General features: G+C 34.0%; 44 protein-coding genes, 1 pseudogene and 1 riboswitch (1 of these 46 cut by a window edge). Of the genes and pseudogenes, 36 read left to right on the top strand and 9 right to left on the bottom strand.

Annotated elements, in window-relative coordinates:
* Positions 1-140: 140 nt before the first annotated feature.
* A pseudogene (locus CW357_RS04190) lies at positions 141-724 on the bottom strand (amino acid permease); the annotation flags it as partial.
* Between the two features lie 835 nt (positions 725-1559).
* Between CW357_RS04190 and CW357_RS04185 the strand changes: the two are divergent.
* The gene (locus CW357_RS04185) at positions 1560-1916 is read left to right on the top strand and encodes a hypothetical protein (protein WP_119416809.1); all 357 of its coding nucleotides are present in this window, start codon (positions 1560-1562) and stop codon (positions 1914-1916) included.
* Between the two features lie 69 nt (positions 1917-1985).
* Here the strand turns inward: CW357_RS04185 and CW357_RS04180 are convergent, their stop codons facing one another.
* The 3 genes from CW357_RS04180 to guaC all read right to left on the bottom strand — a co-directional run bounded on the left by CW357_RS04180 (position 1986) and on the right by guaC (position 6539).
* Positions 1986-3047 (bottom strand): hypothetical protein, encoded by a 1062-nt coding sequence (locus tag CW357_RS04180; RefSeq protein WP_233548128.1) that lies wholly within the window; start codon positions 3045-3047, stop codon positions 1986-1988.
* Positions 3048-3265: 218 nt separating this feature from the next.
* A complete protein-coding gene (locus CW357_RS04175; RefSeq protein WP_119416810.1) occupies positions 3266-5227 on the bottom strand; it encodes a methyl-accepting chemotaxis protein in 1962 nt (653 codons plus the stop codon).
* A 328-nt stretch (positions 5228-5555) separates the two neighbouring features.
* Positions 5556-6539, bottom strand: coding sequence for a GMP reductase (gene guaC, locus CW357_RS04170; RefSeq protein ID WP_124217432.1), 984 nt, complete (start codon positions 6537-6539; stop codon positions 5556-5558).
* 343 nt (positions 6540-6882) lie between these two features.
* On the opposite strand from guaC, the gene CW357_RS04165 reads away from it, so the two are divergent.
* From CW357_RS04165 to CW357_RS04145, 5 genes are all read left to right on the top strand, one after another.
* The gene (locus CW357_RS04165; RefSeq protein WP_119416584.1) at positions 6883-8349 is read left to right on the top strand and encodes a hypothetical protein; all 1467 of its coding nucleotides are present in this window, start codon (positions 6883-6885) and stop codon (positions 8347-8349) included.
* 136 nt (positions 8350-8485) lie between these two features.
* A riboswitch (Lysine riboswitch) is annotated at positions 8486-8670 on the top strand.
* Between the two features lie 192 nt (positions 8671-8862).
* Positions 8863-9717, top strand: a complete 855-nt coding sequence (locus CW357_RS04160) for a transporter substrate-binding domain-containing protein (protein ID WP_119416585.1) — start codon at positions 8863-8865, stop codon at positions 9715-9717.
* Between the two features lie 78 nt (positions 9718-9795).
* Entirely contained in the window at positions 9796-10545 is a 750-nt protein-coding gene (locus tag CW357_RS04155; protein ID WP_199670757.1) for an amino acid ABC transporter permease, read from the top strand.
* 22 nt (positions 10546-10567) lie between these two features.
* Positions 10568-11302 (top strand): amino acid ABC transporter ATP-binding protein, encoded by a 735-nt coding sequence (locus CW357_RS04150; protein ID WP_119416587.1) that lies wholly within the window; start codon positions 10568-10570, stop codon positions 11300-11302.
* Between the two features lie 196 nt (positions 11303-11498).
* Positions 11499-12494 (top strand): methyl-accepting chemotaxis protein, encoded by a 996-nt coding sequence (locus tag CW357_RS04145; protein ID WP_119416588.1) that lies wholly within the window; start codon positions 11499-11501, stop codon positions 12492-12494.
* An 89-nt stretch (positions 12495-12583) separates the two neighbouring features.
* On the opposite strand, the gene CW357_RS04140 is transcribed toward CW357_RS04145, so the two are convergent.
* Positions 12584-13285, bottom strand: a complete 702-nt coding sequence (locus CW357_RS04140; protein WP_119416589.1) for a pirin family protein — start codon at positions 13283-13285, stop codon at positions 12584-12586.
* A gap of 149 nt (positions 13286-13434) precedes the next feature.
* Complete coding sequence (locus CW357_RS04135) at positions 13435-14223, bottom strand: ABC transporter ATP-binding protein (RefSeq protein WP_124217431.1); 789 nt, start codon at positions 14221-14223, stop codon at positions 13435-13437.
* A 416-nt stretch (positions 14224-14639) separates the two neighbouring features.
* Between CW357_RS04135 and CW357_RS04130 the strand changes: the two genes are divergently transcribed.
* From CW357_RS04130 to CW357_RS04060, 15 genes are all read left to right on the top strand, one after another.
* Positions 14640-15908 (top strand): sensor histidine kinase, encoded by a 1269-nt coding sequence (locus CW357_RS04130; protein WP_119416591.1) that lies wholly within the window; start codon positions 14640-14642, stop codon positions 15906-15908.
* Between the two features lies 1 nt (position 15909).
* Positions 15910-16806 carry a response regulator gene (locus tag CW357_RS04125; RefSeq protein WP_119416592.1) on the top strand — a complete coding sequence of 299 codons (897 nt, stop codon included), beginning with the start codon at positions 15910-15912 and terminating at the stop codon, positions 16804-16806.
* A 202-nt stretch (positions 16807-17008) separates the two neighbouring features.
* A complete protein-coding gene (locus CW357_RS04120; RefSeq protein ID WP_119416593.1) occupies positions 17009-18289 on the top strand; it encodes a cation:dicarboxylate symporter family transporter in 1281 nt (426 codons plus the stop codon).
* A gap of 131 nt (positions 18290-18420) precedes the next feature.
* Positions 18421-19095: a response regulator transcription factor gene (locus CW357_RS04115; RefSeq protein ID WP_119416594.1), complete on the top strand. Its 675-nt coding sequence runs from the start codon at positions 18421-18423 to the stop codon at positions 19093-19095.
* Positions 19085-20533 (top strand): sensor histidine kinase, encoded by a 1449-nt coding sequence (locus tag CW357_RS04110; protein WP_119416595.1) that lies wholly within the window; start codon positions 19085-19087, stop codon positions 20531-20533. Before CW357_RS04115 ends, CW357_RS04110 begins: the two co-directional genes overlap by 11 nt.
* A gap of 167 nt (positions 20534-20700) precedes the next feature.
* Positions 20701-21645, top strand: coding sequence for a peptidylprolyl isomerase (locus tag CW357_RS04105; protein WP_119416596.1), 945 nt, complete (start codon positions 20701-20703; stop codon positions 21643-21645).
* Positions 21646-21664: 19 nt separating this feature from the next.
* On the top strand, positions 21665-22366 hold the full coding sequence (locus tag CW357_RS04100) for a polyphosphate polymerase domain-containing protein (RefSeq protein ID WP_119416597.1): 702 nt from the start codon (positions 21665-21667) through the stop codon (positions 22364-22366).
* Between the two features lie 28 nt (positions 22367-22394).
* A complete protein-coding gene (locus CW357_RS04095; RefSeq protein WP_124217430.1) occupies positions 22395-23078 on the top strand; it encodes a DUF4956 domain-containing protein in 684 nt (227 codons plus the stop codon).
* 26 nt (positions 23079-23104) lie between these two features.
* Positions 23105-25126, top strand: coding sequence for a CotH kinase family protein (locus CW357_RS04090; protein ID WP_124217428.1), 2022 nt, complete (start codon positions 23105-23107; stop codon positions 25124-25126).
* Positions 25127-25412: 286 nt separating this feature from the next.
* Positions 25413-26000, top strand: coding sequence for a class I SAM-dependent methyltransferase (locus CW357_RS04085; protein WP_158582388.1), 588 nt, complete (start codon positions 25413-25415; stop codon positions 25998-26000).
* 13 nt (positions 26001-26013) lie between these two features.
* Positions 26014-26610 (top strand): class I SAM-dependent methyltransferase, encoded by a 597-nt coding sequence (locus tag CW357_RS04080; protein ID WP_119416600.1) that lies wholly within the window; start codon positions 26014-26016, stop codon positions 26608-26610.
* A 163-nt stretch (positions 26611-26773) separates the two neighbouring features.
* Positions 26774-27196: a MarR family winged helix-turn-helix transcriptional regulator gene (locus CW357_RS04075; RefSeq protein WP_119416601.1), complete on the top strand. Its 423-nt coding sequence runs from the start codon at positions 26774-26776 to the stop codon at positions 27194-27196.
* A 10-nt stretch (positions 27197-27206) separates the two neighbouring features.
* Positions 27207-28406, top strand: a complete 1200-nt coding sequence (locus tag CW357_RS04070) for an MFS transporter (RefSeq protein WP_119416602.1) — start codon at positions 27207-27209, stop codon at positions 28404-28406.
* A 104-nt stretch (positions 28407-28510) separates the two neighbouring features.
* Positions 28511-29266 (top strand): SDR family NAD(P)-dependent oxidoreductase, encoded by a 756-nt coding sequence (locus CW357_RS04065; protein WP_119416603.1) that lies wholly within the window; start codon positions 28511-28513, stop codon positions 29264-29266.
* A gap of 23 nt (positions 29267-29289) precedes the next feature.
* Positions 29290-29715 (top strand): MarR family winged helix-turn-helix transcriptional regulator, encoded by a 426-nt coding sequence (locus tag CW357_RS04060; protein ID WP_119416604.1) that lies wholly within the window; start codon positions 29290-29292, stop codon positions 29713-29715.
* Between the two features lie 113 nt (positions 29716-29828).
* On the opposite strand, the gene CW357_RS04055 is transcribed toward CW357_RS04060, so the two are convergent.
* Entirely contained in the window at positions 29829-30449 is a 621-nt protein-coding gene (locus CW357_RS04055; protein ID WP_124217426.1) for a TetR/AcrR family transcriptional regulator, read from the bottom strand.
* Between the two features lie 118 nt (positions 30450-30567).
* Between CW357_RS04055 and CW357_RS04050 the strand changes: the two genes are divergently transcribed.
* The 14 genes from CW357_RS04050 to CW357_RS03985 all read left to right on the top strand — a co-directional run bounded on the left by CW357_RS04050 (position 30568) and on the right by CW357_RS03985 (position 49380).
* Positions 30568-32781: an MMPL family transporter gene (locus CW357_RS04050; protein WP_124217423.1), complete on the top strand. Its 2214-nt coding sequence runs from the start codon at positions 30568-30570 to the stop codon at positions 32779-32781.
* A 341-nt stretch (positions 32782-33122) separates the two neighbouring features.
* On the top strand, positions 33123-34322 hold the full coding sequence (locus tag CW357_RS04045) for an ABC transporter substrate-binding protein (protein WP_124217421.1): 1200 nt from the start codon (positions 33123-33125) through the stop codon (positions 34320-34322).
* 70 nt (positions 34323-34392) lie between these two features.
* Positions 34393-35268 (top strand): branched-chain amino acid ABC transporter permease, encoded by an 876-nt coding sequence (locus CW357_RS04040; protein WP_124217419.1) that lies wholly within the window; start codon positions 34393-34395, stop codon positions 35266-35268.
* A 13-nt stretch (positions 35269-35281) separates the two neighbouring features.
* Positions 35282-36229 (top strand): branched-chain amino acid ABC transporter permease, encoded by a 948-nt coding sequence (locus tag CW357_RS04035; RefSeq protein ID WP_124217418.1) that lies wholly within the window; start codon positions 35282-35284, stop codon positions 36227-36229.
* Positions 36222-36998, top strand: coding sequence for an ABC transporter ATP-binding protein (locus CW357_RS04030; RefSeq protein WP_124217416.1), 777 nt, complete (start codon positions 36222-36224; stop codon positions 36996-36998). Before CW357_RS04035 ends, CW357_RS04030 begins: the two co-directional genes overlap by 8 nt.
* A complete protein-coding gene (locus CW357_RS04025; RefSeq protein WP_124217414.1) occupies positions 36998-37705 on the top strand; it encodes an ABC transporter ATP-binding protein in 708 nt (235 codons plus the stop codon). The genes CW357_RS04030 and CW357_RS04025 overlap by 1 nt, the downstream gene beginning before the upstream one ends.
* Before the next feature lie 325 nt (positions 37706-38030).
* Positions 38031-42380 carry an InlB B-repeat-containing protein gene (locus tag CW357_RS04020; protein WP_124217411.1) on the top strand — a complete coding sequence of 1450 codons (4350 nt, stop codon included), beginning with the start codon at positions 38031-38033 and terminating at the stop codon, positions 42378-42380.
* Between the two features lie 139 nt (positions 42381-42519).
* The gene (locus CW357_RS04015; RefSeq protein WP_124217409.1) at positions 42520-43290 is read left to right on the top strand and encodes a tyrosine-protein phosphatase; all 771 of its coding nucleotides are present in this window, start codon (positions 42520-42522) and stop codon (positions 43288-43290) included.
* A 233-nt stretch (positions 43291-43523) separates the two neighbouring features.
* Positions 43524-44276 (top strand): YveK family protein, encoded by a 753-nt coding sequence (locus CW357_RS04010; protein ID WP_124217407.1) that lies wholly within the window; start codon positions 43524-43526, stop codon positions 44274-44276.
* 2 nt (positions 44277-44278) lie between these two features.
* Positions 44279-44980, top strand: coding sequence for a CpsD/CapB family tyrosine-protein kinase (locus CW357_RS04005; protein ID WP_124217405.1), 702 nt, complete (start codon positions 44279-44281; stop codon positions 44978-44980).
* A gap of 243 nt (positions 44981-45223) precedes the next feature.
* Positions 45224-46741, top strand: a complete 1518-nt coding sequence (locus CW357_RS04000) for an acetaldehyde dehydrogenase ExaC (protein ID WP_124217403.1) — start codon at positions 45224-45226, stop codon at positions 46739-46741.
* 16 nt (positions 46742-46757) lie between these two features.
* Positions 46758-47120: a DUF779 domain-containing protein gene (locus CW357_RS03995; RefSeq protein ID WP_124217401.1), complete on the top strand. Its 363-nt coding sequence runs from the start codon at positions 46758-46760 to the stop codon at positions 47118-47120.
* 221 nt (positions 47121-47341) lie between these two features.
* A complete protein-coding gene (locus CW357_RS03990) occupies positions 47342-48769 on the top strand; it encodes an aldehyde dehydrogenase family protein (protein WP_124217400.1) in 1428 nt (475 codons plus the stop codon).
* Positions 48770-48888: 119 nt separating this feature from the next.
* Positions 48889-49380: an acyl-CoA thioesterase gene (locus CW357_RS03985; RefSeq protein ID WP_119415332.1), complete on the top strand. Its 492-nt coding sequence runs from the start codon at positions 48889-48891 to the stop codon at positions 49378-49380.
* Positions 49381-49477: 97 nt separating this feature from the next.
* Here CW357_RS03985 and CW357_RS03980 read toward each other — a convergent pair whose 3' ends face one another.
* Positions 49478-50788 (bottom strand): protoglobin domain-containing protein, encoded by a 1311-nt coding sequence (locus tag CW357_RS03980; protein WP_371683712.1) that lies wholly within the window; start codon positions 50786-50788, stop codon positions 49478-49480.
* Between the two features lie 244 nt (positions 50789-51032).
* Here CW357_RS03980 and CW357_RS03975 point away from each other — a divergent pair, with 244 nt between their 5' ends.
* Entirely contained in the window at positions 51033-51230 is a 198-nt protein-coding gene (locus CW357_RS03975) for a hypothetical protein (RefSeq protein WP_147414467.1), read from the top strand.
* Positions 51231-51319: 89 nt separating this feature from the next.
* Here the strand turns inward: CW357_RS03975 and corA are convergent, their stop codons facing one another.
* A protein-coding gene (gene corA / locus CW357_RS03970) for a magnesium/cobalt transporter CorA (RefSeq protein ID WP_119415329.1) crosses the window boundary here: on the bottom strand, positions 51320-51498 show its end. 784 nt of this gene lie beyond the right edge of the window; 179 of the gene's 963 nt are visible here — the last part of the coding sequence; the start codon falls outside the window, past its right edge — the gene reads right to left on this strand; its stop codon occupies positions 51320-51322.

The raw sequence follows: 51498 nt of genomic DNA, 5'->3' as shown, positions 1-51498 counted from the left end.
TTACGGAATTAAAAACTTCTCAAGACTGCGAAAGAAAATATTATGGCGTCAAGTTGTAAGAGAAGTGAGTGTTTAAAATCACACTCACTTCAAAAGAGTAGAGTATTTGTGGAATTTAAACACCACCACATTTGACAAAGAACCAAAATAACCAAGACTTTTAAACCTACCATGACAGTATTTAATTTAGTCGATTCTTTTACACCTTTTGTTAGGAAAAATGCAAGGATAAAGATGATAATAATTGCTGGTAAATTAACAAATGTCCCATTTGCCGGATCAAAGGAACCTGAAACGGCCTTTGGTATATGAATATTTAGTCCAGCTAATAATGAGTTCAGATAGGCAGACTAGCAACAGCAGCAACAGCTAGTCCATATTCTAAAATCAATGACCATCCTACAATCCAAGCAATTATTTCCCCAAATACTACATAGCTATAAGTATAGGCACTACCCGTAACAGGGATGGATGATGAAAATTCAGAATAACACATTGCAGCAAAGGCGCAAACGATAGCAGCAAGGATAAAGGAAAAAATAATCCCCGGACCTGCATGCTCAGCGGCAACAGTCCCTGGGAGTATGAAAATTCCGGTACCTACGATTGCTCCTACACCAAGTAACATTAGATCAAATGCACCAAGTGTTTTATTTAATTGAATCTTTCCATGTTGATGTAACAGTTGGTCAACTGATTTTTTTCGGAAAATAGTATTTTTCATTAGATACACTCGATTCTATTTTAAAAATCTCTTTTATATACGAACCTACTATGGATTATTACATATTGGGCACGTTTGATTTTTATTATATAAAAATTCTAAACATTTATGTAATGTGCGTCAAATAAATTTGTCGAATTTAGGCGATTTTCATCGAATAATGACAACAATTCGAAAAATAATAGCAATTTTCTACTTTGAAGCGTTGAAGTGATAAAGTGTGCGATATAAAAGTAAGTTTAAATCTTAATACTATTAAAATAAGCTGTAGAGAAATGTACTCCCACATTTCTCTACAGCTTTATTATTAGGATAAGTATGATTATAACAGTTTTTCATAGCGAATAACGTAACCTCGGATAAATGATCTGTATTTTGACTAGTTGGTTATAAGTGATTCTGGACTTATAGCCTCCTTATGCCTTTTCTTAATGGCTTTACTTAATTGCGGTCTTTTTTGCCGCATCATTTGTTTTTGCCTTTTTCTCAATATTAATTTTAATGGTTGGTTTTTTGGCAGCACTTTCTGCAATTTTTCTCTCCTGTTCATGTTTATTTAATATCATTTATAAGCAATTTCTTATAATCATTCTTTAATCTAATTGAATAGAGTTGTCCGGAGAATCACCCTTGCTTGAATTTTTAGGATCTAATTCTAAAGGCGTAAAACTTTTTCTGTACTAAATCTTTATGCTAGAAAAGCCTAAAATATGATAGAAGAGCAATCTAATATTAAAGTTTCCTCTGAATTTTCAAATATTAGTTTACATTCCCTACATAATTTTATATAATACCAATAAGATAACTAGGAAATGGAAGTGGAGGAGAGGTTGAAATGAATACAAATGCTTTTTTTAGATCGACAATGGCGAATAATTTTACAGCTAGAAAGTTTTTTAAACGAGTAGCAAATGATATTGAGAGCCAATTAAAAGAATGGCATGATGATATCCAAGTAACAATCGAAACTTGGAGAACTTATTCATTGTGCGTTCAACAAGGAGAAAGAACATTCCAAGTGGCATTATCAAAAAATTTTGTAGACATTCTTCAACATGAAGCTCCATATGCTTTAGATGCGACACTTTGGAATGGATTAATCAAACAAGGGTTGGAAATACAAGATACAGAAGGTAATTATTTAGATATTGCATTAGATTTCCATAAATATGAACAGCAAAAACTTGCCTGATTTTAGCTTATATTCAAAGAGGGTCATCCAATAAAAAGTTGGATGACCCTTTTAGGTACTTGTTAATTATTAAACATCTTTGCCTTCTATTGCGACATCTTGAATTTCTGTTTTAAATTTTGTAATATCCCATTGCAATTGATTTTGTACAAAACCTAGCCCATCTGCATGATATCTACCTGCAATTTTTTGATATCCTAAAAGTTCATATACTCCATCTCTATCAAAATCAACTGGATATAGTCCACTTAATGGGTCAACCCATCCTTCAATAGGTGCTTTTAGCGTGCCGTCAGTATTATAAATTTCAGCTAAATAGTCTTTTCCCTTATAGCGTATGTCTAAAATATACTGCTTTTTAGGTGATGAACTTGTAACTCTTACTTTATAAAAATTCTCATATACTACAGTGTACTTAGAGTGTTGCTGGTATTTGTCGCCGTCAAATATTTGCCTCGTTTTTCCGTAAATAAAGGAATAGATATCTGTATAAATTGTCCCACCACTGCCACCCGTATCAATCGTGATTAATACATCCTTTACATGATTTCCTGTAAAGTCTCCGAGAAAAATTGTCGGGTTATAGCCACTATTATTTTTTAAAGGAATTTCTTCATATATATTTTTAGAGTGTTGGAATAGAATGAGATGGATGTTTTGCCAAAATGGACTATCGGGTTTCTTAGTACCTGTTAAATAGATAGTATCTAAAACACCATCTCCAGTCACATCTCCATAAGCCTTTGTAATGACGACTTGAGAAGAATTGACAGGTAATCTTTCAAAGCCATTTGGTGTCCACTGCAAATAATCTAAATATGAAGGTAGATTGTTGGTCTGCCATTCGATGACTAATGTCTTTTTAGTACTTTCATCTAGCTTTATGGCATATAGCCCGGCAATTGTATGTTCATCTATTTTTAGATGAATCATCGGCTGCCATTGTAGGTTAATTTGTTTGAGCAAGAGCAGAAAAGTATCACCTTGATAGATATAGGCACTAACTAATTCTTCTATTGAATCGCCGTCAACATCAACATGTTGAACTACAGGACCAACTTGAGGTAATTCTAAAATAGTAGCAGTGGGAGGCAAAAAATATCGGATAAATTGCAAATCATGATTAATCATAAATTCCACCTTTTTGTGTATAAGATTAATAATCATAAATAGGTTATCAGTATCAAACTCATGCATGTTTTATTTAAATTTATGCTGAATAGAAATTAATATGAAAGGGGGAGAATATTCTTTTTGGATAGTACAACTTATTGCATGATAAAAAATTTGATATCAAAAAGGCTCTAAAAGTATTGATATTACTTTTAGAGCCTTTTAGGTTGAGTTATTTAGTTTATTTTAAATTGTTGTATAGCACTTTGTAACTCTTCGGCCATATTTAGTAACCCTTTGACTGAGGTTTCTACAGCTTCCATAGAAGATAAGGACTCTTCTGTAGAAGCGGCTACTTCTTCAGAAGCAGCGGCATTTTCTTTGGCTTGATGGTTTAACTCAATTGATGTAGCTGCTAATTGTTGAGAAGATGCGGATATTTGTTCAGCTGTTGCTGAAACATTTTCAATTTTAGGTGTGATATCCTGCATACTTGCTATAATAGCTTCAAATTTTGTAGCTGAATTTTGGGAAATTGTAATTCCTTCTTGTACATCTTCTAAAGTTTTTAACATAATTTCCACAGCATCTCCAGAATCTTGTTGAACAGCAGTAATGAGTTCAGCAATTTTGGATGCAGATTGTTGTGAGTTTTCAGCAAGTTTTCGAACTTCATCTGCTACAACAGCAAAGCCTTTACCGTGTTCACCAGCTCGTGCAGCTTCAATAGATGCATTTAGTGCTAGCAGATTTGTTTGATCGGCAATATCACCGATAATATTCAAAATTGCACCGATTTCTTTTGTGCGATTATATAAGGAACGGATTTTAGTATCAGAATCTGTTACGGACTGATGAATTGAATCCATTTGGGATACCGTATGTTGAATAGATTGCTGACCATCTTCTGCTTGTTTAGTAGCATTTGCAGAAAGTGTAGAAACTTCAGAAGTATTGTCTGCAATGACCATTATACTTTTTGAAATTTCTTCAACAGCATTTGAGTTTTGCTCTATGTTCACCGTTTGTTGTTCGGTGTTCAAGGTAACGTGTTGCATGGCAGAAGAAATTTGCTGTGCTACTGCGATATTTTGATCTGTACTAGCAGAGAGATCTTCAGCAGAAGAACGAACATGCAAGGCATTTGTATTAACTTTATGAATGATTGAAGCAAGGTTATCTTTCATATGGTTAAATGATGCAGCTAGTTTACCAATTTCGTCTTTAGAGTGAATAGCAATATCCTCAGTTAAGTCACCTTCGCTAATTTTTCTAGCGCTGATTTCTAATTTGTTGATAGGGTTTATAATTGAGCGAACCAAGAACATTATTAAAATACTTCCAACGACGATGAATATAAGTTGTACGATGAAGTTTGTATATAGCGTTGTCGATGCAGCGTCTATAGCCTCTGAAGTAAAGGTAGTACCAATTACTTTCCACCCAGTTAACTTATTCGTCTCAAATAAGATTTGTTGGTTATTATATGATGTTTGGCCTGAATTCTTAGCCATGACATGATTCATATAAGATTCAGAAGCAGCTTTGCCACTTTCTTTATGAGGATGAGAAATAATAGTCTTATTATTATCAACTAACGTGATAAATCCTTTTTTACCGATTTGGACCTTATTCGCTATATCTTTAAGGGTGTCAATTTGAATATCAACTCCGACAACCCCAGAGCCATCTTCTAACTTTTTCGAAATGGTAATAACTAACTGACCGGAAGTTGAAGAAATATAAGGCTCTGTTATGATTACTTGTCCATTGTTTTGCATAGCTTCCTGATACCAAGGTCGTTCTCTGGGATCATAATCTTTTGGATATTTGAAGTATGGCATCCGAATCATTTGCCCCTTAGATGTACCAACATATGCCATGGCAGCCTCTGGATGTTCATTGACATATTGATCTAGTATATTACGAAGCTTAGAATCTTTAGAGCCATTTAAAATTGAAGAAGTAACTTTTTTTGAAAAGTACTCAATATCATGAGTTTTAGGCTGAATAGTGTTTGTAATCTGTGTATTTAATAGACTGATATTAGATTTGGCGCTATTGACCTGCTCTTCTTCTATTTGCCCCTTAGCGCTATTGTAAGAAATCCAACCTAATATAAGAGAAGGAATTATTAACGCGATTAAAAATGCGCCGATTAATTTATTGCGAAGCGTCCAACTAAAAAAATTTCCCATTTGAAAATCCCTCACTATAGTAATTGCAAAATTTTTAATTTTTAAATGATTAAATATACATAAACCATGTATACTATTATATATTATATACATAGTAAAGAAGATATCAATGTTTGATTTGAGAATAGGTCTGTTTTCCTTTATAAATTATTTCTTTCTTGCATCTTTTGTATTTTTATTTATAAATATATATTTAAATTTAAAAAATAAATTACAGAATTTACGATAATATAATGTATTTGAAAAATAAAAAAGCATCCTTCTTGTTGAACGTAAGGATGCTCTAATCGATTTTATTTAGGCTATGTGTAAGGTGATTTAAAATTATTTAGTATACTTTGTCACCATTAAAAATAGAATTTTTAACAATTACATAGTCAACATTACGAATGGATTCCAGTTTTGTACCTCCGGCATAAGAGATTGACGATTGAAGGTCTTGTTCCATTTCAATAAGCGTATCACTTAAATGGCCACGATGTTCAACGTGCATTTTTTTACCTTCGACGTTTTTCTTTTCACCTTTTTGGAATTCAGATGCAGAACCAAAATATTCTTTATATAACTTACCATCAATTTCAATCGTTTTACCTGGTGATTCCTCATGACCAGCAAATAATGAACCAATCATTACCATTGTTGCACCAAAGCGAACGGATTTGGCAATATCGCCGTTAGTCCGAATACCTCCGTCTGCAATAATAGGTTTCGTTGCGGCTTTTGAACACCAACGAAGGGCGGCTAATTGCCAGCCACCAGTTCCAAAACCTGTTTTAACCTTTGTAATACATACTTTACCAGGCCCAATTCCAACTTTAGTAGCGTCAGCACCAGCGTTTTCAAGTTCACGAACAGCTTCAGGTGTACCGACATTACCGGCAATAACGAAGGAAGTAGGAAGTAGTCTTTTTATATGTTGAATCATATTGATCACTGCATTTGAGTGACCGTGTGCAATATCAATTGTTATATAGTCAGGAGTTAAATTTTCTTTCGCTAAATCTTCTATAAAAGCGTATTCTTCTGGTTTTACTCCGACACTAATAGAAGCGATTAAGCCACGTGCTTGCATGTCCTTTACAAAATTCGCACGATTTGCTGGATTGAAGCGATGCATAATATAGAAGTAACCATTTTCAGCTAATTTAATAGCAATATTTTCATCTATTATTGTTTGCATGTTTGCAGGGACAACAGGAAGTCTAAATTTGTGACCACCGAGCATAACACTTGTATCACATTCAGAACGGCTATTCACAATACATTTTGCGGGAATTAATTGAATATCTTCATAGTCAAATACATTATCCATTAAAAAACACTCCTAAAAACGAATATTATTTTTGTTTATTTAAAAAACGTTCGCCCTTTGGTAATTTACATTAATTTTAGCCTAATGTCAAAATTTTTTTGCAAAATTACTAAAATAGTAGTTTTTTAAATGAGGTTTGAGAGGAAATTAGATAAGATTTAAGAAAGTAGAATAGGTTCACGTTGGTAGATCTGTTTAACGTAACAACTTAAGACGAACTCAATTATTTATGATAAAATCAGGTTTTAAGGGCAATAGGAACTGAATTGATAATATATAGGATAAAAGGGATTACTTACATAAAAATAAATGGCTTATAAAGAATAACGAGAGGAAGCAACTGATGAAAAATTTAGAATTTATTTTAAGGGATTATATTATTGGAAGACCAGTTATTTCAATTGAATATGATGAGGATGACCAAACTATTGGAGAAATTATAGATGCGCATAGAGGTCTTATATATGGCCATATAGAGCTTAATGATGAACAAAAGCTTACATCTTTCATGATTGATATGGAAGAGATTATGGAACATAATGACGTTTCTTTGGACGAATATGAAGAATTAACACCCGATGAATTAATCGGTTGTGCTGAAGACTTTGCAAAAGACTTCTGCCGGGAAAGTTTGCATTTTAAAGAAATGACACAATGGAATGGTGAATCTTACATGGTCATTTTTGAAGAAAAGGATATGGCTTTAAATTTATTTATACCTAATTCCGGGGTAACAATTGAAATTAATAAGCAAGGATTTATTATTTCGGCAGTGTTATTCCAATCTTACTATCAATTAACATACCCAGATATCCAGATTTCAGCAGAAGATGCTAAAGAAATTATTTGTCGATATCCTTTGGTGCAACTAGGCATATTTGAAGATAGTGGTGAGATGAAGTTAGTATACTATCCAAATCGTGAATATTTAGCAGTCCATGTAGATGGACAAATAGCGACAACAGAAGAGTTTTTAGAAGAAAAAGCTGCTGATACACATGAATTTAAGCCGGTGACAGTAACTCAATCAGTGGAAAGCTTATTGGGTGTAACGGATGATATGTATAAAGTAGAAACAGAAAACGGGACATTCTGGTATGACTCATTGGATGTAGAAAATGTCCAGACTGCAGACCCAATAGTTAAAATTGAAAGAACTGATGATTTACAATTAGATTATGAATCTAGTGTTGAATGGGAAGAGTCAGAAGAATTGCCAGAAGAGTTGTTAGAAGAAAGGGCAAAAATATTTTTAGAAGCTATTATTGGCAATATTCATGATAAATATATACTTGAAGATCAACTTCAAGAAGATGAAGATATTGAATTTTTAAATGAAGAAGATTTAACAGAAGAAGAACGTCAATTTTTTGAGGAACTCGAAAAGATGGAAGCAGATGAAGATGAAGGTTTAGATGAAGATGATGAGTTTAACTTTGAACCATTCACAACATTCACGTTTATTCGCCATTATGAAGGAATTCGTATGGATGAATATTCCATCCATGTAAATGTCGGTGTTTATACAGGTGTAATTCGTGATTGCTCGATTATTTTACCTGACGAATCACAATTATTAGCGATGAATATGGAGCCTGTTGTGTCTATAGAAGTAGCTAAAACAATTTTTAAAGAGCATTTACAAATGAAACTAGCACGTACGATAAATTATGAAGACGAAGATGAAGATGTAACTTTATATGGATTAGATTATGTAATGGATTTCCCTCAAAACAGAAGAATAGAAAGAATCGATGCAACTACAGGTGAGGTTTATTACGAATTCTCAGATGTTCTAAGAGAAGGATAATAGTAAATAAATTTATTTGAATGAACAATGGATTTCCGAAAACTATAAATCTTAAAAAATAATTAGAAAATAAGAATTGACAGAAAAACACTAGTATTGTAGACTGTTCACAACAAGTAAATACGACCTCACTTATTGGTGAGGTAGAGGCGCGATATTTATTAGTTCTTGGCGGAGTTAGAGAGAGCGGTGAAACCGGGAAGAAGGAAATGTTGCCGAAGTTTGTAATAGATCTCGATATTACATGCTGGGCTTGCAATGAATAATTGTAAGACTGTCTCAATAAGCTACCCTGGTTTATTGAGTTGAGCTATCTCATTTTGGGATAAAAGTGGAGGATTTGGGACTAGATATATTCTGGAACCTGAGTTCAACTCAGGTTCCTTTTATTTTTGTATCGAAGTACCTGTATGGCCAATGAATAATAGAATTGGCTGAACGGGTAGATGCAAAGATTAGACATTTAGCTCTTTTTCTACACATAAGGGAACTGTTTTTAAAGGAGAGGGAAATATGAAAAAGACATGGACATTATTAACTGGTGTTTTATTAATGGCCATCCTTGTATTAGCAGGATGTGGCACAGGCGATTCTAAAAAGTCGGAATCATCAGGAAATGGTGAGGAACAAGATACATTTACAGTAGGTATGGAAGCAGGATATCCACCTTTTAACTGGACACAATCAGACGATTCAAATGGTGGTGTTGCTATTAAAGGAAATGCAGAATTCGCAAACGGCTATGATGTACAAATTGCGCAAAAAATCGCAGATGGTTTAGGCAAGAAATTAGTTGTTGTGAAAACAGAATGGGATGGTCTTGTACCAGCACTAACTTCTGGGAAAATTGATGCCATTATCGCTGGTATGTCACCAACGAAAGAACGTAAACAAACAATAGATTTCTCAGATATCTACTATAAATCTAATTTAGTAATGGTTGTAAAAAAAGGTAGCAAATATGATGGTGCAACATCAATTACTGATTTCAAAGGTGCGAAGGTGACGGCTCAGTTGAACACTTTCCACTATACAGTTATCGATCAAATTAAAGGCGTTAAAAAACAAACTGCAATGGATAATTTCCCAGCAATGCGCGTTGCACTTGAATCAGGTAAAATTGACGGTTACGTTTCAGAAAAACCTGAAGCTGTTTCAGCAACAGCAGCTAACGATAAATTTGCAATGGTAGAGTTTACTGAAGGCGAAGGATTTAAAACATCACAAGAAGATACAGCAATCGCGGTTGGTTTACAAAAAGATAGTGATTTAACAGATAAGATCAATGAAATCCTTAAAGGAATTTCAGAAGCAGACCGTGAACAAATCATGGATGAAGCGATCAAAAATCAACCAGCAGCTAAATAGTTATGTTGAACTTAAAGAGCTACCGATTGTGATTATTGCAATTGGTAGTTCTTGTTATGCTTTTAAGGAGGAGTAATAATGAGCTTAGAATGGTTTATCAATATCATTACAAATAACTGGCCGATGTTCTTAAGAGGCGCTTGGATGACACTGGTTATTTCAACAATCGGGACTATTATTGGCGCATTAATCGGCTTGATTATTGGCGTCATTAATACAATTCCAAAGGGCAATGGTGGAGCTAAAAAGTGGCTCTTGAAAATTATCAATGCTATTTTAACAATTTATGTTGAGTTCTTCCGTGGCACACCTATGATTGTGCAAGCAATGGTCGTTTATTACGGATCAGATTTGTTGTTTGGCATTGATATGAATCGTACCTTTGCAGCAATTTTTATCGTATCGATTAATACAGGCGCTTACATGGCTGAAATTGTTCGTGGTGGGATTATGAGTATTGAACAAGGACAGTTTGAAGCGGCTCGAGCTATAGGGATGAATCACTGGCAAACAATGATTCATGTTGTGTTACCACAAGTAATGCGCAATATCTTACCTGCAACAGGAAACCAATATGTGATGAATATCAAAGATACATCTGTATTAAATGTAATTGGCGTCACTGAATTGTTCTTCCAAACAAAATCAATTGCAGGAAATAACTTCCGATATTTCGAATCATTCTTTGTTGCATGTCTGATTTACTTAGTTATGACGATTATTGTTACGCAAATTTTGCGATTCTTTGAACGCAAACTTTCAGGTAATGCAAATTATCAAATACTAGATGACGCTACATTTATCCGTAGACCGGAACAGGCAAAATAGAGGTACAAAGGAGAGAAAAACTATGGAAACAATTATTGATATTCAACATCTTAGTAAATCCTTTGGTACACATGAAGTATTAAAAGACGTTAACTTTTCTGTAAAAAAAGGTGAAGTAGTATGTGTGATTGGATCATCTGGGTCAGGAAAATCAACACTTTTACGTTGTATAAACTTGCTTGAAACACCAAGTGGTGGAGAAATTTTTTATAAGGGTAAAAATATTCTTACAAATAAGCAAAATCTCAATACGTTTAGAACACATTTAGGAATGGTATTCCAACAATTTAATCTCTTTAATAATTGCGACGTATTAAGTAACTGTGTTCTTGGGCAAACAAAAGTTTTAAAACGTTCAAAAGATGAAGCTAAGGAAGTAGCTATGAGATATTTAAAGGTAGTTGGTATGGATCGTTATTTAAATGCGAGACCTAGCCAATTGTCAGGTGGACAAAAGCAAAGGGTTGCGATTGCGAGAGCTTTATCCATGCAGCCTGATGCATTATTATTTGATGAACCAACATCAGCGCTTGACCCTGAAATGGTTGGAGAAGTTTTAAAGGTTATGAAGGAATTAGCAAAGTCCGGATTAACCATGATTATTGTTACGCATGAAATGGAGTTTGCAAGAGAAGTTTCGGATAGGATTGTATTTATGGATAAAGGTGTAATTGTTGAAGACGATACCCCTGATGAAGTGTTTAATAATCCGAAACACGAACGGACGAAGGCATTTTTAAACCGCGCTTTAAAATAAAAATAGAGCTGTCATCTCACGTTTTGGGTGACAGCTTTTTCTGTATGATCCTTTGGAATTAAAATAGATATATGATATCAAATATTGGCCTATTTGTAGAAAACATGTTAATAAACCTTACATAAAAATCAGAAAAATTAGACAAATAGGTGTTATACTATTTAGTAGAGAACTTTATACATAGGGGGTTGAAGATATGATCAACACTGAAAACGAAAACCTTAATGTTTCCACTTTGATGAATGAATTGAAATTTGAAAATCGAGAAATGCAAAATGTTATGCAAAAGTTACAGAAGATTTCCATGCAATCCAAAATACTAGCATTGAACTCTGGTATTGAAGCGGCTCGGGCTGGAGAAGCAGGACGTGGATTTTCAGTAGTTGCAAAAGAGATTAATAAGTTTGCTGCTGCCAGTATGGATGCAAGTAAAGAAAGTGAAGAAATTATTAAATCTATTCAACAAAAGGCAAATGAAATAATTGCTGTTCGAACAGTTGACATTGCATATGATACGATTGATAAAATTGATCGTAATTTGTTTGAACGAAATTGTGATGTACAAGCGTGGGCTACTTTTGATGCTGTTAAAAATGTCATAGCTAATCCAACACTTGAAACTAGAGAAGAAGCACAGGCCTTATTAAAAAATATATATGAAATTTACGAAGTGTATTTTGAACTGCTAGTAGTTGACCTAGACGGTAATATTATAGTCACTGCGAAAAATCAAAGTGAAGTTGGCAAGAGTATGGCTAATCGGGAATGGTTTAGAGAAACTATTAGCAATAATGATGTATATGTAACGGATATGTATTATTCTGAAGTTGTTCAGGGATATACGATGGGGTATTCATGTCCAATAAGAGATGAACATGGTCAAGTTAGGGGTGTATTTTCTACTCGCTTTAACTGGGATTTTATATATGACATTATTGACAATGTTAAAATTGATGAATCCTCTCAATTATATGTTATTAACAAAGAGGGTATTGTAATTGCATCAAAAGATAGAGAGAATGTTTTGAGTAAAAATTTGAGTGATATGAAGGCGGTTCAAAAGGTTACTAGTGGAGCTGATAACCGTGGATATGTGATTGAAAACAATCAAATTTGTGCATATTGTTTAACTGAAGGGTACAATGCCTATAAGGGGAAAGGCTGGTCTGTTATTGTTATTGAGTCGATATAGTTATTATATTTTTTAATTAAAAGGCGAACAACTTCCACCAGTTGTTCGCCTTTTGGTGAGTTCTTTCGATTTTTTAAACCAAAGTATTATTAATCTACTTTTGCCATTTCAATCACTAAAATGTGTGCTGTATTTTCGGCTTTGATATGAATGTTTTCTTCTACGATTTCTAAGCCATCACGTGCTTCAAGTGGAACATTATTTATCGTAGCCTGACCTTCTATATCTACAAGATAAGCTTGGCGTCCTTTGGCTACTTCAAAATTAATTTCCTTACTAGCTTCTAATTCTATTGCATATAAATTAGCATCTTGGTTAATTTGAATTGGTGCGGTTCCATTCTTGTTTGAGACCATATGGAGCCATTTATTTTTGCGTTCATCCATTTCGAATAAGAACTCACCATAATGTGGAGTATGCCCATGACGATCTGGTAAAATCCAAATTTGAAGCATTCTTAGTTCTTCATCACCCATATTATGTTCGCTATGGAAAACGCCTGTCCCAGCACTCATATATTGGACTTGCCCTCGTGTGATGGTATGTTTGTTTCCCATGCTATCTTGGTGTGTAAGTGCGCCTTTGACAACATAAGAAATAATCTCCATATCACGGTGAGGATGAAGGTCAAATCCTGTATGAGGTGCGATTAAATCGTCATTTATAACTCGTAATGCACCAAATTGAATGTTTTTTGGATTGTAGTATTCTGCAAATGAAAAATGGAATGTACTGTTTAACCAACCTAGGTGGCTAGTCCCCATTTGTTGATGGTCAACTTTTCTAAGCATAATAATCTTCCCTTCAAATAATTATCTTGAAAATATCTTTAATTCGAGATAATTTTATAAGCAATTTTATAATTAGTCAAACCTTTCAATTTAATATATATATAAAGATGTCTTATAAGGTTAAATTCAACTCATAAGACATCTTTTTCTTACTCTTTAATGAGATCGTATGTAATACAAATTGGTTTTTTTGTACGAGGATCTAAACCAATAAAAGCATCAATATTAAAAACAGTTTTTAAAACTTCTGGTTGGATAACTTCTTCACATTCTCCAGCTTTGATAATTTCCCCATCTTTTAACGCAATCAAATAATCAGCAAACCTAGCCGCTTGATTTAAATCATGAAGTACCATAATAATGGTGCGTTGTTGTTCTTTATTTAACTTTTGGAGCAGCGTGAGAACTTCTAATTGATGGGCCATATCTAAATACGTAGTTGGCTCATCCAAGAAAATAATTTCTGTTTCTTGTGCAAGGGCCATTGCGATCCAGACGCGTTGGCGCTGTCCACCTGAAAGTGCGTCAACAGAACGATATTTGTAATCAGAAGTACCTGTCACTTCTAAAGCCCAGTCAATTACTTCATAATCTCTTTTCGTTAGTTTTCCAAGAGCCTTTTGATAAGGAAAACGACCATAAGAGACAAGTTCACCGACAGTTAATCCGTCGATGCTTTCAGGAGTCTGCGGAAGAATCGCCATTTTGCGTGCCAGATCTTTTGTTTTTTGTTTTGCAATATCCTCACCGTCTAAAACAGTGTAGCCAGCTTGTTGACTAATAATTCGAGTCATTGTTTTTAGTAAGGTAGATTTCCCACAGCCATTTGAACCTATGATGGTGGTGATTTTCTTATCAGGAATTTCGATGTTTAAATTCTGTAAAATCAGCTTTTCACCATAGCCAACACTTAGGTTATTAGTAAGTAAACGGACCATTATTCAACCTCCAATTTATAATAAGCAAACAAATTAATGAGAATGAAAATCAATTTCATCTGATCATTATCATAATTCTAATTAGTAATTACTGTCAATAATGATTTTGGATGATTTATAAAATTGTATGGTGATAAATAGAAAAAATGTTGAATCACATAAACGTGCCCGTGAAGAAACATTAAATAATAACCAATTATTAATAATAAAGTAGCCATACAGGAAGTTAGATTCGAACACTTTCCAAACAAAACTATTCAAAAAATATTAGTACTTTAAAAAATACCCTCTGGATTATATGAATCCAAAGGGTATTTATCTTTGTAAGGGCTATCTTTCTCGTTCAATAAAAATTTTTCTTTATGATGTTGACAATGTTAAAATAGACTATAAGTCTTTTTTATAAGGTGATTTTTATGAATTCAATATCATTTAAATGGTTGAGAACTGAAGTTATTTGGATATTACTCATTGCAAGTTTTACAGCAATAAGTAGCGAAATTAAGCTCATACCGTTTAATGGTGAAGATTTTCGCTTTGGATTGGGGAGTATTACTTTCTTATTATTAATATTAATCCGTATACCGAGATCTGTTATACGTACTGGGGTTATAACAGGTTTAACAGTAGTTCTTTTTCGAGTATTTTCAAGTGTTTTAATATATAATGGTACGTTTCCTGATAGTCTAATTGAACACTATCCTGCATTTTTGTTTTATTTTGTGTATGTTGTATTATTCACACTTTTAGATGTTAGAAGTTTTATTGAGCAACCTCTTAAATTGGGCATCTTGGCAACCTTTATAGAAATTATTTCTAATAGTGCTGAACATATTGTTCGTTATTTTATCCTACCAAATAGTTATTTAGGATTTTACGATTGGTTTTTAATCATCTTGGTAGCCATATTAAGGAGTTTTTTTGTAGTAGGGATATATAGCTCGATTATTACGTCTGAACAACATAAAAGACTAGATCAACAGCTCACTCTAGGATCAGATTTATATGTCGAAACATTGTATTTGCAAAAAATAATGAATCATATCGAACAAATTATGGCAGACAGCTATGATTTATATAGAACATTAAAAAAACAACAGTCACAGGAACAAAGTGTAAAGGCCTTGCACATTTCCCAGGAAATCCATGAAGTAAAAAAGGATGCGCAAAGAATCTTTTCAGGTTTATCTAATATTACAATGCCTAAAACAGATGTCGAATATTACTTATCGAATATTGTAGAATTTGTCGTAACGGCTAATATTAAATATAGCGAAATGTTAAATAAAAACATAGAATTTAAAATTGAAAACACAATTGATTTTCCATTGACGCAACAAATCCCTTTGCTTGCCATTCTTAATAATATTACTGCAAATGCGATTGAAGCTATAGATGAAGACGGCCGTATTGAATTAAGAATCATTGAACAGGGAGAGATGATTCATTTTGCTATTCAAGATACAGGCAAAGGTATAGCTGAGGAAGACTTAGGTATTATATTTGAGCCTGGCTTTACAACAAAATTTAACCAACAAGGTGTAGCTGCAACCGGAATTGGATTATCTCATGTAAAGGAAATTGTCCAAATGCTACAGGGTGAAATTTATATTGAACGACCAATCTTAGGGGCCACTTTCCACATTAAGATACCTCGCAAGAATATACAAAAAGGAGTGGAGTAAGTTGCGGTACTTTATCGTAGATGATGATGTTGCAAGTCGTCGCATGCTCAAACAGATTATTTTAGATGGGGATATGGGTGTCATAATTGGAGAAGCTGATAGTGGGGTTAATGCATTAGATCCTATTTTATCAACTGACCCCGATTTTGTACTAATTGACCTTTTAATGCCGAAATTAGATGGTATAGAAACCATTGACCAATTGCGTAAGCAAGGTTTTAGAGGACATTTTATCATGATTTCTCAAGTTGAAAATAAGGAAATGATAGGCGAAGCTTACGAAAAGGATATTGAATTTTTTATACACAAACCAATTAATCGTATCGAGGTACAAAGTGTATTAAAAAAAACATCAGAACGACTACTACTAAAAAAGTCACTTTTAACAATTCGAAAGTCGATATTACACTTTGAAGAGGAAACAAAAGAAGAAACCCATCGTACGATTAAGGATGTTGTTTCTTCCATATTAAATGATATGGGGATTCTCGGAGAAGTTGGAAGCGATGATATAGTAACAATCATCGATTTGTTATCTTCAAATGAGGAAAAGTCCATGCAAATTCCACCGTTAAAAGATATTTATGAAAAATTAGCTAGTCAGACAAAATTTAGCGGTGCAGAAATAATGAAAGAGAGTAAAGCAATCGAACAGAGGATTCGTCGAACTATTTCTATTGCGATGAACAACCTAGCAACTCTCGGAGCTGTAGACTATACAAATCCTGAATTTGAATATTATGCACCTCGCTATTTTGAGTTTGCTGAAATTCGATCGTTGATGAAGACTATTCAAGAGAACGAGATGGATTCTAAAAAACCTAAAATCAATGTTAAGAAATTTTTGCAAGTTTTATATGTTGAGGCAAATGAAAAATTCAAGCATCCGCCAAAATAAGTAATTATATGTAAAAACTAATCTCGAATCGGCATAAAACCTATCTATTTAATAGAAAAGTTATATTAAAATTAATTTTTTTTGAATTTTTATATCATTAAAAATGTCGGATAATGTCGGATTTTATAAGTCGCCCGTATAATGAAATCAAGATTTACGATTCAAGTTAAAAGCAACCATTACTGAAGGGGTGACTAAATAAATGAAAAAATTTAAGTTTGGACTAGCTTGGCAAATTTTAATAGGGTTAATTCTTGGTGTAGTTGTCGGAGCTATCTTTTATGGAAATGAAAACGTAACCAAATATCTTCAACCTGTTGGTACAATTTTTATGAATATGATCAAAATGATTGTAGTACCAATTATTATTTCAACATTAATTGTTGGTGTAGCCGGTCAAGGTGACTTTAAAAAACTTGGTAAACTAGGTATTAAAACTATTGTTTACTTCGAAGTTATTACGACATTTGCAATTATTATCGGTATTGCCTCAGCAGATTTACTTCATCCTGGTGTAGGCGTTGATATGTCTAACTTAACAAAAGGCGACATTTCAACTTATGTCGAAACTAGTAAAGACGTAAAAGAAGGCGGCGGTTTTGCTGAAACAATTATTAATATTGTTCCAACAAATATTGTACAAGCTATGTCAGAAGGTAATATGCTTGCGATTATCTTCTTCTCAGTATTATTTGGTTTAGGTGTTGCAGCAATTGGTGAAAAAGGAAAACCAGTTTTAAAATTCTTCTCAGGTGTAGCAGATGCAATGTTCTGGGTAACAAATACAATTATGAAATTTGCTCCATTTGGTGTATTTGCCCTAATCGCTGTAACTGTTTCAACATTCGGTATACAATCTTTAGTGCCATTAGGTAAGTTAGCAATTCTTGTATACGTAGCAATGTTCTTATTTGTAGTAGTGATTCTCGGATTTGTAGCTAAAATTTGTGGCTTAAATATTTTCCACATTATTCGTATCTTAAAAGATGAATTGTTATTAGCATATTCAACTTCAAGTTCTGAATCTGTATTGCCACGTATTATGTTGAAAATGGAAAAAGCTGGTGTGCCGAAGGATATCGTATCGTTCGTTATTCCAACAGGCTATTCATTTAACTTAGATGGTTCAACTTTATACCAATCCATTGCGGCATTATTTATTGCTCAAATGTACGGTATAGACTTAACACTAGGTCAACAAATCACATTAGTTCTTACATTGATGGTAACATCTAAAGGTATTGCAGGTGTGCCAGGTGTATCCTTTGTTGTATTATTATCAACACTAACAGCTGTCAATATTCCAGTTGAAGGTTTAGCATTCATCTTAGGTATTGACCGTATCCTAGATATGGCTCGTACAGCTGTAAACGTAACAGGTAACTCATTAGCATCCCTTGTAATGGCGAAATGGGAAGGCCGTCTAGATAAAGACAAGTATGAAAATTACTTTGGTGACGAAGAAAAAGAAAAATTAGCATAATTAATTGATATTAGCTCTGCCGATATGAGTTTCAACTCATATTAGCAGAGCTTTTTTTGTCGAAATTAGACATCATGCTGACATATTGAGATGATACTATAGAAACAAAAAATTAGATTGGAGGTAGAGTAATGGATAAAGTATTGATTGTTGAAGATGAATTTGCCATAAGCCAAGTATTGAAGGCATATTTACAAAAGGTGCATTTTCAGACGGAGCAGGCATATACAGGCACTGAGGCGATCAAAAAATTTCATGCTTGGAATCCAGATATTATTTTGTTAGATGTGATGTTACCTGAAAAAAATGGGTGGAAAATTCTAAAAGAAATTCGTCAGGAAAGCAGTTGCCCAGTCATTATGCTTACCGCATTAGGTGATGTGAATTATAGATTGGAAGGTCTAAATGAAGGGGCAGACGACTATATAGCAAAACCATTTGTAGCAGAAGAAGTCGTTGCACGTGTTAAGGCTGTGTTAAGAAGAACTCAAGAAGACAAGGGACTTATACGACAATTTGGTAGTTTAGAGATTAATCTTCAATCACACCAAGTAAATGTAGGAGGGCATGAAGTTGACCTAACGCCAAGAGACTTATCTGTTTTGATGTTCCTCGCAGAGCATCCTAATCATACGTTTACAAGAGAACAACTTATTGAGCAAGTCTGGGGATGGGAATATGATGGTAGCGACCGAGCTGTCGATTTAGCTGTTAAACGATTGCGCAAAGCGTTACAGGATTGGCCAGCAACTGAAGGTGAAATTAAAACACTACGGGGATTGGGGTATCAACTAAGTGTTAAATAAAAGTAAAGATAAGAGGACTTCGTTAACACGTTATTGGACAAGCAGATATCTATTAACACTTTGTGTTGGACTTACGATTGTAGCATTTTTCTCTGCTATATGGATACGCCATACCACTCTACAGAATCGCTTAGATATGTTGGAATTTATGGGCGAAGAAATCTCAAATCGTTTAGCAGATAGTATTACAAGCAATTCATCAGCAGGACCACCTGAAGCTCCTAATGGAAACAAAGTTGATCCTGGATTATTTAGAGATCGAGAACGTTTTATGGATATGGGAATCAAACCGAATATTTATATTGTTGATACAAAGGGAAATATAATATCTACAAATCAACCAAAAGGTCCAATTGAACAGAAAAGTCTACCAAGTTCTGTAATATCATTAAAAGATGATGTAGTTAAATACAAATCCGAGGATTCTCCTCAGCTAAATTATGCAGTAAAAAAGAAGATTGAAATAGATGATAAGACCGTTGGATACGTTATTATTACGGAAACAAAGGAAAATCTTACGCACCTTAACCAAGAATATAGTCAATTAGCTATTATGATAGGTGGTTTGGCTTTACTTGGACTTGGAGCAATTTACTTCTTGTCTCGGCGATTAGCAAAACCGATTAAAGACGTAGCTTACGCAGCCAAACAAGTACAAGATGGAAATTATCATATTCAACTACCTGATAATATTAAAGAAGAAGAAGTTTATGAACTAGTACATTCATTCCAAGACATGGCATTGAGATTGGAACAATTAGAAGCGATGCGGACAGAATTACTAGCGGGTGTAACGCACGAATTAAAAACACCAGTCACTTCTATAAGCGGATTGTTACAAGCAATTCAAGATGATGTTGTTGAAGGTGAAGATCTAAAAGAATTTATCAGAATGGCCGTCAATGAAACGAAAAAGCTAAAAACTATGGTAGGAGATTTACTTGCATTTAACTCCTTCTCTGTTAATGCCATTCCAGTAAAACTCGAAAATTTTGAAATAAATCAAACCATCAAAGATACCGTATCTCAATGGGAACTTACACAAGATACAGAAGATATTGAATTGGCATTAGAAACTTTATCAGAACCAAGACAAGTAGAAATTGATCTTGTCAGATTTCAACAAGTATTTACAAATCTCTTTACAAATGCGAAGCAAGCAATGAAGGGAAAGGGCAAAATCACTGTTACACTTACTGAAACAAAGGCTGATATACGAATTCGTGTTGCAGACACAGGAGGAGGAATTCCAAATGAAGAGCAAAACCTTATTTTTGAACGGTTTTATCGTGGGGAAAATAAAAAATACGAAATACGTGGCCTTGGTCTAGGCTTACCACTAAGTAAAATGATGGCACAATCTATAGGTGGTGATCTTCGCCTTATTGAGAGTTCTAAAAAGGGGACGATTTTTGAAGTGAAGGTTCCAAAATTATAAAAATGCTAAAGGTGTTTCATAAGTTCCGAAAAGAACTTATGGACGCCTTTTTCTATATTAAGTATATTAAAATCTTCACTTTGACATTTAACTGACACATTAGCCCTATATAGTATGAATTGTAGAAAAGATAAAGTAACTTACCAACAAAGGGAAGGAAGATATAGATGAACGAATTGAACTCAAACAAGCGGATAGGCCTTGGCAAAAAGCTAATTCTGACTATAGGTATACCACTAATTTGTATGGTTGCTGTCGTTGCTTATTATTTGATAAGTAAAGATAACTATGTTGCTAAAGTCGGTGGAGTAAAAATTTCTCAAGAAGAATTAAATTCAGCTTTAAACAAGCAATACGGTGCAACAGTTCTTGATACATTAATCTCAGATAAGGTAATTGAATTAGAAGCTGAGAAGAAGAGTGTTACGGTTTCTAAAAAAGCCATTCAATCACAACTCGACACATTAGCAACTCAATATGGAAGTGAAGAAGCACTAGAATCTGCACTTGCTTCCAACAACATGACAATAAATGATGCTAAGAAGAGTATTAAAACGTATTTGCTAACAAAAAAGCTGATTGAACCAACTCTTGATATTACAGATTCAGAGTTAAAATCTTACTTCAAAGAAAACAAAGATTCCTACAATGAAACCGCACAAGTAAAGGCTAGCCATATCTTATTAAATGATAAGAAAACAGCTAATACGGTATTAGCTAAATTGAATGATGGTGGAGATTGGGATAAGTTAGCGAAAAAATACTCACAAGATTCAAGCAATGCATCAGATGGTGGAAACCTAGGATACTTTGCGAAAAGTGATATGGATGAGGATTTTGCGGATGCAGCTTTTTCATTGAAAGTTGGAGAAACTAGTAAAATCGTAAAATCATCATATGGCTATCATATTATTAAAGTTACGGGTAAAAAAGCAACAAAAAAAGCAGAATATGCTGATGTAAAAGATCAGGTAAGAGAAGCAGTTGTTGAACAAAAGATTAACGACAATTATAGTTCTTGGTTATCTTCACTATATGAAGACTATAAGATTGAAAACAAACTAGATAAGGATAGTGGTTCAACATCTAGTACAAGTTCTAATAATAGCTAAGGAGGTTGTCCGAGGATAGATGCGTTATCAAGATGAATTTACAGTAAAAGGGCGAAAAGAACTAAAACATGCTATTTCACAAATGGATTATACCATTCTGAAAAACAAACTAAAGCATGTGATGACACTTGATACAAATGCCGGACGAGATGGTAAGTACTTTATTCGCAGCGTTTATTTCGATAATTTTGATAATAAGATTTTAAACGAGAAAAAAGAAGGCTATTTCAAAAGAGATAAATACCGTGTTCGAATATACGGAAAAAGCTCCGATTTGATCAAATTAGAAAAGAAAAGTAAACGAAACAACTTAACTTTTAAAGAAAAATGCTATATTTCAAAACATGAATATGAATGGATAAGAATAGGTGAAATCGAATGGATGGAAAATGACGAACGGCAACTGATTCGTGAGTTATACATCCAAATGACCTTATATCAGCTCAAGCCAATGACAGTTGTAGACTATGTTCGTGAGGCGTATATCTACCCATACGGTAATATCCGTGTAACTTTCGATAGTCAGATTAAAACAAGCTTACGAAACGTCGATATTTTTAATCCGGACTTAGCGATGGTTCCAGTATTCGATCCAACACAGGTTATTTTGGAAGTAAAGTATGACGAATATTTACCAGATATCATCAAGATGACATTACAAATGATGGATCGTAGACCAGATGCCTATTCAAAATACCAACTTAGCCGTATGTACGGTTAAATAAATCATATTTGGAGGAAAAACATTTATGGATAACACAAACTTCAGTGATATTTTCAAATCAAGTTTTATCGAGAAAACAACAAGTTTTTCACTAACAGATTCCTTAATCGGATTACTCGTAGCATTTTTAGTTGGCTTATTTATTTATGCTGTCTATAAAAAGACATTTTCAGGAGTAATTTACTCACATAGTTTTAATATTTCGTTGATGATTATGACAATGGCTACTGCATTAATTATTATGGGGATTTCATCAAACGTTCTATTATCTCTTGGTATGGTCGGTGCATTATCAATTGTTCGATTCCGTACACCTATTAAAGACCCAATGGATTTAGTCTATTTGTTCTGGTCCATCGTAGCAGGTATTCTATGTGGTGCAGGATTTATTCCATTAGTCATTATAGGTTCTATATTAATTGGTTTGATACTTGTTCTTTTCGTGAACAAAATTACGATTGAAAATCCTTACTTGCTTATTGTGAAGTATGATCATGCTTCAGCGGAAGATCCATTGGAAAAAGTGATTAAAGCAAAATCAAAGAAATATGCATTAAAGTCAAAATCAATTATGCCTGGCGATGATTTAGAAATCACTTATGAAATTCGCGTAAAGGAAAATGATTCACATTTTATGAATGAGTTAACAGCTATTCAAGGTGTTCGATCAGCAGTCATGCTTAGCTATGATGGGAATTTCACAGCGTAATAAGAACGATGTAAAGGAGCTACAGCATGATCAAAAATAGAGTTGTATATAGTATTCTCGCTATGCTCGTGATTGTGTTCATATGTGCCATCGGAATTTTACCAAACTTATCAATAAAAGAAAAGAATATAGAGACAAGTTATGTCTCACAAGTGTTTAATCACAATAAAGTAACGACAGTGGATATTGAACTATCAGATGATGATTGGAAAGATATGCTTAATAATCCGCTAAAGGAAGAAGTAAAAGAAGCAACGGTTACGGTTAATGGTAAAAAACTTGAACATGTTGGGGTTCGTACGAAAGGGAATCTATCGTTACGTGAAGTAGCTAATGATGATGATTCGGATCGCTACAGTTTAAAGTTAGACTTTGATTATTATAACGATGAGCAAAGTCTATATGGATTAAAAAAATTAAATCTTAATAATAATTATAGTGATGCCACGCAAATGCGCGAATACCTCTCCTATCAACTAATGGAGAAAATGGGGTTGCCAACACCTTCATATGCATATATGTATGTCACTGTTAACGGTAAGGATCGCGGATTATTCCTTGGTGTTGAACAAGTAGATGAAACATTTTTGGCAAAAAATTTCGAGACAAATACGGGTGCACTATATAAACCTGATGGCACAGGCAGTGACTTAAAGTGGATAAGTGACGATTTAGACGACTATACAGGATTAAACGTTAAAACAAAGATTGACGAGGATTCAGAAAATGCTACGGTAGACTTTTTGAAGGCTATTAACAATAAAGGAAAGAGCCTTGAAGATACCGCCAATGTGGACAATCTGTTGCGCTACTTTGCAGTAAACACAGCACTTGTCAATTTAGATAGTTATCAAGGAAATCTAAAGCACAATTATTATTTGTATGAGGAAAATGGTAAATTTAATATAATTCCTTGGGATTATAATATGTCCTTTGGCGGTTTTGGTGTAGGAGGAGGCTTTAGAGATCCTCAACCGCAAACAAACACTACAAGTAAACAAACTGATAGTAGAAAGAATACTAATTCTACTAATAGTACGACAAGGGAAAATAATTCTACAGAACAAAATAGTAATACAACTGAAAATGGTATGCCAACGCCTCCAGATGGTAATGGTCAACCACCACAAGGGCGAAGTGGACAAATGCCACCTGGCGAAAATGACGATCAAGGTGGAATGCAACCTCCGCAAGGACAAAATGGAGAAGCACCTGCTGCTCCACAGGATAGCAGTAATGCTCAGAGTGGTGAACAATCAAAAACAAATACAAAAAATGATACAAGTAATGCAAACAAAAAGGGTAATGTAGGCCAAAAAGCTGCTGGAGCTTCCAATAGTGATTTACTAGCAGAATCTAGTATCAACTTTAGTATCACGACGCCAATATCCGGAACAACTTTAGAAGAAAGACCATTACTTAATGTATTGCTATCAAATGACCAATATAAAGAAAAATATGAAGGTTACTTAAAGAAAGTGGCAACAAGTTATTTAACGGAAAATCAAATTGCGGTAGAAACAGCGAAGATTGCGAAGTTAATTAAACCTTATGTAGAAAAAGATCCTACAAAATTCTTTACGAAGGAGGATTTTGAAAAAGCTGTTTTAGGCGATAATAGTTTACCAGAATTTGCTAAACAACGTTCTAAATCTATATTAAAGCAACTTTCAGGTGAATTGAATGTCGATAATACTCCATCAAATGAAGATGATAAAGCGTCAACAAATGATCTAACAAAATCAAAAGACAATGAAAGAAAACAAAAACAAAAGGATAGAGATACATCTACCAATAAAAATGCTGCAAAAGGAAATGGAATGGGTCAAGAACCTAATGTTGCAATGGCCTTTGGAGGTAATGGTCAAGGCCAACCAGGAGGGAAAATGGGGCAAGGTGGTCCACAAAATGTAGGACAGAACCAAGTAGAAACAGGAACATCCAAAGAGACTCTGATAATGGATGGAATCGCTACAAGTGTGTTACTACTTGCTATTATTGCTGTTTTTATATTTAAACGTAGGGGCCGTAAATTAAACAAAAGATAATAAATAGAATGTTGTTACCCACTGCTCGTATCTGTTTGACGATGCGGGCAGTGAAATCCCACCCAATTTTACACTTACACATGCAAAAGGCTTTACTCAATTGTCTAGCACAACGATTGAGTAAGCCTTTTGTTCTTTTATATGAATGCTATCCTTTCTAATTTCTCAAAGACAAGTCATTTTGTTCACCTTTTCTTTTTAAATATTTTAATATTAAATTGTAACTTTAGAAAAGTGATGTTGAAACAAAGTGGTTTAATATAAAAATTAAATGAGGTGTCTTTCAGTGGATGATCAATTTCTACATATACAAACAACTGAAATAAAGGATTTACCACTCTTCTCTAACTATTATCCGTATGAGCCAACACCTTATGATGTATTAGACTTATGCTTTGATAATATTGAATTAGCACAAGATGATTGTTTTGTAGACTTTGGATGTGGAAAAGGAAGAGTAGTGTTTTATGTGAATCATCGTTATCATATCGATACTCTTGGCATTGAAATAAACAAAAATTATATACAAGACGCTTACCAAAATAAAATGCAATATGTAAAGAATCATCATTTAGCAGAGAAATCGGTGAACTTCCTGAATGCTAAAGCTGAACAATACAAAATACAACCGACAGATAATATCTTCTTTTTCTTTAATCCTTTTTCAGTACAGATTTTCCGGAAAGTAATTTATAATATCTTGAAATCACAGCAAGGCAATTCTCGAAAGATTTATGTGATATTATATTACCCCTCTTTTGAGTATATTCAATACTTAAAAAGCGAAACAAAATTTAAAGTTATAAAGGATGTTCTAGTGCCAAATCAATTTGCTTATAATACGCATGAGCGAATTATGATTTTTGAATATTAGGAGGATTGTTGATATGACAAATTTATGGAATGAACGATTTAACACAACTGAATATATATATGGTGAGGAACCAAATGCCTTTATTAAAGAATACACCTTTCAATTAGAAAATCTTAAGAAAGTTGCTGCATTTGCAGAAGGTGAAGGGCGAAATGCTATATTTTTAGCTAAATCAGGACATGATGTTACAACTTTTGACTATGCAGAAAGCGGCTTAAACAAAACAGTACAATTGGCAGAAAAAAATAATGTAAAAGTGAAGACTGTACAGGTAGATTTATTAGAGGGTTCTGTGCCAAATGAACAATTCGATGCAGCAATCATGGTATTTGGACATTTTCGAAAAGAAGACCAGAGAAATGTATTTGAGAAAATTTTAAAATCGGTTAAGCCTGGTGGCAAAATAATGATGGAGTTGTATTCTGAAAAACAACTCGACTATCGGACTGGTGGACCTAAGAAATTAGAGATGCTCTATAAACCCCAAGATATTTTAGATTGGTGTGAAAACTATAAAATAGTTCACTTTTTTGTAGGGGAGCAGTCAAGACAAGAAGGGACACTTCATACAGGACTGGCCCATGTTATCCAACTTATTATTGAGAAATAGTAAATATGAAGGCAACTCTAATGTTTAATTTAGGGTTGTCTATTTTTATTTTATAGAAGGTAATTCCTAGTAGACTACTTGAAATTGAAAACTAAGTTTGATATGATGAGAAAGTTCATTTTTAATAGTTATCATTGTTAACTAATTTGAAAAGGAGATTTATATGACTGCTTTTAGAACTTTATTTCATCAATTAGTTTTAACATACAGACCATTTGAAACGCAGTTAAATGAGAGGCTTGCAACGCATCATTTACACCGAGCTGAATGGTCTGTTTTGTATTATTTAGTGAACTCTGAATCGATGACATTAGTAGAAATGGCAAGACTTCTGAGTGTAGAAAAGCCTAATATTACGAGGACGATGAAGAGTTTAATAGAACAAGGTCTTGTAGAGGCTAAGCCCGGGAAAGACAAACGTGAAAAGCATATGGTGGTAACAGCTAAGGGCCTAGAGATTTATAAGGAAATACGGGTGACTGTTGATGTATTTGAACAGCAAATACTAAAAGGAATCCCAGAAGAAGAACAACTAGTATTTATGCGAACGATGAAAAAAATTAGAGGGAATTTATTAAATAGATAGGGGTCTTCCAATGAGTCATGCGAAAGAAAAATTATGGTCAAAAGATTTTGTCATTATGTCGATCATTAACTTTATCATTTTAGTTATTTTTTATTTGTTAATGGTAACGATGGCATCATTTGCAGTGAAGGAATATCATGCTTCAACAAGCCAGGCAGGTCTGGTGACAGGGATTTATATTATTGGTACTTTAATAGGTAGACTTGGAACGGGGAGAGTAATCGACCAATTCGGACGTAAAAAAGTGCTTATTATTGGTTTAGCTCTGTTTGTGCTAACAATGTCACTTTATTTCATTAATGCGGGGATTACTGTTTTGCTTTTATGTCGATTAGTTCATGGTATATCTGTTGGGATTGCGTCAACAGCAACAGGTACTATTGTGGCACAAATTCTTCCGCAATCTCGTAAAGGTGAAGGAATTGGCTATTATAGTATGAGTGCTACACTAGGGACTGCAATAGGTCCGTTTATAGGAATTATGATGAGTCAACATTCATCTTATAGTATGATCTTTTTACTATGTATGTTATTAGGTATTATCTGTTTAGTTATATCGTTAATGGCGAAAGTTCCCCCAGTACCAGGAGTACCAGATTCTCAAGCATCTTCAAAGGGATTCAGTATCTCACAATACTTAGAACCAAAGGCGATACCAGTTGCTATTATTACAATTTTTATTGCTTTTGGATATGCAGGTATTCTTTCCTTTATTAACTTTTTTGCTAAAGAACGTGATTTAGTAGCAGCATCAAGTTTCTTCTTTCTTGTATATGCTATTGCTATTTTAGTAACACGCCCATTTACCGGAAGATTAATGGATACGAAAGGTGCAAACTTTGTAATGTATCCATGTTTTGTTCTGTTTGCACTAGGTTTACTTTTGCTAAGTACTTCTCATAGCGGTGTCGTATTGTTATTATCAGGTGCCATGATTGGTGCAGGTTATGGGAATCTATCCTCAACAGCACAGGCCATTGCTGTAAAGTTGACACCTCCACATCGTATGGGATTAGCAACATCAACTTACTTTATCGCATTAGATGGTGGTTTAGGTGTAGGACCATATTTACTGGGGTATATTATTCCATTGCTTGGTTATGGAAAATTATATGTATCATTAAGCATTTTCATTTTCATCACCATTGCAATTTATTTCATACTTCATGGAAGAAAAGATCATCTAATCTTAGAGAAAAAAGTAGGGTAATTTTTTCATTTTAGAGCATTCTTTTATTGTAAGGTGTAATATATTTTAATATTAAATATTTTAGTGTTAAAATATATTTATTCGAAATAAAGGAGATGTAAACAATGGGAAAATTAGATGGCAAAGTTGCTATTATTACTGGTGGTGCAGGCGGTATCGGTAGTGGTATGGCAAAAGCAATGGTTAAAGAAGGCGCTATCGTAACAATCGTTGATTTAAATGAAGAAACAGGAAAAGCGATGGAGAAAGAATTACAACAATATTCTCCAGAATCCATGTTCATGCAAGTAAACTTAATGGACCGCAATAAGTTAGGGAATATTGTTGAAACAGTTGTTAAAAAATATGGTAAACTAGATGTCTTAGTAAACAATGCACATGCTTCAAGACAAAAGCCATTCATGGAAACTACACAAGAAGATATCGATCTTTCTTTCGGTACAGGTTTTTATCCGACATTCTATTTAATGCAAGCAGCATTCCCTTATTTAAAAGAAACCAAAGGTAATATTATCAACTTTGCATCAGGCGCTGGCTTAAATGGCGATCCCACACAAGCTGCATATGCTGCTGCAAAAGAAGCTATTCGCGGTATTACACGAGTAGCTGCTCGTGAATGGGGACAATATGGTATTAATATTAACCTTATTAGCCCAATTGCTCTTTCACCAGGTGTAGAAGCATGGTCTAAAGCTCAACCTGAATACTATGAAGCAGTTAAAAATAAAATTCCAATGGGCCGTTTTGGTGATGTTGAAAAAGATATTGGCCGTGTCGCTGTATTTTTAGCATCTGAGGATTCAAAATATATTACTGGTCAAACAATTATGACTGATGGTGGAGCAACTATGCTTCGATAGTATTTTGGAGTTAGGAGGACGTTTTGAAAGAAACAAATATTTTTCAACTGATACATGCAAACGAATTAGTGAATAATGCGAATATCCTGCAATTTTCGCAACGTATTCAAAATTATATAGGAATTTCACCTATTTTGGTTCTTAGTGAGCTTAAACAAAATGGACCCCAGAAGCAAACCGTACTGGCTGAGGAATTAGGCTATTCACCAGGGGCTATGACGAATATTGCTTCAAAGTTAGTAAAAGAGAGATATGCAGAGCGTCAATATAATGCAGATGATCGCAGAAACGTATTGTTAGCAATTACCGAACTAGGATTAAAAGCATTAGAGGAAGCGCAAAAGGTAGGAAATGAAATTCAAGTAGAACTATTCAGCATGTTAAGTAAAGAAGAAATAGAACAATATTTGTCCATCCAACAAAAACTTCTGTCTATAATCGATAAATGATAAAACAGAGATTGCCGACGTTGTCAAATTCATGACGACATCGGCAATTTTTTAATTTAAGGAGTTGCCCAAATCTCCTACAAAAAAATATAAAAAAGACTAGGCATATAATTTTATACACCTAACCCTTTCCAAAAAAAGTCACCAATATTTTTCGCCATATCATCGATTGAAGTGAAAAAAGCCTGACCATTTTCATCACGATGATTTCCAACGTTTAATAACGATGTGAATAACTGTGTTACAAACTTAGGGTCATGCTGAGGGATTTCTCCCTTTTCCATTGCCTCCATTAAAGTATGCTGAATAATCTCATGCATCTTTTCCTCGGATTGTTTCATTTTCTTTTTTTGTTCTTCAGATAAACTAATTTTGGCATCACGCATAAAGTTATTTAAGTCAATATCTTCCGTTGCAGATAAATGGATTTTAATGAGTTGATGGAATCGTGATTTCAGCGGAAGCTCATCCCTATTCAAAATGTTAGAAATTTGCTCACGAATATAATCCATCATCACAATCATACAGTCCGTGTATAATTCTGCTTTTGTAGAGTAGTAATAGTAAATGGTTGCTTTTGTTAAATTACAAGCTTTAGCAATATCATCCATAGAAACAATTTTATAACCATTTTGAAGAAATAATTTTGTCGCAACTTCTAAAATAATGGACTTAGTCGGTTTATCTTGTTGATCATGACGAGGTCTCCCTAGGCTTCGTTGTTTTTGTTGCACTGCAATCGCTCCTAAATACGCCATTTTTTACTACAGTATAGCATAAGATAAAAAGCTTGAATAATTAACTAACCAGTATATATAATTAAATCATTAACATGAGGATGGTGAATATTGGATGAAAAGAGGACCGTTAGAGCTTTGGGGTTCACTGGTTGGTGGAAAAAAGACGAGTTGGATTCCATTGGTTGTTTGGGTATTATTAGTTACTGTTTTATCTTTCCTTTGGCCGCAAATAAACAGTATAGAAAATGGATCGGCTAATGATTTACCAAAAGAGTTAATGTCACAAAAAGCGGAGCAATTAATAAGTGATGAATTTTCAAGTGATTCAGGAAATCCATTATTAGTGGTTTGGCATAGAAATGATGCATTAAAAGATGATGATATTGAAGCTATTCAAAATGTCTATAAAAATCTAATGGATCAGCCGTTAACTAAGCAACAATCAATTCCACCACTTGGAACTCTGCCATCACAAGCGATAAAAGCAGAAGTATCTGAAAATGGTACTACAATTGTTACACCTATCTTTTTTGACAAGGATGCATCTACTGATGTATTAAAAACGAATGTAGAAAAATTTGAGAAACTAGTTACAAAAGAGTTAGGGGAAGATCCTTTTAGTAACAAATTATCTGAAAGTGGTTTACATTTACGATTATCAGGACCTGTAGGTATTCAAATTGATGCAGTCAGCTTATTCTCTCAAGCCGATGTGAAACTAATGATTGCAACAGTATTATTAGTATTAGTATTATTAATTCTATTATACCGTTCACCTATTTTGGCAGTCGTACCATTATTAGTTGTTGGGTTTGCTTATGGTTTAATAAGTCCATCTCTAGGTTTCTTTTCTGAACAAGGATGGATTACAAAAGATGCACAAGCTGTATCTATTATGACAGTATTATTATTTGGTGCAGGAACAGATTATTGTCTATTTTTAATCTCAAAATATAGAGATATTTTATATGAAGAAGAGAATCGTTTTAAAGCGATGAAAATAGCGGTAAAAGAATCAGGTGGTGCTATAGCCATGAGTGCCTTGACGGTCGTCATTGGGTTGTTGACACTTAGTCTAGCACACTATGGATCTTTCCAAAGATTTTCAATACCATTTAGCTTTGCGGTTCTTTTAGTAGGAATTGCATCATTAACAGTTTTACCAGCATTATTGGTGCTAATAGGTAGAATAGCTTTCTATCCATTTATCCCTCGTACTGTAGAAATGGAGAAGGCAAGAGCTGAAAAGAAAGGGAAAGTTTTTAAAGAACCAAAGCCAAAACATCGATTCAGTCGTAAAATTGGCCATGTTGTAACTCGTAAACCTTGGACTGTTATTATTACCACAATAATCTTATTAGGCGGGCTAGCAACGTTTGTGCCTAAAATACAATTTACCTTTGATTTGTTATCGTCGTTCCCAAAAGACATTGCTTCGAGAGAAGGTTTTCAACTAATATCTGATAATTTTAGTCCTGGTGAATTAGCGCCAGTAAAGGTTATTGTAGATACTGATGGTAAGAATATAGATTTACAAAAAGAGTTAAAAAAACTATCTAATGTTGATCAAGTTAACAAGCCACTGACAGGCAAAACTAGAGAGGAACTTCAATTAGTAGAACTCTATCTTGATGGAAATCCATATTCAACGGAAGCAATTGAACAAATACCTAAGCTTAAAAAACAAGTAACAGCAATACTACAAGATGTGGGTATTCAAGACGCTAGTAAACGTGTATGGATTGGTGGGGAAACCGCTACTCAATATGATACAAAGCAAACTATTGAACGAGATGAATCTATTATTATACCAACAATGATTGCTATCATTGCGCTGTTGTTACTTGGATATTTACGTTCGATTACAGCAACTCTATACTTAATCGGTACAGTTGTTTTATCTTATTTTGCAGCATTAGGTGCAGGTTGGTTAATATTACATTACTTCTTTGATGCAGATGCTATTCAAGGATCAATCCCGCTTTATTCGTTTGTATTTTTAGTGGCACTCGGCGAAGATTACAATATATTTATGGTATCTGAGATTTGGAAAAAGAGAAAAAAGCAAGATCACCATTCTGCAGTTTCCGATGGAGTAGTACACACAAGTAACGTTATTACGTCAGCAGGTCTAATTTTAGCTGGTACTTTCGCAGTGTTAGCAACTTTGCCTATTCAAGCATTGGTACAATTCGGTGTGGTAACAGCAATAGGCGTTTTACTGGATACTTTTATCGTCCGTCCATTACTTGTACCTGCTATAACTACAGTTTTAGGTAAGTATGCTTTTTGGCCAGGGAAACTATTTAAGAATGCAGATAAATAAATACATCAAAAAAGCTGAGAGATGTTATCTCAGCTTTTTTGATGTAACCATATAAAACTAATTAGTTGCTCCTTTTGTTCAATTTATCCCCTAACAAAAAGATGTAAAAATACTATTTTAAATAAATAAAAATAGAAAAATATCATTTTTCGTTAAAAATTTAAATATTTCAAATTTACTAAAAATTTATATAGACTAAATGGCATGAATCATTTACAATATGATTTGTAAAAAAGAGTCTAATAAAGTGTTAAAAGGCATAAATCTATAATAAATAAATATGTTGAATGAATTTATTTGTCAGAATATTTAAAATATATTTTAGGTGAGGGGGATATGGTATGAGTTCAAAAAAATTAAAACGATATGCGTCAGTATTTTTAGCATCGTCTTTAGTTGTTGGGGTTTTAGCGGGGTGTGGAAGTAAGGATGAAAAGTCTTCGGGAAGTAGTAAGGGAAGTAGTGATGAGATAAAAATTGGCTTGAATTTAGAATTATCTGGTGCTGTAGCGTCCTATGGTTCTGGTATTTCAAAAGGAGCTAAACTTGCAATTGATGAGATCAACAAAGCGGGTGGTATTGATGGCAAAAAGATTGTACCAGTTGAAATTGACAACAAGTCAGATGCAGCTGAAGCAACATCTGCAGCCATTAAGTTAGCAACACAAGAAAAAGTAGTAGCACAAGTTGGTTCGGCAACATCTGGTAATACAGTTGCCGCGGTACAAATTGCGAACAAATATAAAATGCCTGTTATTGGGCCTTCTGCAACTTCTGAAACTGTAACAGTAAGCGAAAAAGGTGAACTAAATGAGTTTGCCTTCCGTACATGCTTTATCGACCCATTCCAAGGCCAAATCGCTGCAAACTTTGCACTAGATACGTTAAAGGCGAAAAACGTAGCTATTTTTGCAGATAGTGCTAGTGATTATGCAAAAGGATTAGCCAAATCATTTAAGGAAACTGTTGAGAGTAATGGCGGCAAAGTTGTAGCAGAGGAATCGTATGTCGCAAAAGATACAGACTTCAAATCTACACTAACACGTTTAAAATCTAAAAAGCCTGATTTTATCTATATCCCAGGCTATTACGAAGAAGTTGGTTTGATTATTAAACAGGCCCGCGCGGCTGGTATTGATGTACCTTTGATGGGTGGAGATGGATGGGATTCACCTAAAATGGTTGAGTTAGCAGGTAATGATGCGCTTAATAAAACATACTTTACAAACCATTATTCAGCTGAAGATCCAGATGAAAAAATTCAAAAATTTGTTGAAGCATTTAAAGCAGCTAATAGTGATCAAGCACCGGATGCATTTAATGCGTTGGGCTATGATACGGTCTATTGGTTAAAAGATGCAATTGAACGTGCAGGATCAACAGATGGTGAAAAAATTAAAGACGCATTAGCAGATACAAAGGACTTGTCATTAGTTACAGGTAATTTCTCAGTGGATGAAAAACATAACCCAGTAAAAACAGCAACAGTTCTTGAATTTAAAGACGGTAAGCAAGTATTCAACTCTAAAGTTAATCCTTAATGCTTTGGTTAAGAAAAGGGGGGACGGTCCTCCCTTTTCGTATTTATTTCTTTTTAAAGGAGTGGGATTTATGGAGTGGTTGCAACAGTTAATCAATGGTATTTCACTCGGAAGTATATATGCATTAATTGCCCTCGGTTATACGATGGTATACGGCATTATTAAACTGATCAATTTTGCGCACGGTGATGTGTTTATGATTGGTGCGTTTATAGGTTTTTTAGCTATTGCAAGATGGGATTTAGGATTCTTTCCAGCATTACTATTAGCAATGGTTGTTTGTGCAATATTGGGGGTATTAATTGAACGTATTGCTTATAAAAGATTACGTAATGCAACACGTATTGCAGCATTAATAACGGCAATCGGTGTTTCCTTTTTAATTGAATATACAACTATATTCTTCCGAGGAGCACAACTTGAAACATATCCCGATGTTATTTCAAATAAGACATTTAACTTTTTAGGTGCACAAATTAGTATGCAATCGATCATGATTCTATCAGTATCCATCGTACTAATGCTTATCCTACAATTTATCGTACATAAGACAAAAATCGGTAAAGCTATGCGTGCCGTTTCCTATGACGTGGAGACAGCTCGCTTAATGGGTATAAATGTAGATAATACCATTTCAGTAACATTTGCAATTGGTTCTGCGCTTGCTGGTGCAGCGGGTGTTATATTTGGTATCTATTATACGAGAATAGACCCATTAATGGGGATTATACCAGGGATTAAAGCGTTTGTAGCTGCAGTACTTGGCGGAATTGGTATTATTCCAGGCGCGGTAGCTGGTGGTATGGTGCTCGGTGTTGTTGAAACGGTTGTTAGTGCATTAGGCTTCTCTTTATGGAGAGATGCAGCTGCCTTCGTTATTTTAATCTTAATTTTAATCTTTAGACCGGCGGGGATATTTGGCAAGAACACCCGTGAGAAAGTGTAGGTGATAGGTACTTATGAAAAAGTCTAAAGTATTTTGGGTATATGTTGCAGTGGCTCTAGTCGTCTATGGCGTTGTGCAATTTTTAATTTCAAGCGGGAATTTAGATATGTATTATTCAAATTTATTTATTACAATTGCGATTAATGTGATTTTAGCCGTTAGTTTACATTTAGTAATTGGGATTACAGGGCAGTTCTCGATTGGCCATGCAGGGTTCTTAGCGGTGGGGGCGTATATTTCGGCTATTTTCACAACAAATCTTGGATGGCCGTTTCCAGTAGCATTATTAATAGGTGCGTTTGTAGCAGCAATTGCTGGATTAATCGTAGGTATCCCTACACTTCGTTTAAAGGGAGACTATTTAGCAATTGCTACACTTGGATTTGCTGAAATTATTCGTATTGTATTCTTGAATATTGATTACGTTGGTGGCGCAGCAGGTATGCAGGTAGATTATCTAACAACTTGGTCTTATGCATTTTTCGCTGTACTTATTACAATTGTTGTTATTTCAAATTTTACGAATTCACGTCATGGTCGTGCATGTATAGCTGTACGGGAAGATGAAATTGCAGCCGATGCAATGGGAATCAACACCACATTCTATAAAGTATTAGCATTTGCAATTGGTTCATTTTTCGCTGGACTTGCCGGTGGGTTATTCTCTCATAACTTCTTTATCATCCAACCATCACAATTTGGTTTTTTAAAGTCTTTCGATATTTTAATCTATGTTGTACTAGGTGGTTTAGGTAGCTTATCAGGAGCAATTATCGCTGCAATACTTCTAACTATTATTTCTTTATATCTACAAGATTTCCCCGAAACTCGTATGATTATCTATAGTTTAGTATTAATCATTGTAATGTTATATCGTCCATCTGGCTTGATGGGGACAAAGGAAGTCACCGATCTCTTCAAATTCGGTAAGAAGTCGAAAGGAGGTAATGTTAATGAGTGACCTTCTTTTAAATGTTGAGAATGTAGGGATACGATTTGGTGGTTTGAAGGCTGTCTCAGGCTTAAATATGGAGATGCATCAGGGTGAACTGATTGGCTTAATTGGTCCGAATGGTGCTGGGAAAACGACAAGCTTTAATATGTTAACAGGCGTTTATAAACCGACAGAGGGTATTATCATATTTGATGGAAAAAAGATGAATAACATGTCACCTCACCAAGTTACAAAGAGTGGTGTAAGTCGTACCTTCCAAAATATTCGTCTGTTTAAAGAGCTATCAGTTCTAGATAATGTAAAAGTGGCAAACCATTCACTTGCACATCATTCGGTATTAAGTTCTATTTTACGCTTACCAAGTTATTTCTCTGGTGAAGCAAAAATGGAACAAGAATCGATTGAATTTCTTAAAATTTTTGGCTTAGATAAATATATGAATGAGCTGGCTAAAAACCTTCCATACGGGATGCAACGTAGACTAGAAATTGCTCGAGCATTGGCGGCAAAGCCTAAGCTCTTATTATTAGATGAACCTGCAGCTGGTATGAACCCTCAAGAAACCCATGATTTAATGGAGTTAATCGCATTAATTCGCAAAAAATTTGATCTAACTATTCTTTTAATTGAACACGATATGGGACTTGTAATGGGGATTTGTGAACGGATTTATGTTCTTGACCATGGTCAACTCATTGCACATGGCAATCCAGAGGAGATTCGTAACAATCCAAAAGTGATTGAAGCTTATTTGGGTGAGGAGGTAACAGAATGATGCTGAAGGTAAATGATATCAATGTGTTTTACGGTAACATTCAAGCATTAAAGGGAGTCTCCTTGGAGGTAAACGAAGGTGAGATTGTCACATTAATAGGTGCAAATGGAGCGGGTAAGAGTACTCTCTTAAAAACTTTATCAGGATTATTAAAGCCAAAACAAGGTGAAATTGAATATCTTGGTAAATCAATAGCAGGAAAGGCTGCACAATCTATTGTGAAAGCAGGGATTTCACAGGTCCCAGAAGGACGGCGTGTTTTTGCGAATATGACAGTGGAAGAAAATCTTGAATTAGGTGCATATTTACGAAATGACCGTGCAGAAATTGCAAAAGATAAAGAGCGGATTTTTAAGATATTTCCTATATTATTAGAAAGGCGTAAACAATTATCTGGTACATTATCTGGCGGTGAGCAGCAAATGCTTGCAATGGGGAGGGCAATTATGGCAAGACCAAAATTGCTTTTGCTAGATGAGCCATCAATGGGGCTAGCACCAATCATGGTAAAAACGATTTTTAATACAATAGAAGAAATTCGAAAAGAAGGAACTACAATTCTTTTGGTAGAACAGAATGCCCATATGGCTCTTTCTATAGCCGACCGAGCCTATGTAATTGAAACCGGTAGAGTTGTACTTTCAGGCACTGCTAACGAACTAAAAGAGACTGAACAAGTGAAAGCTGCGTATTTGGGTGGACTATAAAATAAAGGGGATGACCCATAAGTATAAAACTTATGGGTCATCCCCTTCAGTTTTGAAAACCCTCTTCGTAACTTTTGTTAAATTCTCCTTTTTACTAAATAAATGAAAAGGGCATCTGGTCATGTAACATAGCCCCTACAAAATAATAAATGAACTGATTATATACTACTAATCTAGTATTTTATTTATTAGTATAAAAATATATGAAAATTGGTATAATAAAGATAATTGATAAATTGTTGGAATATATTGAATTGAAAATTGGTAAAGGATACGTTTTTGTAAGGGCGTAGTTTATAAATAATTTAATGAAGGAGATTTTGCTTTGATTAAAAAAATATTTGTATCAATTGTTGTTGCTTGCTTATTATTTTTAGCTACAAGCTTTCAAAATAATGAGTTCCAAAACGTGAAAGCAGATGAGTTGTCTAATCCAATAACAGGAGAAGAAGTGGAAGGGAATTTTGATTCTCAAAAGGCTCCATATCTATTAATTACAGAGATTGTCCCAAAATCATCTAAAGTTGATTCTGTGGATGGTTATGAATTTGTTGAAATCTATAACAATTCAACGAAGTCAATTAATTTAAAGGATTATAAAATTCACTATCGTTATCCAAAAGAAGCATCAAAAGAAGATATCGTAATGCAACCTATAAAGGAAGATATCTTACTACATTCTGGTGATACATTTGTTTACTGGATTACAAACACTCATAATCAAGAAAAAACTATAGAAGATTTCAATCAACATTTTGGAGTTGAATTAGTAGAAAATAAGAATATAGTAAAGGTTAAATCAAATGGATTATCTAATAATCTTGAAAGTGGAATAACAATAACATCTAATATAGGAGAAGATGTTGCTGTAGCATTTTATAACGATGATCCGCAAAATCTAGATTCAGTGGAAGGCAAAGGAATACTATATACATACTCTAGAAAACCTAATGATAAAAATATGAAAAAATATAGAAGTAATATAGATTTCGCTAAACCTGGATCCATATTACCATTACAAGTACCGGAACAAAAAGTACAATTGCCTGAAGATAATTACAGCCCAAATATCCAGGATTTATCAAATATAGAAGAGGTTCACGTCGAGCAAGATGATATGTCTCTCTCGTTTAATGTGTTTGATGATCAATCAATTAAAACGGTCCGATTATATTATAAGACCGATAAAGACCCATCCTATCAAACCGTTGATTTGATAAAAAAAAGCGGAAGTAGTATTTATAGATATACTTTCCCATCCGTCGAGCTAATTGGCAAAGAATACTTAGAATATTATGTAATGGCCTCGGATGGAACAAATAGTGTAGAATCATCCAAACAGAAGATTAACGTTATTCAAGATAAAATTCCCGAGGGACTTTCGCTAAATATAGCGAATAATACCGTATTATCCAAAAACGCAATAATAAAAGCGTTTCATTCAAAGGATAATTCAAAAACAACCCTCTCTTTGGACAGCAAAAATATTACAAGTAAAACAACTCCTTCTCTAGAGAGTAAAGCATATTTTGTCATGGATGTGAATAAAGTAGACAGATACTTTGAAAATGGTATAACTATCGGTAATGAGGTATTGTCTATTTTCCATAACAAGATTATACAATATACAACACTAAAGGTACCTGTTGACCCGAGATTTTTCATAAAGGGAAAAAAAACAACGATTGCTATTCGATCTGGTACAAAAAAATCACCCTTTGATGAAGATTCTATAGAAAATAGAGACGATTTTATTGTAAAAAATATAAGACTTATTTTAAGTGATGGTACAGTTATTCAAGATCCTTCTTATACAGATCCTTCAAAAGAAATTAAAATCGGAGATAGCCAAGGATTAAATCCTGTCCTAAAACTAAACTTTGTTATTCCTGAAGGAGAATTCACTGCAAAGGCTTATACATGGGATACAAATAAAGAAAAAGACGGTAAACACATTGTTGTTGCGAAGAATGAAAGTGAAATTGTAAAGGCTAATATACTTGTAGATAATACTGCACCAAAGATTAGTCCATCTATTAAAGAAGGAATACGTTATAAAGGGAAAATTACAATTAATGCTGAAGTAAAGGATAACTACTCTGGAGTCAATCAGGTTATTACAACTTTAGATGGCAAAACAATTACGCTACCTATGAATACATCTTCGGCAGCTTTATCACCTGGAAATCATAAACTTATTATTACAGCGACAGATCATGCAGGAAACAAATCTAAAAAGGTAATAAATTTTGCAGTAGTAGAAGAACAACCTTATGTACCAAAATTAGTTACACCGATAAATAATGCAAGAGAAGTTTCCTTGGCTCCCAAGATAAAAGTTGCTGTTTCCGATCCAACGGGTGATGAATTGAATATTTCTTTTAATAGAGCATATCAATATCAAGCCAATCAAGTCGAACATATGAAAATATTTGAAAATAGTACTGACAGTGAGCCACCAAAAGCAATTACATCTGAAGGGGAAAAGGTCATCACGGATGTAGACAAGCTTACAAAAGTAGATAATCAATATATAACCACTTCAGGTACAGAGCAATATCCTTATCAACGATTTGAAGTGACTTTAGATGATAAAGTAGATAATGATGATGAAATTGAAGTGAATTGGGAAGGTAAATCAGTTATTGGTCGTAGAGTATCCATGTATATTTGGAACTTTGATAAAAATAAATGGGAAGTACAGGATTGGAAGATTGCTGATAATAGCAAGAATTTTAAACTAAATGCAAGAGTAAAAGGTTCGAATTACGTCAGAGACCATAAAATCCAAGTACTAATACAAGATGAAGTGGCCTCCACAAATCAATTTAACTATTCATTTGTTTGGTTGTCAGATACTCAATATTATTCAAAGAGCTATCCACTCATTTATCAACAAATGACACAATGGATCGTTTCGCAAAAGGATTCCATGAACATTAAGTACATTTTTCATACGGGTGATATTGTAGATAATTCTACAAAAAATGCACAATGGAAGAATGCAGATTCGGCTATGAAAACACTAGATATAGCTAATGTACCATATGGTGTGTTGGCTGGGAACCACGATGTCAATCACATTGATTATAACTATAAGCCATTTGGAAAATATTTTGGCGAAAAACGTTTTAAGGATAAAGATTATTATGGTGGTTCTTACGAAGATAATCGAGGACACTATGATCTAATTAGTGAAAAGGGCAACGACTTTATCATGTTATATTTAGGCTGGGGAATTGATGATGACAGTTTAGCTTGGGTTAATGAAATTCTAAAAAAATATCCAGATCGAAAGGCAATTTTAAATTTCCATGAATATTTACAGCCATCTGGTGAAAGAAGTTCAATGGGCGATATTATCTTTAACAAGGTCGTACAACCGAATTCCAATGTAGTTGCTGTACTGTCAGGACATTATTTTGGAAGTGCAACATTAGTCGATAATATGGATGACAACAATGATGGTATAACAGATCGTAAAGTATACCAAATGCTTGCAGATTACTCAGGTGCTACAGACGGTGGGCAAGGATTTATGCGTATTTTACAAGTAAATCCTATTGAAAATAAGATTTATGTAAAAACCTATTCTCCGTATTTAAATCAATATAATTACTACAATACAACCGACTATCCAGGTAAAGATGAGTTTGTTATTGAGACAGATTTAACACCTAAAGAAAAAGTAGTAGCAACTGATAAAATACTTGTAAATGTTTATACAAATGATGAAATTGGAAGAGTAGAAGGAGTACAAAATAATAACGCAGCAGGTGTTATATGGAATAACCTCGATAATAATAAGACTTACCATTGGTATGCTAAAGTAACTGATGCATATCAAGGAAATGTAAATTCACCTATTTGGGCTTTGCAAACTGTTAAATCTGGGGATGGCTTTAAAGACTATAATGTAACTGTAAAAGGATCAGATGGCTATGTGTATGGACAAAAAATGATAAGAGATAATGAAATAATGCCAGAACCCCATAAAACAGGGTATACTTTTACAGGTTGGTATGCAGATTCAAGTTTCAAAAAGAAATTTGATTTTGATACTATGTTAAAAGAAGAAACTACAGTCTATGCTAGGTTTACTAAAAATCCATCATCTGTAAAAAAATTAAAAGCATCTTCTTTAGCATATAATAGTATTAAATTGACATGGCAACAAATATCTAATGCTAATGGGTATATTTTATATCGTTCAGATAGTAAAGATGGAAAGTACACTAAAATTGCAACTATCCAAAAGAAAAATGTGAAATTTATTGATTCAGATTTAATAACTGGTAAGCAATACTTCTATAAAATAAAGACTTATCAGCAGAAAGATGGTCAAACTATTTATAGTGAGCTATCATCTGTAACAAGTGCAAAGCCTATATTATTAAAGCCGGCAAACTTTTATATTGATAAATTAGGAAATAATATCAAACTAACTTGGAATGTGACAACTGGCGCTACAGGATATGAGATTTACCGTGCTAATCATAAATCAACGCGCAGTTTGAAATTAGCTACGATTAACGCAGGAGTAACTAATTACTATATTGATAGAAATGTGAAATCAGGTGTGAATTACGATTACAAAGTACGTTCATATCGTAATATAAATGGTAAAAAGGTTTACAGTGATTTCTCAAGCATAAAAACGTATAAGTTGAAATAATAATAAAGAGCTAGGGGGAAATCTCTAGCCCTTTATCATTTGAAATACTTTTGGGATATATATTAAAGAGAGGAATTCATTTACTTTAAATAGAAGTAATCACCCACTATAAAATCTTTATGAGAAGGGTGTGTTCTTAATGATTGATATACACAGTCATATCATTTTTGATGTGGATGATGGTCCAAAAAGTATAGAAGAGTCGATTAAAATGCTTTACAGTGCAGTGGATGAAGGGATTACTGAAATTGTCTTTACTTCACACGCATTTCATCCTCAATATCATGCTCAAACAGAAATTGTGAAGGAAAGATTCGATGTTCTCAGAGAAGGGATAAAAATACATGATATCCCATTAAATATCCATATTGGTCATGAAGTAAGACTCAATGATCAAATATGTCCGCAGTTAGATAAAGGAAAAGTCTTAACTTTAGCAAATTCTAGGTATTTATTGTTAGAGTTGCCTTCTCAAGGAGTACCTAAGTATACTTTTGAAATCATAAATCAATTAGTGACAAGAGGTATTGTTCCAGTTATTGCCCACCCCGAACGAAATTATGGAATAATGGAAAAACCTGAATTGTTGGAGCGCCTCGTGTTTCATGGTGCGATATCTCAAATAAATGCAGGGAGCATTGTGGGGCATTTTGGGAAACGTATTCAACAAAATGCTTTGAAATTAATCAAGGCAAATATAATACACGCGTATGGGTCTGATGTTCATAATTTGTCGAAACGCCCATTTTTATATGCCAAAGGATTATCTTATTTAGAAAAACACAAGTGTTCTGACTTTGTAGACATATTTTTAGAAAATAACGCAAGAATACTTGCAAATAGTGACGTCATTATACTTGAACCAGAGAAAATTCTAAAAAGAAAATGGTTGGGATTATTTTCTCAATAGAGTAACTGTCTATGTTCATACCATGCTGATCCTTTTAGCGTATTGATATAAACTTTTCTTAAAAGCCATATTAATTGATGATATTCGATTAATGCGGCTTTTTGTTTTAAATAAAAAACATCAATATAAATAGCATTTATAAATTTTTGAACAATTGAATGAATAACTTAAAAGATTCAACACTATACTACAAAGAGAAGAAAATAATAGGTAACTAGAACAGGGGGAGAGACTTGGAAACAACGATCAAACTAAGTGATTTAATAATAATTTTAAAGAGATTTGCATTTTTAATCATATCAGTAACAATAATTTTTATTGGGATTGCGATAGCTCTGAATAATTTTGTATTAAAACCAGTATATAAAGCGGAAACCCAAATTCTAGTCAATCAAAAATATGAACAAGGGGACCAATATCTATCCTCACAACAGATTGATGCGGATTTACAGTTAATCAATACGTATAATGTCATTATCAAAAGCCCTGTGATTTTAACAAAAGTTATTAATAATCTTCAATTAGAAAGTACCCCTGAAGAGCTGACACAACAGATATCAGTTTCAAGTACTAACAATTCGCAAGTGCTAACGATTCAAGTAGAAGACTCAAGTCCAGCGAAAGCAGTGGAAATTTCAAATGAAGTTGCTCAAGTATTTGAAAGCAATATACCGCAATTAATGAAAGTGGATAATATAAATATATTATCAATTGCTAAACTAGATGAAAATCCAACCCCCATTAAGCCCAATAAAATATTAAATATGGGCATTGCAGCAATTGTCGGATTACTGTTGGGCATAGGGATAGCTATTTTAATTGAAACGTTTGATACAAGAATAAAATCCGAACGAGATATTGAGGAGATGTTAGAACTGCCAGTTATCGGCTCTGTTGGTCCTATTGTTGAAGATAAAAGGATGATTTTCTCAAGAAAAGAGAAAAAAAAGATGCCAACTCAATCTCGTAGAGTAGGGGGAGTCTAATTGTGGTCCTTTTTAAAAAACGAAAAAAAAATAACCTTTTGAAACTAGAGAGAAATCTTATAACGATATCAAATTCTAAATCCATCATTTCAGAACAGTTTCGAACAATCCGCTCAAATATTACATTTTCTGCTCCGAGGGAAGATCTAAAAACATTACTTGTTACTTCATCCCTTTCAAGTGAAGGGAAATCAACGAATGTAGCTAATCTAGGAGTTGTTTTTGCTCAGGAGGGAAAAAAGGTATTACTTGTTGATGCCGATATGCGCAGACCAACACTACATCATACATTTCGATTATCAAATAGAGAGGGTCTATCAAGTATACTGATCAAACATCAGACTATTCAAGAAGCAGTGCAAGAAACTTCAATAGTAGGATTAGATGTGATAACAAGCGGACCTCTACCACCAAATCCATCAGAATTATTGGCATCTCAAACGATGGATACATTTATAAGTATTGTAACTCAGGAATATGACTTGGTTATATTTGACTCACCTCCATTATTACCGGTTACAGATGCACGAATTTTATCCAATAAGTGCAACGCAACATTATTAATAGTTAATAGAAATAAGACCAAAAAAGCGGATATTTTAAAGTCGAGGGCAGCGCTTGAAAATTCTCAAGCGAAAATTTTAGGGATTGTTTTAAATAACAGTGCAATGCCACATAAACATCATTACTATCAATATCATTGAGCTAATTTATAATTGTTTTACTTTTAGAATTCCATTCCTATTTAAGTCTTATTCAACGCAGCAAGAACAATAATTTTTAACGAAAATATAAAAATTTGCGAATTATTTGAATATAAGACGCGTATAAGGCATTATAATAAGTGAAAACGCTCTCAGACAAATTTGGTAGATTGATATATTAAAAGAATTGAGTGGATATTAAGGGAGTGAGTTTTCAATATTGATAAAGGGAGAGATTCTACTATGATTTATGCAAATCCTAATACTGAAGGCGCAATCGTACATTTCAAAGAAAAATACGATAACTTTATCGGTGGCGAATGGGTAGCACCCTTAAAGGGACAATATTTTGAAAATATTTCACCGATTGACGGAAAAGTTTTTACGAAGGCAGCTCGTTCTACTGCTGAAGACATTGAATTGGCACTAGATGCGGCACATGCAGCAAAAGATGCTTGGGGCAAAACTTCTGCAGCAGAACGTGCTCAAATTTTAAACAAAATAGCAGATCGTATTGAAGAAAACCTAGAAATGATAGCTGTAGCCGAATCATGGGATAATGGAAAAGCCGTTCGTGAAACGTTAAATGCCGATATTCCGTTAGCAGTTGATCACTTCCGTTATTTTGCGGGGGCCATTCGCGCTCAAGAAGGACGTACTTCTCAAATAAATGACGATACCGTTGCTTATCATTTTCAAGAGCCTCTTGGTGTTGTTGGACAAATCATCCCTTGGAATTTCCCGATTTTAATGGCAGTTTGGAAGCTTGCTCCTGCATTAGCCGCAGGAAACTGTGTTGTGTTGAAACCAGCTGAGCAAACGCCAGCATCTATTATGGTAGTGATGGAGTTAATCCAAGATTTACTTCCAGCAGGTGTTGTGAATATCGTAAATGGTTTTGGCATCGAAGTAGGAAAACCACTTGCTACAAATCCGCGTATTGCAAAAATTGCATTCACTGGATCAACGGCTGTTGGTCGTCAAATTATGCAATATGCGACTGAAAATATTATTCCTGTTACACTCGAACTTGGTGGTAAATCTCCAAATATATTCTTTGAAGATGTGATGGATCATGATGATGAATTTTTGGATAAAGCAATTGAAGGTTTAGTTATGTTTGCATTAAACTCTGGCGAGGTTTGTACATGTCCATCTCGTGTACTAATCCAAGAATCCATTTATGATAAATTTATTGAACGCGCATTACAACGTGTTGAAGCGATTAAAATTGGTAATCCACTAGACACGGAAGTCATGATGGGTGCTCAAGCCTCTAATGAACAGCAGCAAAAAATTCTTTCTTACCTAAAATTAGGGAAAGAAGAGGGTGCTGAATGTTTGATTGGTGGTGAAGAAAACCATATTGAAGGCCTTGAAGGTGGATATTACATTAAACCTACAGTGTTTAAAGGAAACAACAAAATGCGTATCTTCCAGGAAGAAATCTTTGGCCCAGTTATTGGGGTAACTACTTTTAAAGATTTTGAGGAAGCAATTGAAATAGCAAATGATACTGTATATGGTTTAGGGGCAGGTGTATGGTCTCGTTCAGGCGATATTGCATATCGTGCAGGTCGTGCGATTCAGGCCGGCCGAGTTTGGACAAATACGTATCACCAATATCCAGCAGGTGCTGCATTCGGTGGCTATAAACAATCTGGGATTGGCCGAGAGAATCACGCTATGATGCTTGAACACTATCAACAAACGAAAAATATACTAGTTAGTTATAACCGTAAACCACAAGGCTTCTTCTAAGTCAGGAGGTAAAGAGATGGTAGAACGTGTTGTTGCTACAGAAGATGCACTTACCTTAATTGAACATATGAAGAGCATTTATGGACCTATCATGTTTTATCAATCTGCTGGGTGTTGTGACGGTTCTGCGCCTATGTGCTATAGAGAGGGTGACTTTATACTAGGTGCTTCAGATATATACCTTGGCTCCATAGGGAATGTTCCTTTCTATATGCATAGGAGTCAATATGACTATTGGAAACATACGCAACTAATTATAGATGCAGTTGAAGGTAGAGGTGCTACCTTTTCACTGGATAGTATAGAAGAAAAACATTTCATTACGAATTCAAGAGTATTCACAAATGAAGAATATGAAAAGGTAAAAAAACTTTTGTAAACCGGAAATCTCATATTAGAAAGAAGGGCTATCTCGTAAGTGTTCTACTTATGGGACAGGCCCTTTTTTAATGAACAATATTTTACTTAATGTTCATGCCCTTTTACAAAAGTTTAAATGATAAAATCTTCCGATAAAATTGAATTTGCTATACGACATTAAGCAAATAAAGGTGATAGTATGGAGAGAAGAGGGTATAACATAAATGGAGGTGTTTTGTGTTGAAAGAAACAAAACTATGGATTAATGGACAATGGGTAGATACAAAAGAAAGTTATGAGCTAACATCACCTTATGATGGGAAAGTGATTGCAAAAGTAGCAAAAGCGACTCCACAAGATGTAGCATATGCGATTGAAAGTGCACAAGAAGCATTTAAAAAATTTAAATCATCAACTGCTTATGAAAGAGCTGAGATTTTATACCGTGTTGTAAATATAATGAGAGGACGTCGACAAGAATTTGCTGAAATTTTGGCACTAGAAGCAGGTAAACCGTTATCTGCAGGGTTAACTGAAATTGATCGCACTATTGCAACTTATCAATTTGCTGCAGAAGCAGCGAAACAAGTAAGTGGTGAAACGATACCAATGGATGCAGCGCCTGGCGTATCTGATCGGATTGGTTGGACAAGACGTGTTCCTTTAGGCGTGGTATCAGCGATTACGCCCTTTAATTTTCCTTTTAATTTAGTAGCACATAAATTAGGACCAGCTTTTGCAGTAGGAAATGCAGTTGTGTTAAAACCAGCTACGCAAACACCACTAAGTAGTATTGTGATGGCTGAAATTTTTAAAGAGGCAGGATTACCAGATGGTATGCTTCAAATTGTGACAGGTAGCGGAAGCGAATTAAGCGATATTTTAGTTACACATCCACTTGTTAAAAAAGTAACGTTTACAGGTAGTGGCACTGTTGGACTGAAGATAAAAGAAAAAGTGGGGTTACGGAAAGTAACACTTGAACTTGGTTCTAATGCAGGATTGATCATTGAACCGAGTGCACCAATAGAAAAAATTGTTGATCGATGTGTAGGAGGTGCATTTGGATTTGCAGGACAAGTATGTATTTCATTGCAACGGATTTTTGTCCACCAATCAATTTATGAACAATTCACAAAAGCATTTGTGGAGACAACTGAAAAATTAGTTGTTGGTGATCCGATGGATGAAAATACAGATGTAAGTGCAATGATAAACCCGAAAGAAGTTACTAGAATTACTGAATGGATTGAAGAGGCAAAAGCGCAGGGAGCTACTGTTGCAACAGGTGGTACTTTTACAGAACGTACTTTGACACCAACCGTCATGACGAATGTCAAACCAGATATGAAAATAGTATGTCAAGAAACATTTGCACCTATTGTGTCGATTGTTCCATATGAAACATTCGACAAAGCTATCGATTTATTGAACAAATCCGACTTAGGTTTAAATGCTGGTATTTTTACAAATAATTTAGAAGATGCAATGAGAGCAGCAGATGAACTAGAAGCGGGAGCTGTTATTATTAATGATGTTCCAACATTCCGTATCGATAATATGCCATATGGTGGTATTAAAAAAAGCGGTTATGGACGTGAAGGAATTAAATTCGCAGTTCAAGAAATGACAGAAATGAAGTTTATAACAATTAAAACTAAACTGTAATATTTATGTCTTTAGGAATTATATAACAACATAATATATATAAACTAATGCTTTATTGTTGCATAGATACAGATTTAAATATAGCATAGATACAGATACATTTTAAAGGGGTGTTGTTTATGCTTAAACCTATTCCAATGAGTCAATCTAGAACTATTCAAACAAGATTAGTATTGCCACCAGATACAAATCATATGGATACTATTTTCGGTGGAAAAGTTTTGGCGTATATTGACGAAATTGCTGCCATAACATCTATGAAACATGCTAAAATGCAAACTGTTACAGCATCGTTTGATTCGGTTGATTTTATCTCTCCTGTTCATTCAGGTGAGGTGTTAGAATTGGAAGCTATCGTAAGTTCTACTGGTCGAACTTCAATGGAGCTGTATATTATTGTGCAATCACGAGATATTCATACAGGCGAAAAGCGACTAACAACTGAATCATTTGTAACTATGGTTGCAGTAGATAAGGATGGTAAACCACAAGAAGTTGCTCCTGTATATCCTGAAACAGAAGCTGAAAAGAGATTATTCGAAACAGGTCCCCAACGTCGTGAACATCGTAAAGAAAAGCGTAGTATGCCGCATGAATTCTTTACCATGTAAATGATAAAAGAAAATGAAAAACGTCAACTCGATATACGGGGTTGACGTTTTTTTAGATTTAAGTAATTCCTGTTAGTTGTCTTATAGATAATTTCTATTAATCTAGACTGTTTGCGATATTCGTTAATTGATCGGCAGATGTTGAGACTTGCATAGCACCTTCGCTTAAATCACGTAACAGTTGTGAAATTGTTGTGATGTCTTCCATTGTGTCTTCATTAATTGTTTTAATCCCAGCTACTGCCTCAGCAATTTTAAGAAATGATTTTTCTAATTCACTTTGCATACTAACACCATTTGTTATTTGTGTATCAACACCTTTTACGGAACTCGACATATTTTCAATATTATTTTCTGTCTCTTCAATAAGGTGTGATACATTTTGAACTGCATTTTTTGTTTCTTCGGCAAGTTTGCGGACCTCTTCTGCTACGACTGCAAAACCTTTACCATGCTCACCTGCACGGGCTGCCTCTATAGAAGCATTTAATGCTAATAAATTAGTTTGATCCGCAATATCTGTAACAAGGTGTACGATTTCATTTATCTTATGAGATGATACACGTAATTGGCTCATTGTATCATCAAGTGTGGATACGCTTTTTGACATTTGATTCATAAGTTTCGTTTGTTCTTCTAGAAGTTGTTTGCCACTCTCAGATTTTTCTTGAGTAGAAGTAACAAATTCAAGTCCTTGTTGAGTAGATTGCGTTATATCATTCGCTTGGCTTGCCAATGATTGAATGGAAGCTGTTGTTTCTTCACTAATTGCACTTAATTCTTGTGAAGTGCTTTGAACTGAAAGAATAATATTATGCTTAAATTCATTTGCTTGGATACGTTCATCTTCTTGTTTTAGTTCATAAGCTTCTATGACAATTTGTTGTTCTAAATTTATGATTTTAGAAAAAGCATTAATAGCTAGTGCTGTATCATAATTTGATAGCTCTAGTCGTTGTATAAATGCTGAAAAAGTTGTCGTTAAGGATTGGAAAGAATTAATATACCATTTAGATTTTAGACCGATATGAACATGTACATGAGCGATTTTAATCCTTTGTTGAATATACTCATCATCAATATGACAGTTGAAAATTTCTGTAATATGACGTGTAAGTGTTACTTTTAAACGATCAATAGCGGAATATTTATTGATAATATTGCTTAAATCCGATGATTGACTAATAGAATTATAAAAATTGTCAACCATTTCGACGATTAATTCCTGTGAAAGTGGTTGTAGTTGTTTAATAATTGCTAAGTCCTCTACTGTTAGTTGCAATAATTTAGCTTGTTTTTGTATTTCTGGATGTTTTGATAGATCTAATGTGACTTGTCCAATGTATTGATTAATATTGAAATAGTTATTGCTCTTGTTTATATTACGTTTACTAGACCAAAGTGCCACCATAATGTCTCCATTTCATTAGTTATATAATTAATATTGACTATACCGATTTATCTATCATTTTATCATTTTTTTCAATATTTTACGCGTGGAATTATTACAATGTAATTAAATGTATAAGATATAGAGTATTCTTAAACAAAAAAACAAGTTTTATATCAAGGTAGAAAATAGATTGTCACAGGTTTTAAGTTACGTATAGATGTTAGCATGCTACAATAAAGAAAATGTTTTAGAGAAAAGGATGTACGATAGAATGGATAAACAAAGAGGTATGAAATACGCATTACCATTAGCTGCTGTAGTTGCTGTATCTTCTATGATGTTACTGAATTCTAATTACACTTCAGTCCCAACTACTAATCGTATTTTAATTGCAGCTGGAGCAACTTTAGTAACTTACATTTTGTCATTTATTTTATTCGGTATAAAAGATAAATAGTTTAAAATTTATCAGTCGCTAATTTTTGAAATAGAATCTTCTTTAAAAAGTAAAAATGCCTCCGTTCATAAAAATGAAAGAGGCATTTTTTATGGTTTAAATAAGTCAAACCATCCTTTATATTTGAACCAAGCTATCATTGAAATAGCAATGCCTAACATCGCTAATAAAATAATGAAGTATCCATAATGCCATTCAAGTTCTGGCATATGCTTAAAGTTCATACCATAAACCCCAGCTATAAAGGTTAATGGGATAAAGATAGATG

The organism is Rummeliibacillus sp. TYF005 (assembly GCF_003844195.1).
Classification (GTDB): domain Bacteria; phylum Bacillota; class Bacilli; order Bacillales_A; family Planococcaceae; genus Rummeliibacillus.
Note: the sequence above shows the minus strand (reverse complement) of the source record. Positions and strands in the feature narration are given on the sequence as shown.

Excerpts from the sequence above, each read along its gene's own strand:
- CW357_RS04185 (WP_119416809.1), top strand. The coding sequence starts at position 1,560 with ATGAATACAAATGCTTTTTTTAGATCGACAATGGCGAATAATTTTACA.
- CW357_RS04180 (WP_233548128.1), bottom strand. The coding sequence starts at position 3,047 with ATGATTAATCATGATTTGCAATTTATCCGATATTTTTTGCCTCCCACT.
- CW357_RS04175 (WP_119416810.1), bottom strand. The coding sequence starts at position 5,227 with ATGGGAAATTTTTTTAGTTGGACGCTTCGCAATAAATTAATCGGCGCA.
- guaC (WP_124217432.1), bottom strand. The coding sequence starts at position 6,539 with ATGGATAATGTATTTGACTATGAAGATATTCAATTAATTCCCGCAAAA.
- CW357_RS04165 (WP_119416584.1), top strand. The coding sequence starts at position 6,883 with ATGAAAAATTTAGAATTTATTTTAAGGGATTATATTATTGGAAGACCA.
- CW357_RS04160 (WP_119416585.1), top strand. The coding sequence starts at position 8,863 with ATGAAAAAGACATGGACATTATTAACTGGTGTTTTATTAATGGCCATC.
- CW357_RS04155 (WP_199670757.1), top strand. The coding sequence starts at position 9,796 with ATGAGCTTAGAATGGTTTATCAATATCATTACAAATAACTGGCCGATG.
- CW357_RS04150 (WP_119416587.1), top strand. The coding sequence starts at position 10,568 with ATGGAAACAATTATTGATATTCAACATCTTAGTAAATCCTTTGGTACA.
- CW357_RS04145 (WP_119416588.1), top strand. The coding sequence starts at position 11,499 with ATGATCAACACTGAAAACGAAAACCTTAATGTTTCCACTTTGATGAAT.
- CW357_RS04140 (WP_119416589.1), bottom strand. The coding sequence starts at position 13,285 with ATGCTTAGAAAAGTTGACCATCAACAAATGGGGACTAGCCACCTAGGT.
- CW357_RS04135 (WP_124217431.1), bottom strand. The coding sequence starts at position 14,223 with ATGGTCCGTTTACTTACTAATAACCTAAGTGTTGGCTATGGTGAAAAG.
- CW357_RS04130 (WP_119416591.1), top strand. The coding sequence starts at position 14,640 with ATGAATTCAATATCATTTAAATGGTTGAGAACTGAAGTTATTTGGATA.
- CW357_RS04120 (WP_119416593.1), top strand. The coding sequence starts at position 17,009 with ATGAAAAAATTTAAGTTTGGACTAGCTTGGCAAATTTTAATAGGGTTA.
- CW357_RS04115 (WP_119416594.1), top strand. The coding sequence starts at position 18,421 with ATGGATAAAGTATTGATTGTTGAAGATGAATTTGCCATAAGCCAAGTA.
- CW357_RS04105 (WP_119416596.1), top strand. The coding sequence starts at position 20,701 with ATGAACGAATTGAACTCAAACAAGCGGATAGGCCTTGGCAAAAAGCTA.
- CW357_RS04100 (WP_119416597.1), top strand. The coding sequence starts at position 21,665 with ATGCGTTATCAAGATGAATTTACAGTAAAAGGGCGAAAAGAACTAAAA.
- CW357_RS04095 (WP_124217430.1), top strand. The coding sequence starts at position 22,395 with ATGGATAACACAAACTTCAGTGATATTTTCAAATCAAGTTTTATCGAG.
- CW357_RS04090 (WP_124217428.1), top strand. The coding sequence starts at position 23,105 with ATGATCAAAAATAGAGTTGTATATAGTATTCTCGCTATGCTCGTGATT.
- CW357_RS04080 (WP_119416600.1), top strand. The coding sequence starts at position 26,014 with ATGACAAATTTATGGAATGAACGATTTAACACAACTGAATATATATAT.
- CW357_RS04075 (WP_119416601.1), top strand. The coding sequence starts at position 26,774 with ATGACTGCTTTTAGAACTTTATTTCATCAATTAGTTTTAACATACAGA.
- CW357_RS04070 (WP_119416602.1), top strand. The coding sequence starts at position 27,207 with ATGAGTCATGCGAAAGAAAAATTATGGTCAAAAGATTTTGTCATTATG.
- CW357_RS04065 (WP_119416603.1), top strand. The coding sequence starts at position 28,511 with ATGGGAAAATTAGATGGCAAAGTTGCTATTATTACTGGTGGTGCAGGC.
- CW357_RS04050 (WP_124217423.1), top strand. The coding sequence starts at position 30,568 with ATGAAAAGAGGACCGTTAGAGCTTTGGGGTTCACTGGTTGGTGGAAAA.
- CW357_RS04045 (WP_124217421.1), top strand. The coding sequence starts at position 33,123 with ATGAGTTCAAAAAAATTAAAACGATATGCGTCAGTATTTTTAGCATCG.
- CW357_RS04040 (WP_124217419.1), top strand. The coding sequence starts at position 34,393 with ATGGAGTGGTTGCAACAGTTAATCAATGGTATTTCACTCGGAAGTATA.
- CW357_RS04035 (WP_124217418.1), top strand. The coding sequence starts at position 35,282 with ATGAAAAAGTCTAAAGTATTTTGGGTATATGTTGCAGTGGCTCTAGTC.
- CW357_RS04030 (WP_124217416.1), top strand. The coding sequence starts at position 36,222 with ATGAGTGACCTTCTTTTAAATGTTGAGAATGTAGGGATACGATTTGGT.
- CW357_RS04025 (WP_124217414.1), top strand. The coding sequence starts at position 36,998 with ATGCTGAAGGTAAATGATATCAATGTGTTTTACGGTAACATTCAAGCA.
- CW357_RS04015 (WP_124217409.1), top strand. The coding sequence starts at position 42,520 with ATGATTGATATACACAGTCATATCATTTTTGATGTGGATGATGGTCCA.
- CW357_RS04000 (WP_124217403.1), top strand. The coding sequence starts at position 45,224 with ATGATTTATGCAAATCCTAATACTGAAGGCGCAATCGTACATTTCAAA.
- CW357_RS03995 (WP_124217401.1), top strand. The coding sequence starts at position 46,758 with ATGGTAGAACGTGTTGTTGCTACAGAAGATGCACTTACCTTAATTGAA.
- CW357_RS03985 (WP_119415332.1), top strand. The coding sequence starts at position 48,889 with ATGCTTAAACCTATTCCAATGAGTCAATCTAGAACTATTCAAACAAGA.
- CW357_RS03975 (WP_147414467.1), top strand. The coding sequence starts at position 51,033 with ATGTACGATAGAATGGATAAACAAAGAGGTATGAAATACGCATTACCA.